44 protein-coding genes, 8 tRNA genes, 3 rRNA genes and 1 other annotated feature are annotated in these 57671 nt (G+C 29.7%); of the genes, 13 read left to right on the top strand and 42 right to left on the bottom strand.

Annotation, left to right across the window (positions count from 1 at the left end; all coding sequences use genetic code 11):
• Positions 1-1161: 1161 nt before the first annotated feature.
• Together dinD and ACQZHJ_RS00330 are read left to right on the top strand one after the other, a co-directional pair.
• A complete protein-coding gene (gene dinD, locus ACQZHJ_RS00335) occupies positions 1162-2001 on the top strand; it encodes a DNA damage-inducible protein D (protein WP_110035215.1) in 840 nt (279 codons plus the stop codon).
• A 100-nt stretch (positions 2002-2101) separates the two neighbouring features.
• A complete protein-coding gene (locus ACQZHJ_RS00330; RefSeq protein ID WP_430483586.1) occupies positions 2102-3208 on the top strand; it encodes a tyrosine-type recombinase/integrase in 1107 nt (368 codons plus the stop codon).
• A gap of 116 nt (positions 3209-3324) precedes the next feature.
• Here the strand turns inward: ACQZHJ_RS00330 and ACQZHJ_RS00325 are convergent.
• Together ACQZHJ_RS00325 and ACQZHJ_RS00320 are read right to left on the bottom strand one after the other, a co-directional pair.
• Positions 3325-3399 (bottom strand) — tRNA-Arg (locus ACQZHJ_RS00325).
• 55 nt (positions 3400-3454) lie between these two features.
• Positions 3455-4024: a TetR/AcrR family transcriptional regulator gene (locus tag ACQZHJ_RS00320; RefSeq protein ID WP_430483585.1), complete on the bottom strand. Its 570-nt coding sequence runs from the start codon at positions 4022-4024 to the stop codon at positions 3455-3457.
• Between the two features lie 167 nt (positions 4025-4191).
• Here ACQZHJ_RS00320 and ACQZHJ_RS00315 point away from each other — a divergent pair, with 167 nt between their 5' ends.
• Entirely contained in the window at positions 4192-5076 is an 885-nt protein-coding gene (locus ACQZHJ_RS00315; RefSeq protein WP_430483584.1) for a phosphatidylserine decarboxylase, read from the top strand.
• A gap of 96 nt (positions 5077-5172) precedes the next feature.
• Here ACQZHJ_RS00315 and ACQZHJ_RS00310 read toward each other — a convergent pair whose 3' ends face one another.
• The 3 genes from ACQZHJ_RS00310 to ACQZHJ_RS00300 form a co-directional block, all read right to left on the bottom strand.
• Positions 5173-6327, bottom strand: coding sequence for a Card1-like endonuclease domain-containing protein (locus tag ACQZHJ_RS00310; protein ID WP_430483583.1), 1155 nt, complete (start codon positions 6325-6327; stop codon positions 5173-5175).
• A gap of 821 nt (positions 6328-7148) precedes the next feature.
• Positions 7149-7574, bottom strand: coding sequence for a MarR family winged helix-turn-helix transcriptional regulator (locus tag ACQZHJ_RS00305; RefSeq protein ID WP_430483582.1), 426 nt, complete (start codon positions 7572-7574; stop codon positions 7149-7151).
• A 5-nt stretch (positions 7575-7579) separates the two neighbouring features.
• The gene (locus ACQZHJ_RS00300; protein WP_430483581.1) at positions 7580-8695 is read right to left on the bottom strand and encodes an NADH:flavin oxidoreductase; all 1116 of its coding nucleotides are present in this window, start codon (positions 8693-8695) and stop codon (positions 7580-7582) included.
• Between the two features lie 406 nt (positions 8696-9101).
• On the opposite strand from ACQZHJ_RS00300, the gene bilQ reads away from it, so the two are divergent.
• Together bilQ and ACQZHJ_RS00290 are read left to right on the top strand one after the other, a co-directional pair.
• Positions 9102-9524: a bilirubin utilization transcriptional regulator BilQ gene (bilQ, locus tag ACQZHJ_RS00295; RefSeq protein ID WP_430483580.1), complete on the top strand. Its 423-nt coding sequence runs from the start codon at positions 9102-9104 to the stop codon at positions 9522-9524.
• A gap of 37 nt (positions 9525-9561) precedes the next feature.
• The gene (locus ACQZHJ_RS00290) at positions 9562-10110 is read left to right on the top strand and encodes a hypothetical protein (RefSeq protein ID WP_430483579.1); all 549 of its coding nucleotides are present in this window, start codon (positions 9562-9564) and stop codon (positions 10108-10110) included.
• Positions 10111-10188: 78 nt separating this feature from the next.
• Here the strand turns inward: ACQZHJ_RS00290 and ACQZHJ_RS00285 are convergent, their stop codons facing one another.
• The 14 genes from ACQZHJ_RS00285 to ACQZHJ_RS00220 form a co-directional block, all read right to left on the bottom strand.
• Positions 10189-10725 (bottom strand): hypothetical protein, encoded by a 537-nt coding sequence (locus ACQZHJ_RS00285; protein ID WP_430483578.1) that lies wholly within the window; start codon positions 10723-10725, stop codon positions 10189-10191.
• A gap of 680 nt (positions 10726-11405) precedes the next feature.
• Complete coding sequence (locus ACQZHJ_RS00280) at positions 11406-11924, bottom strand: hypothetical protein (protein WP_430483577.1); 519 nt, start codon at positions 11922-11924, stop codon at positions 11406-11408.
• Positions 11925-12013: 89 nt separating this feature from the next.
• On the bottom strand, positions 12014-12154 hold the full coding sequence (locus ACQZHJ_RS00275; protein WP_164472974.1) for a hypothetical protein: 141 nt from the start codon (positions 12152-12154) through the stop codon (positions 12014-12016).
• A 188-nt stretch (positions 12155-12342) separates the two neighbouring features.
• On the bottom strand, positions 12343-13710 hold the full coding sequence (locus ACQZHJ_RS00270) for an ImmA/IrrE family metallo-endopeptidase (protein WP_430483576.1): 1368 nt from the start codon (positions 13708-13710) through the stop codon (positions 12343-12345).
• A 1-nt stretch (position 13711) separates the two neighbouring features.
• Positions 13712-14029, bottom strand: a complete 318-nt coding sequence (locus ACQZHJ_RS00265) for a helix-turn-helix domain-containing protein (protein ID WP_430483575.1) — start codon at positions 14027-14029, stop codon at positions 13712-13714.
• Positions 14030-14560: 531 nt separating this feature from the next.
• Complete coding sequence (locus tag ACQZHJ_RS00260; RefSeq protein WP_430483574.1) at positions 14561-15133, bottom strand: hypothetical protein; 573 nt, start codon at positions 15131-15133, stop codon at positions 14561-14563.
• Positions 15134-15401: 268 nt separating this feature from the next.
• Entirely contained in the window at positions 15402-16502 is a 1101-nt protein-coding gene (locus tag ACQZHJ_RS00255) for a hypothetical protein (RefSeq protein ID WP_430483573.1), read from the bottom strand.
• A 116-nt stretch (positions 16503-16618) separates the two neighbouring features.
• Complete coding sequence (locus tag ACQZHJ_RS00250) at positions 16619-16762, bottom strand: hypothetical protein (RefSeq protein WP_163236136.1); 144 nt, start codon at positions 16760-16762, stop codon at positions 16619-16621.
• Positions 16755-16955, bottom strand: coding sequence for a hypothetical protein (locus ACQZHJ_RS00245; RefSeq protein ID WP_430483572.1), 201 nt, complete (start codon positions 16953-16955; stop codon positions 16755-16757). The genes ACQZHJ_RS00250 and ACQZHJ_RS00245 overlap by 8 nt, the downstream gene beginning before the upstream one ends.
• Before the next feature lie 22 nt (positions 16956-16977).
• Positions 16978-17403, bottom strand: a complete 426-nt coding sequence (locus ACQZHJ_RS00240; protein ID WP_430483571.1) for a hypothetical protein — start codon at positions 17401-17403, stop codon at positions 16978-16980.
• 410 nt (positions 17404-17813) lie between these two features.
• Positions 17814-19118 (bottom strand): DnaB-like helicase C-terminal domain-containing protein, encoded by a 1305-nt coding sequence (locus tag ACQZHJ_RS00235; protein ID WP_430483570.1) that lies wholly within the window; start codon positions 19116-19118, stop codon positions 17814-17816.
• Positions 19119-19133: 15 nt separating this feature from the next.
• Positions 19134-20060, bottom strand: a complete 927-nt coding sequence (locus ACQZHJ_RS00230) for a helix-turn-helix domain-containing protein (RefSeq protein ID WP_430486840.1) — start codon at positions 20058-20060, stop codon at positions 19134-19136.
• A gap of 127 nt (positions 20061-20187) precedes the next feature.
• Positions 20188-20412 carry a DNA-binding protein gene (locus ACQZHJ_RS00225; protein ID WP_197925882.1) on the bottom strand — a complete coding sequence of 75 codons (225 nt, stop codon included), beginning with the start codon at positions 20410-20412 and terminating at the stop codon, positions 20188-20190.
• 208 nt (positions 20413-20620) lie between these two features.
• A complete protein-coding gene (locus tag ACQZHJ_RS00220) occupies positions 20621-20815 on the bottom strand; it encodes a helix-turn-helix transcriptional regulator (RefSeq protein WP_430483569.1) in 195 nt (64 codons plus the stop codon).
• A 147-nt stretch (positions 20816-20962) separates the two neighbouring features.
• On the opposite strand from ACQZHJ_RS00220, the gene ACQZHJ_RS00215 reads away from it, so the two are divergent.
• The 3 genes from ACQZHJ_RS00215 (at position 20963) to ACQZHJ_RS00205 (ending at position 25648) form a co-directional block, all read left to right on the top strand.
• On the top strand, positions 20963-21721 hold the full coding sequence (locus ACQZHJ_RS00215) for a helix-turn-helix domain-containing protein (protein ID WP_430483568.1): 759 nt from the start codon (positions 20963-20965) through the stop codon (positions 21719-21721).
• A gap of 13 nt (positions 21722-21734) precedes the next feature.
• A complete protein-coding gene (locus ACQZHJ_RS00210) occupies positions 21735-22190 on the top strand; it encodes an ImmA/IrrE family metallo-endopeptidase (RefSeq protein WP_430483567.1) in 456 nt (151 codons plus the stop codon).
• A gap of 2258 nt (positions 22191-24448) precedes the next feature.
• The gene (locus ACQZHJ_RS00205) at positions 24449-25648 is read left to right on the top strand and encodes a tyrosine-type recombinase/integrase (RefSeq protein ID WP_430483566.1); all 1200 of its coding nucleotides are present in this window, start codon (positions 24449-24451) and stop codon (positions 25646-25648) included.
• A gap of 89 nt (positions 25649-25737) precedes the next feature.
• On the opposite strand, the gene ACQZHJ_RS00200 is transcribed toward ACQZHJ_RS00205, so the two are convergent.
• A tRNA-Arg gene (locus ACQZHJ_RS00200) sits at positions 25738-25814 on the bottom strand.
• Between the two features lie 188 nt (positions 25815-26002).
• On the opposite strand from ACQZHJ_RS00200, the gene ACQZHJ_RS00195 reads away from it, so the two are divergent.
• Positions 26003-26878 carry a DegV family protein gene (locus ACQZHJ_RS00195; protein WP_430483565.1) on the top strand — a complete coding sequence of 292 codons (876 nt, stop codon included), beginning with the start codon at positions 26003-26005 and terminating at the stop codon, positions 26876-26878.
• Positions 26879-26959: 81 nt separating this feature from the next.
• Here the strand turns inward: ACQZHJ_RS00195 and pepT are convergent, their stop codons facing one another.
• Positions 26960-28180 (bottom strand): peptidase T, encoded by a 1221-nt coding sequence (pepT, locus tag ACQZHJ_RS00190; protein ID WP_430483563.1) that lies wholly within the window; start codon positions 28178-28180, stop codon positions 26960-26962.
• Positions 28181-28376: 196 nt separating this feature from the next.
• Between pepT and ACQZHJ_RS00185 the strand changes: the two genes are divergently transcribed.
• Positions 28377-29537, top strand: a complete 1161-nt coding sequence (locus ACQZHJ_RS00185) for a L,D-transpeptidase (RefSeq protein WP_430483562.1) — start codon at positions 28377-28379, stop codon at positions 29535-29537.
• A gap of 27 nt (positions 29538-29564) precedes the next feature.
• Here ACQZHJ_RS00185 and ACQZHJ_RS00180 read toward each other — a convergent pair whose 3' ends face one another.
• On the bottom strand, positions 29565-30557 hold the full coding sequence (locus ACQZHJ_RS00180) for a 3'-5' exoribonuclease YhaM family protein (protein ID WP_430486839.1): 993 nt from the start codon (positions 30555-30557) through the stop codon (positions 29565-29567).
• Between the two features lie 115 nt (positions 30558-30672).
• On the opposite strand from ACQZHJ_RS00180, the gene ACQZHJ_RS00175 reads away from it, so the two are divergent.
• Positions 30673-31941, top strand: coding sequence for a CCA tRNA nucleotidyltransferase (locus ACQZHJ_RS00175; RefSeq protein WP_430483561.1), 1269 nt, complete (start codon positions 30673-30675; stop codon positions 31939-31941).
• A 45-nt stretch (positions 31942-31986) separates the two neighbouring features.
• On the opposite strand, the gene ACQZHJ_RS00170 is transcribed toward ACQZHJ_RS00175, so the two are convergent.
• The 3 genes from ACQZHJ_RS00170 to addB all read right to left on the bottom strand — a co-directional run bounded on the left by ACQZHJ_RS00170 (position 31987) and on the right by addB (position 41088).
• A complete protein-coding gene (locus ACQZHJ_RS00170) occupies positions 31987-33645 on the bottom strand; it encodes a GGDEF domain-containing protein (RefSeq protein ID WP_430483560.1) in 1659 nt (552 codons plus the stop codon).
• 170 nt (positions 33646-33815) lie between these two features.
• Positions 33816-37622 (bottom strand): helicase-exonuclease AddAB subunit AddA, encoded by a 3807-nt coding sequence (gene addA, locus ACQZHJ_RS00165; protein ID WP_430483559.1) that lies wholly within the window; start codon positions 37620-37622, stop codon positions 33816-33818.
• Positions 37612-41088, bottom strand: a complete 3477-nt coding sequence (addB, locus tag ACQZHJ_RS00160; protein ID WP_430483558.1) for a helicase-exonuclease AddAB subunit AddB — start codon at positions 41086-41088, stop codon at positions 37612-37614. The genes addA and addB overlap by 11 nt, the downstream gene beginning before the upstream one ends.
• 224 nt (positions 41089-41312) lie before the next feature.
• Between addB and ACQZHJ_RS00155 the strand changes: the two genes are divergently transcribed.
• On the top strand, positions 41313-41474 hold the full coding sequence (locus tag ACQZHJ_RS00155; RefSeq protein WP_430483557.1) for a hypothetical protein: 162 nt from the start codon (positions 41313-41315) through the stop codon (positions 41472-41474).
• Between the two features lie 204 nt (positions 41475-41678).
• Here ACQZHJ_RS00155 and ACQZHJ_RS00150 read toward each other — a convergent pair whose 3' ends face one another.
• Positions 41679-42560, bottom strand: a complete 882-nt coding sequence (locus ACQZHJ_RS00150) for a metallophosphoesterase (RefSeq protein WP_430483556.1) — start codon at positions 42558-42560, stop codon at positions 41679-41681.
• A 149-nt stretch (positions 42561-42709) separates the two neighbouring features.
• Here ACQZHJ_RS00150 and ACQZHJ_RS00145 point away from each other — a divergent pair, with 149 nt between their 5' ends.
• Complete coding sequence (locus tag ACQZHJ_RS00145) at positions 42710-42910, top strand: hypothetical protein (protein WP_430483555.1); 201 nt, start codon at positions 42710-42712, stop codon at positions 42908-42910.
• Positions 42911-43021: 111 nt separating this feature from the next.
• Here the strand turns inward: ACQZHJ_RS00145 and ACQZHJ_RS00140 are convergent.
• The 16 genes from ACQZHJ_RS00140 to ACQZHJ_RS00065 form a co-directional block, all read right to left on the bottom strand.
• A tRNA-Ser gene (locus ACQZHJ_RS00140) sits at positions 43022-43112 on the bottom strand.
• A gap of 5 nt (positions 43113-43117) precedes the next feature.
• Positions 43118-43208 (bottom strand) — tRNA-Ser (locus ACQZHJ_RS00135).
• A 137-nt stretch (positions 43209-43345) separates the two neighbouring features.
• Positions 43346-43612, bottom strand: a complete 267-nt coding sequence (locus ACQZHJ_RS00130; RefSeq protein ID WP_430483554.1) for a hypothetical protein — start codon at positions 43610-43612, stop codon at positions 43346-43348.
• 215 nt (positions 43613-43827) lie between these two features.
• Positions 43828-43918, bottom strand: a tRNA-Ser gene (locus ACQZHJ_RS00125).
• Between the two features lie 33 nt (positions 43919-43951).
• A tRNA-Ser gene (locus tag ACQZHJ_RS00120) sits at positions 43952-44042 on the bottom strand.
• 182 nt (positions 44043-44224) lie between these two features.
• A complete protein-coding gene (locus ACQZHJ_RS00115) occupies positions 44225-45154 on the bottom strand; it encodes a hypothetical protein (RefSeq protein WP_430483553.1) in 930 nt (309 codons plus the stop codon).
• 179 nt (positions 45155-45333) lie between these two features.
• Entirely contained in the window at positions 45334-46611 is a 1278-nt protein-coding gene (gene serS, locus ACQZHJ_RS00110; protein ID WP_430483552.1) for a serine--tRNA ligase, read from the bottom strand.
• 184 nt (positions 46612-46795) lie between these two features.
• Positions 46796-47001: a binding site (T-box leader), on the bottom strand.
• Between the two features lie 57 nt (positions 47002-47058).
• The gene (locus tag ACQZHJ_RS00105) at positions 47059-47292 is read right to left on the bottom strand and encodes a DUF1667 domain-containing protein (RefSeq protein ID WP_430483551.1); all 234 of its coding nucleotides are present in this window, start codon (positions 47290-47292) and stop codon (positions 47059-47061) included.
• A gap of 14 nt (positions 47293-47306) precedes the next feature.
• Positions 47307-48701 carry an NAD(P)/FAD-dependent oxidoreductase gene (locus ACQZHJ_RS00100; protein ID WP_430483550.1) on the bottom strand — a complete coding sequence of 465 codons (1395 nt, stop codon included), beginning with the start codon at positions 48699-48701 and terminating at the stop codon, positions 47307-47309.
• Positions 48702-48926: 225 nt separating this feature from the next.
• Positions 48927-51683, bottom strand: a complete 2757-nt coding sequence (locus tag ACQZHJ_RS00095) for a UPF0182 family protein (protein ID WP_430483549.1) — start codon at positions 51681-51683, stop codon at positions 48927-48929.
• A gap of 117 nt (positions 51684-51800) precedes the next feature.
• Positions 51801-52304 (bottom strand): HDIG domain-containing metalloprotein, encoded by a 504-nt coding sequence (locus ACQZHJ_RS00090; RefSeq protein ID WP_430483548.1) that lies wholly within the window; start codon positions 52302-52304, stop codon positions 51801-51803.
• Positions 52305-52568: 264 nt separating this feature from the next.
• Positions 52569-52644 (bottom strand) — tRNA-Ala (locus ACQZHJ_RS00085).
• Between the two features lie 5 nt (positions 52645-52649).
• Positions 52650-52726 (bottom strand) — tRNA-Ile (locus ACQZHJ_RS00080).
• Positions 52727-52732: 6 nt separating this feature from the next.
• Positions 52733-52850: ribosomal RNA gene (gene rrf, locus ACQZHJ_RS00075) — 5S ribosomal RNA — on the bottom strand.
• A gap of 102 nt (positions 52851-52952) precedes the next feature.
• Positions 52953-55858 (bottom strand): 23S ribosomal RNA (locus ACQZHJ_RS00070).
• Between the two features lie 192 nt (positions 55859-56050).
• Positions 56051-57565: ribosomal RNA gene (locus tag ACQZHJ_RS00065) — 16S ribosomal RNA — on the bottom strand.
• The 16S, 23S and 5S rRNA genes sit together here with 2 tRNA genes alongside, the layout of an rRNA operon.
• Positions 57566-57671 lie beyond the last annotated feature (106 nt).

The following is a 57671-nucleotide window of genomic DNA, read 5'->3' as shown; positions in this document are numbered from 1 at the left end:
TCCTATCCATGGAGCATTAAGCACTTTATCATATAGGAACGCTGAACGCAATTTTGCGTTTAGTAAAACTTCCTCATAGCATTAAACACTTTATATTATAGAAATTATTAGAAGGCTTATGAGGTAAGCCGAAAACTCGGCTGACCTATTTATATAATAAGCTTAATAAAACCCCTCGTGTTTCACGACCCCTTACTTAGTAAGTAATAAAATTAATTTTCTATCCTCCATAAGTGAGGGAAAGGTTCCTATACCTTTAACTATAGGTCTGCATAATTCTATGCACCTTTATTTAAATTCTTAATGAAGAGGTCAATAATATTCCTGGGAGGAATATTTTATTATATTTAAATCTCTTTTTAGGGGTGCCGAAAGTGCCGAATACTTATACAAATATAAACAGCTTACCCACTGAAAGTAGAGAACCTATTGTCATTAATATTAACTTTTAAACGCCTTTTTAGGGAGTCAGAAAAGTCAGCTTACTAAATCTCGGTCAATTAAATCAACTGACTTTTTATAGCTGCCGCAAATAATAATTGCATTAGCTTACCCGATATTATCGGTGATCCTAAAGAAAGTAATTTTATCTCTCTTTTTAGGGACTGTAAAAACTCCGAATACTAAATGTTGGTCATTCAATGACTAACTCTTAATATTAATATATTGAACTTTTTGAACGCCTTAAAAAGACATAATAATTTATATACTTCAATACCAGTGTGCAAAATTACATTCTGTTATCCTTAGCAAGGATAACGAATCTTAACTTGATAGTTTATAGGGTCTATCCAAAAGTGGCGACACCCATTAGCTTGGCGTTGTATAGTAGCTAACCTTATATTATTTTAATGATTGCTATGGTTGCTAAGCATAGCGGATTATACACTTAAATATTAAAGGCTATGTACTAAATGACTATACCCTTTAATGTTTAAGTAAACTAACTCTAATATTAGTATTTCGGAAACTTAATTCCGAATTTTATAAATTCATATGAGCTATCTTTCGCAACAAGCGGCGAAAACATTATTTAGGTACCCACAAAACTTTGGAAGCCTGTTATTTAGCTAATTTTAACGAATGTATGTTCGTTTTTAGAATTACTTTTTGTCTAATTAATCATGTGTAAATACTTAAATTATAAGGAGGATTTATCTTATGAAAGAAATAACTAACTATAATACTTTAATCTTTGAAGATATAAAACATATAAATGAATATGGACAAGAATTTTGGTATGGAAGAGATTTATTAGAGGTTCTTCAATATTCTAAATGGGAAAATTTCAAGAAAGTAATAGAAAAAGCTAAAGAAGCATGCAACAATAGCGATTTCTTTATTTCTGACCATTTTGCCGACGTCAGGAAAATGGTCCTATTAGGATCTGGAGCAAAAAGAGAAATTGAAGATATAAAATTATCAAGATATGCTTGTTATCTTATAGTTCAAAATGCAGACGCTAGAAAAAAAGTAGTTGCTTTAGGACAAACCTATTTTGCAGTACAAACTAGAAAACAAGAAATAGAAGAAAACTTTGAAGATCTTTCAGAATGTAAGAAAAGACTAGCCATAAGAAATGAATTAAAAGAACATAATAAGAATTTAGTAGATACTGCTAGGATATCCGGTGTAGAAACTAACCTTGATTATGCTATATTTCAAAACAATGGATATATGGGCTTATATGGAGGGTTAAATGCTAGAGATATTCATACAAAAAAAGGATTAAAGAAAAGCCAAAAAATACTTGATCATATGGGAAGTACAGAACTTGCTGCGAACTTATTCCGTGCAACTCAAACTGAAGAGAAACTAAGAAGAGAAAAAATTAGAGGAAAAGAAAAAGCAAATCAAGCTCATTATGAAGTTGGTAAAAAGGTTAGACAAACAATAAGAGATTTAGGTGGTACTATGCCTGAAGACCTTCCAACACCTAAAAAGAGTATAAAACAACTAGAAAAAGAAGAGGCTAAAAAATTAAAAGCTAAAAATAAATAATATAAGTTTAGATAGCTGAATTAACTTTTACCATTATTCAGCTATCTATTCTGCCATAAGTGGTAGAAGATAAATTATTAATATCAAGGAGGGAAATATCATGGCAAGTTATAATCAAATATCAAAAGGTAATTGGCAAGTTGTTATTTCCTTAGGCAATGATCCAGTTACTAAAAAAAGAATAAGAATTAAAAAACAAGGTTTTAAAACTAAAAAAGAAGCTGAAAAGTTTGTTAATGAATATAGTTCCAAGGTTGATAATGGCTTTTTATTACCTAAGTCTAAAGATATATACCTTAAGGATTTTATCCTAGATTGGTTCTATAACCATAAAGTGTTATCAATAGGTATAAATACTAGGAATAATTATTTAAGCCGTATAGAAACGTATATAATCCCTCTTCTAGGTAACTATAAATTAACTGAATTAGACACGCTTACTATACAGAACTTTTATAATCATTTACTTACTAAAGATAATTCTCTAAAGCCTTCATCAGCTAAAAAAGTAATAGAGGCTCTTAGCAACTGTTTAAAGTATGCTAAAAAGCTTAAATTAATAACTTACTTACCTACAGATATAGAGAAAGTTAATATAGAAAAGCCTAAAATAGAATTTTGGAGTAAGCAGCAGCTTGATTTTTTCCTTAATGAAATCAAAGATACTTATTTATACTTTCCAGTTTTAATATGTGCTTTAACTGGTGTAAGAGTTGGAGAACTATGTGGTTTAAAATGGTGTGATGTTGATTTTAGAAGAGGTTATCTAAATATAACTAGACAAGTGATTGCTGATAAATCTACTAATACATTAGTGTGTACTGAAAATTTAAAGACTACTAAGAGTGATAGAACTATATCTATTCCAAAAGTATTATTAAAAGAATTTGAAAAGAATCTAAAGGATCCTAACGACTTTATAGTTTTAAGTAGAGAAAATGAAATGTGTAATCCTAGGAATATATCAATGGACTTTACTAAGAAGGTAAACAAGTATAAAGATATATTACCTCAAATATCAATACATGGCTTAAGACATACTCACGCTACTTTATTAATATTAAATGGTGAGAATATAAAAATAGTTTCTGATAGACTAGGTCACAATGATATTACTACTACTTTAAATACCTATACTCATGTTATGGAAGAAATGAAAGATAACACGGCTGAACTACTTGATAATTTATTCATAAACAATGCTTAAATATACATTTATTTTACTTAAAAATACCTCAAATAAACTTTTTGTCCCCTAATTGTCCCTTTTTAAGCATAAAAAAAGACTCAACCTAAGTGATTAAGCCATTTCCATTAAATAAGTGGTATCCCCAGTAGGAATCGAACCTACATTTATCCCTTAGGAGGGGATTGTTCTATCCATTGAACTATGGAGACTTATTGAAAAATTTATTATAATTTTAACTCTTTAACTAATATATGTCAATAAAGTTTACCTTATAACTATTCCGTTTAGAGTATTTTCTGTAAGTTCTTCTATTATCTTATTTGCATTTAATTCTTCATTTATGCTTAACTCATATAATGATGCTGATAAAAGACTCCCAAATAAACTATGTGCTAATAATGATGTATCACACTTCCTTATTTGATTTTTCTCCATAGCTTCATTTAATATTCTTTCTATTCCTTCAATATATTCTGTTATTTTATTTCTTAACTCATCCTGCCTTGTCTCTTTACCCCATAATTGACTCATTACAAGCTTAAAGAATGCCTTATTGTCATAAAGTAATTTAAATTGCATCCTACATACTTCTCTTATTTTTTCTATAGGCTCTTCTTTAGATTCCTCAATTTCATCTAACTTATCATTCCAAATTTCAACACCTTTTGAAACCACAAAATTAAAAATGTCTTCCTTACTTTTAAAATTGTAATATAGTGTTCCCTTAGCTACATTAGCTTTAGCCGCAATTTCATCAACTGTTGAACCATTATATCCTGATGTAGCAAAAACATGTATTGCTGCTTCAAATATAGCTTTTTTTGTTCTACTCATAATCACTCACTCCAACCTTTATTTATAAAAGCAATTTAATGATATACCACTTACTTTATTTAATCAATAATATATAATTTGTAATTTTTTTGTTTACAATGCAAAATTATATATATAATAATATAAGATATAGTATTTAACATAATTATTTAGGAGAGATACAAATTATGATAAAAGTGTACAATAGAAAAACTAAAACATATGACACTGAGCAAGTAGCTGGACTTAAATATATAAAATGGTCTTATGCATCTCCTATAGGAAAAGGCTTTACGGAATTATTTGTAAAGAAAAAAGTTTTTTCAAAACTATACGGAAATTATTGTGATTCTTCACGTAGTAAGAAAAAAATTCAACCTTTTGTAGATGAATTTAACATTGATATGTCTCTTTGTAGAAATGATATATCCGATTTTAATAACTTTAATGACTTTTTTGCAAGAACATTAACTGATGAAGCTAGACCTATTGATTACAGTAAGAATATCTTAATTTCACCTGGGGATGGTAGACTATCAGCTTTTGAAAATATAAATCTTAATAAACTTGTACAAGTAAAAGGATTTACCTATTCATTAAGAGAATTAATATATGATTCAAAAGTAGCTGATGAATTCCAAGGTGGCACTTGTCTTATTTTAAGACTATGCCCTACTGATTATCACAGATTCCATTTTGTTGATAATGGTGTTTGTGGTGAAACTAATAAAATTTCTGGTGCTTACTACTCAGTTAATCCAATAGCACTAAATAATATAAAAGAACTATTCTGCAAAAATAAAAGAGAATGGTCAATGTTTAAGTCAGAGAATTTTGGTGATATACTGCATGTAGAAGTCGGAGCAACTTGTGTTGGAACAATACTTCAAACTTATAAACCTGGTGAAAAAGTAACTAAAGGTCAGGAAAAAGGATACTTTAAGTTTGGTGGATCAACTACCATTCTCTTCTTCAAAAAAGGAGAAGTTAAAATTGATTCAGATATAGTTGAACAAACAAAATTAGGTTTTGAAACAAAAGTTAATATGGGTGAGACTATAGGGCATAAATAGTCAAAACAGGAGCTTAATTATGAAAATAATTAAGCTCCTGCTAATTTATAAAATAAGATTATAGGAGAATTTACTCTTATTTTTACCTATTTCAAATTATTTATCCTTGAAATTATTTATTATTTTTTCTAATTTATCTTTAAATTCTTTTCTATCTCCATTAAATATAACTATATTTATATCCATCTCTTTCGCTCTCTTCATAACTGAAGATTTTAAAGGTTCTTTCGTTGCAACTAAAATTTTAATAACATTTTCTCCTCCTAGTTGTTCTGAATAAACATTAAGCTCATTTAAGGCAACTTCATCATACTTTTTAGAATCCTTACAAGAAACACAAATAAGTACAGAATCTTTTATTGCAACAACATCGAGTTCATTTTTAACTCTAGATTCTTTATCATTCCATAAAAATAAAACTCCACTTTTTATGTCATCTACGCTTTGTATCTCTTCAATTACACTCTTTGTAAGTACCTCTAACCATGTTCCACATTTAAATATAAATCCTTTTATAAATTCATTTAAGAAAATTACCTTTAAGCATTCATCAGTAGCCTTTAATCTAACCTGATTATTATCCACTAAATATTTTAAAATATTATCTAAAAGATTTTTTTCTTCTTTAGTTAATAACTCTTTATCCACCTTTATACATTTAGGATTAGAGTCATCATGTATAAAGACACTGTTATCACTTAATCTTCCTCTATATTTATCCCAAAGATTTAAGTTTCTAGCTATATAATTTGTCATTTCCTCAATTATATTTATTTCAGAAACCTCAGTTGAATCTAAAATTATTGACGCTCCCATACTGTTTATTACATCTTCAACTTCCAAATCTACAAAATTACACCTTTTGCACTCAATTTCATCTAAGCTAAACTTTAAAAGTTCTTCCTTAGGAATATCTATAAAAAATCCGTCTATGTTATGTTTTATTGCCAAAGTGTACATAATTAAAATATCTTTTTTATTTCCTTGATTTAAGCAAACTGCAGCTTTTTTATTCTTAGATTTTTTTAATATAGTATCAAAAGAATAAACTATATCCTTTTCTAACTTTTCATCTTGAAAACTACAGTTAGGAAATTTATTTAAATAAAATTGTCTAAGTGGATTTAAAACTTTAAGTTCTTCATCTTTTTTATATAAATACAAAACTTCTTTAGGACTAAATTTTTCTGTCATTAGAATACTTGATTCATTATGTTCATCTAAAATTGTAATTATAAAATCATAATTCATAATATTTCACCCTTAGCATATTATTTTATTATTATTTTCGCCTAAGAAAGTTATTTTATTCTATTTATAATTTTTAAAGGTAATTTGGGATTAAATTAGAATATAAGATATATAAGTATTTCATTAGACACCATAGATATCTAATAAATTACATTAAGTTAGCTTTTTACTATTAGATATGATTTTATAAATAAAAAAGCTTGCAACATAAGTTACAAGCTTGTGGTGCGGCGGAGAGGATTCGAACCCCCGACCAATCGGTTCGATTAATATAAATTTAAATTAGTTTAATACAATCCTTATAAGTTAGTATTTAAGCCATTTATTAACCTTTAAGTTTATTTTAATTCTATACAATTTAATATAAAAGTTAAATCTATTGCACACTTATTGCACATCTTTATTGATATTATTATAAAGTTGGATTTAAGTTAATATCTTGGACACTAAAATTCAAACTTATTTAGACTGCATTAAAATCTTTAAATTCTATCTCATTGTGAGTATTATAATCAAGAGCTGAATGCAGTCTTTTGTTATTATAAAAACCTTATATATATTCATAAATTTTATAAATATTTCTATAAATTTCATCTTTCTTTAAAACAAAATTAAATGAATCTATACAAAAATTATCATAGGGAGAACCTTTTTTGACTAAAGGATTGTATTATATTAAATTAATTACATATATTTTTCATATTATTAACTGTATATTGTTAACTTAAAACAATATGAAATATTGTTTTATTTAGTTGAATAAAACATGTCCTTTTTTTAATAATACCAAGATCTACTTAACTAATATTCATATACAAAAGCTAAAAATTATTATTCATCTTTTTTAATAGTCTTAGAAATTCCTCTTTCTCATCTTCGCTAAAGTTTTTATACACAACTTTATTTAAATTATTGCTTATTTGCATATACTTATCTCTAATTTCATTTGCTTTTTCAGTAAGTTTTATATAAGTAATCCTTTTATCATTCTTACATTTAACTTTCTCTATATATTCAAGATTACAAAGCTTATTAACTAAAACAGTTATAGTTGATTTATCCTTACTTGTTTTTTTAGCTATTTCATTCATAGTGAGCATTGATTCACTTTCATATAAAACAGTTAAAATATTCCCATAGCTAGGCTCTATTTCTAACAACCCATTTTTCTTTAATTCATTTTGAATAAAATTAATCATTTTTTTCTTTGTAGTACTTAAAAAATAAACTATATACTTATCATTCATAATTTTTATCCTCTTTTAATTTTAGTATTAAAATCCTTATCAAATACTGTACAATAATTTCCTTCTTTTGTTCTACATTTTGAACATCTAACGCATCTTATTTTTCTTTGATTATTCTCTTTCCATTCTTTTATTAAAGTTGGTTCTGATAAAAGTGGTCTTGAAATACCAAAATAATCTATACCTGTTTCTTCACGTCTTTTTTCTATTCCACCTAAGGTTTCAAAGCCTCCAACTGTTATAATAGGAATATTAACTATCTTCTTTATTTCTTTAGCAAAGTTTATAAAGTACCCTTCTTTTTCTATAGTATAGCCATCAAACTCTTGACCTATCAAAGTTTTAGCCTTCCCATGAACATTTCCTGATATCTCTAAAGCATTAACACCTAATTTCTCTAACATTATACATATTTTTTTAGTATCTTCAAATGTCAAACCTTTATCAAAGAATTCTGTTGCAGTAAGTTTAATTATTATAGGGAAGTCATCTCCAACATTTTTTCTAACTTCTCTATAAATTTCTTTTAAAAATCTACATCTATTTTCAAACTTCCCACCGTATTCATCAATTCTTCGATTATAGTAAGGACTTAAAAACTGATTTATTAAGTATGTATGAGCACCATGTATTTCTACACCATCAAACCCACTTTCTTTAACTCTTCTTGCGGCATTTGCAAATGCCTTAACTACATAATCAATTTCATCTTTAGTCATTTCTTTTCCTATAGTTCCTGTACTTCTTTCAGCTACAGCACTTGGAGCATAAATAACTCTCTTTCCAACATTATATGTAGTCTTTGTCCCACCATAAGCAAGTTGCATAACTATTTTATTTCCATAACTATGACACATATCAGTTAATTTTCTATATTCTTCTATAAACTTATCATTATACATTCCCATCATTCCAGCATTAGGTTTTTCTTCTTCCAATATATTAGCATATCCTGTTATAGTGAGACCTACTTCATTTTGTGCAAGTTTTCTATATATATCATACAAAACATTAGTCATATGCCCTTTTTCATCAGCATAACATTCCCATGTAGCTGCTCTAACAAATCTGTTTTTAGTTTCAAATCCTATTGAATTTGTTTTTTCAAATAGTTCACTCATATTTTTAATCTCCTGTAAAATAGTTTTATATAAAACCATTTTACATCTAACTAGGTATTTATACAAATATAATAAAATTTTATTAATAATTTTAGTATTTATATAAAAATTTTTGTTTCAAAAATTCAAACTTACTTAAAATAAATTAAAAACTTTAATTTTTATCTATTTATAGAAATACTTCCTTTCTCTAACTAAATATTATGTTATCTAGTTCGATAAAAGGTGTATACTATTTTATACTAACACCAAGTTATATTTTATCTTTAATAATTGTTCCTATTTATATTCCTTTTTAAAAATAGAGTTAAATATTTATTTAAATATTCCAAATATATCAACATTTATTTGACAAAGTCAAGTAATAAGAGTATACTTCATTTTATCAAGTTAAGGAGGTATTTATTTGTTAATAGAGTCATTCGCATTCTATATATCAGTTCTTCGGAAACAATTTACTTCATATTGTTTTGAAAAACTTTCAAAAATGGATGTGACTTATGGACAACTACATATTATAATTTTTGTTGGGAAAAAGAAAAAATGTTCTCCTAAAGATATTTCAATCGCATTAAAATTAGATGCAGGACATCTTAACAGAACTCTTTCTAAATTAATAGAAAATGATTTAATTGTTAAACAGAAAAATACTAATGATAACAGATCTAATATCGTAAGTTTAACAACTAAAGGTAACCAAGTATTTGAATTAAGTCATAGCTTATTTCAAGAATGGGATAATAAAATATTATCTTCTCTTTCTGATAGTGATAAACAAAAATTAATGGAACTTATAAAGAAAATAACCATTTATCAAAATGAAAAATAACTAAGTAGACTTAAAAATAAAAATTGGAGGATATGACATGACAAAATTAAATGAATTTATGAATATTTTAACAGGAAGTTTCAATAATTCTGAACAGTATGAAACTATGAAAAAAAATAATAAAGATTTTCCTTATGCTGAACATGTAAATACTATTTGTAACGATAAAATAGTAAATCTACCATCTAATTTCAAAGGTATTTTTTTGCTTGAAGAAAGTTATTATACATCTAATGGAAATACACATGCAACACCACATTTATTTTTATTTACAGAAGAAGAAAATGGGATAAAATTAACTTCTTATGAAATCCCTACTGGATATGACAAAAATACTTTTACTTATAAAAACTTAAAAAATATTAATTTTAATGATTTAAAATTATCAGAAAAATTCACCCCAGCAATTTATGTTGAAAAAAATGGTTTATGGGAAGGTGGAAGCACAAGTATGTTTTCTCCCGTATTAAAATTCACATTATTTGAGAGATTTTCACAAGAATGTTTAGAAGTTAGTGAAATTATGGAAGTAAACGGAAAAAGAACATTTGGATATGATGATCCAATTATCTATAAGAGAATTTAATAGAAATATTTATTGATAAAAAATAAAGGATTAAGAAATAACTCTTAACCCTTTATTTTTTCATATTTATTAAACATTTTATATTTCTAAATTCATTAGCAGAGGTTCAAACGTTTTAAGTATTTTCTTCTTTTCCCTTGAAAGTGTCGCAGTACTAATATTTAAATTCATAGCAATATTAATATTACCAATTTTATCTCCATATCTATATTTTAAAAATTCCTTTTGATGTGGTTCTAACATATTAATATAAATTTCTATACCTATACTTTCCTCTTTTATTTTCTGTTTGGATAGCTCTAATCTTTCTATCCTAAATATTTTATTTAACTTTTCATATTCAAGATTATCTATAAGTCTTATCATTTCTCTTTCCATATGACTAGTTCCATCACTACTGGTTTGTACTTTTTCTCCCCAATTTTGAGTTAAATAACCTGTATTATTGGTTGCTCCTTCTGTAATGTTTATATCAATATTCTTAATTCTATTATCTATATTTTTTATATGCTCTTTTAATAAATGAATTTCTCTTTCTATTCCTTCAATCTTAATATCTTTTTGATAGTAGTCCCTTAATTTACATTCAAGCTTTTTAATTTCCTCTTTAGTCATTGCTATCACTCCCCTATATGAATCTTTTATAAAATTTATAATCTTATATATTATTTTAAAAAAAGTCAAAATTTTAGTGTGTATACATCTACTATTAGGCAATCTACTGTTAGTACCGCTATATTTTTTACAAACATGTGGGACTATATTTACTTTTCTATTTTGATTTTATCATTTAAATTTAAATTTCATTTTACAGATTTTTTGTGAAAAAAGGTAGCCTCGTCATGATAACCTAATACCTTTTATTTTTTAATGGTACCAGGGGTATTAGATCATTTTATGTCAACAAATGTCAACATTTTATCTATCATTTTCCATCATTTCATTGGAGCGTTTTTTATATTCGTTTGTTTTGTAAAAATAAATTTATCCTAGCATACTATGTAACTTTTAATGTTAGCATTTGTTAGCATTTTATCTTAGTATTTCTTAGGGTCTACGTTGCATTATAGCGTTGCAAAGAGTTGCCTTTATACAAGGTATTACAAGGCTCAACCATTCACTAAAACGTTCATTAAATGATCCTTTTCGTTACCATTGGAACGCTCCTTTTTACGGAACGTTTCCTTGGAGTACTCCGTTTATTTTCAATGTAGTACTCCATTAAAATTTATTGTTGTACTACATTCAAAGTGTGCATACTTTTTTTAAATTTGTGTGCATACCTTTTTCAAAAACTATTTTTTGATATATTTATAAGCTAACTTAAGCCATCTATTTTCTCTTTCATTCTGCCAGTATATAAGTGACCTAATTAATTTATTGTATGTAGTCCACCTCATGCCTTTAGGTTTTAAATCACTCTTTGGTAATTCTCCAGTATAGTATTTAATATCATGCTCTAGCTTTAACTTATCCAATATCTTATTTATCTTTAAATCACAATACTCCATACCGCTTCTATATGTATTAGTTATTCTGTATCTCAATGATCCACACTCTCTACATTTCCAATTACCTTTCACTAAGTAAATATGTTTTCTAAGACTTAAACAATATGGACATAGGAATAAATGTTTTTCTCCAAAGTTATTTTTATATCTCTCTATTCTTATAAAAGTATTATCAATACATATACCATTATCTTTTATGGTCAAAATACTCCCTTTTAAGACACTTGATTTAAACCTAAACCTATTACCCTTAAGACTTAAAATCTCGTCTACATCTAGCCTAAGGCACTCATCTACATACAAAACTTAACCACTCCTTATATATGTGAAAACTACTAAATAGTAAGGCTTTTTAAGTAACTTATAATAATCAAATCTATATTGAAGAGGTATTATATTGATTGTTCCTCTTCTCTCTTACTTTTACTTTTACGCTCCCAGTAACTAGAATTATATTCCCTTACTCTATCCCTATTCTTTTTACGCCATGCTCTCATATATGCATTTCTCTCTTCCCTTGCCTTATCATTCACTCTCAATGCTCCTTTCTATTTTTAAGCAACAAAAAAGCCACGAGAACAACACCAGTACTTATATACCGATTAATTGTTTCCCGTGGCTATATAACACGCCTTCCACCTTATAGGTAGGGTACTTGAAATATTCTTTTTCTTAATCTTATTATATCATTCTTATTTACTTAATAAAATTACATTTTATATTAAATAACTTTTCTATTTAGTTGAATCATTGAATAAATAACTTGCTTATAAAATATTACACTTAATTTATCATAATCTTTTTCAATATCAGCACTTTTTAATGCGTCATAATATTCAGCTTTCTTATCGTATTTTAAATATACAGGTGGAATATTTTTCAATCTAAATAACCAATTTAAAAAAGCTCTTGAAACTCTTCCATTTCCATCATTAAATGGATGTATAACTGTTATTTTATGATGAATTTCAACAACCTTATCTATATATTCAGAAATGCTTAAATTATCTTTTTCTTCTAATAATTTTTTCACCATTTCATCAAGTTCTAATATCAAACTCATTATTTCCTTATAATCTGCAGTTTCAAATTTAGATTGAGTAACATAATTATTACTATTTCTAAATTTTCCTCCTTCCTCTGGATAAGGAGCATACTGATATAACTTATTATGTAATGATAATATTCTAAAAGCAGTAATTTTACTATCAGTAGAAAGTATATAATCATATACTGATGAATGCCCTAGCACTTCTATTATATCTTTATATTTACTATTACAATATTTACTATTCTGTAATTTTACTCTTAAATCAGTTATTAACTCCGCTACATCTTCAGCTTCTATATTTACCCCTTCCATTTTATTTTCATTATATATAAAATCGTTTTTAAATTTATACCATATGAAATCACTTTGATTTTCAAAAAACAATTTATACGAATTAATTATATTAACTAATAATGATTTTTCAGAACTAACTATACCTAATTCACTTTTTCTATTATTAGGCTTATACTTACTGATTCTTCTTTTCAATGCTTTAGGATCTGTATCACCACTTATTTTTTTTAATTTATACGCAATATTAAATACACAAGATTCAAAACTCACTCCAAAATATTCTGAAACTAATAGTACATCATCAAAAGATATGAATCCATCAAATTCATATTTTTTAACTTCATTGTCTAAATATTTAGTAGGCATCAATAACGCACTTGCAAATTTATCTGCAAATTTTTCTATATGACTCTTCTTTCGTCCATCGATAGGACATATATTTGATTCCTTGCTATCTTTTAAATAATGACAAAGTTCATGTGCTGCCGTAAAACGTTGTCTTGTAATTGGTCTTTCATTATTTATACCTATAATATGAATATCATCCTCATCTTCTGGCACAATATAAATGCCTTCTAAATCCTTAAATCCTCTAAACTGATAAACTACATTAAGTTCATCTAATATTTTAAAAGGATCTATTGGAAATGAAGGCTCTTTATCTTTAAATATTCTTTTTAAAACTTCAGTCGCCAATTTTTCAGGCGATTCTATAAACTTACTTATCTCATCCTCCTGAAACATACTATACCTCGTAATTTCTTAGTTTCTTTTTAAAATCAATAAGATTCATTATCTCTTTTTTATCAATTTCTGAAAGTTCTGAAAAAGTTCTCGCGAACATTTTTGTATCAGTACCTAACTCTTTTTCATATAGCAATTCATCAGTTGATACTCCATATAACTCTGAAAATTTCTTTAATTCTTCAGCACTTACTTTTCTCGTTCCACTTTCTATCGCAGTTATACTAGTTCTATTAATCTCTAATAAATTTGCTACATATTCTTGCGATAACTTTAATTCTTTTCTTAAACTCTTTAATCTCTCATTTAATAAGCTCATAATCACAACCTCCTTATATACTAATAATATTCTTTATAGTTATTTTTCGCAACATTTTTTGTTGTATTTTCTAACATTTATTGTTGACAAAATAAAAAAAATTATTCATTCAATTACACTTTTATTTAATCTCCCAAAATTTTCAACATAGATAATGCTACCTTTTACTTATCACCAAAAACTTTTAAACAACCTATCATTAGACCTCTCCATAGCTTAATTTGATATTATTTTTAATTGTTCTATAGCACTAGTATTTTAGGTCTATTCTTTATTTTTTCTACTCTATTTACTCTATAAATAAACTAAATTTAAGCCCTATTTTTATATAGTTTATAAGCTTTTTATTAGCCTTTCTATTTCCCTTTATTATAAGCCCAATACTTAACATAATACACAAACTGTTAACTTTACAAAAACATATCAAACTATTGTATTAATGCTAAATTAAAGTATATTAAAAACTTAAACTTAACATTACCTCAATATGTTAAATTAATTACTAAATAAAAAAGAGTAAATACATATTCTTTAATCTTTAATTAAAAGTTTTCTACGCTCAAGCTCTTTATTTAAATAGTTTAAATACTCACTAAATGGTAAAAAATATTTAATTGATTCTCTTATTACTGAATTAGATATTTTTGAATCAAGATAAGAATTGTAATCTACATCATCAATTAATTTATTTATATAAAGCTTATTATTTATATCTTGAATTTCACAAATATAAAAATCTTTTGCCCATGATTTATTATCTAATCCTTTATAATTAAACTCTCTTTCCATATCAAATTTAATTATATAACTATTTAATTTTTTCCTTTTAATACTGTTGATATTTACAGTAAGCTCCTTATTTTCTTCTTTTTTATTAAACTCTAATAAACTATTAAACTTTAAATTATATAATTCAGCAAGTTTAGGATCATTAACTAAATTTGATACATCTACAGGAGTTTCACTTTCTCCCAACTCAAAAAAATCAGTTAATAAAGTTTTTGATTCCAAACTTAATTTAATAGGAATAACTTTTAAGTAAGCAGTTAAAAAAACTAAAAAAATAAGAACTATTAATAATATTATCTTAAATCTTTTTTTCATAAATATTGTTCCTCCTCTTAAATCAATAATTAATATTATATTAATCTATTAAAGAAACATTTTCCATAAACTTTATCAAATTTAAAGACCAAACAAAAAAAGAAGAGGATTAATATTTCTATAAACCCTCTTCTAAGATGTTTGACAATGTATATTCTAATGCAATTTAAATATAAAATAGCTGATACTAGAATACTTTCATTACCAACAAACAAAAATTACAGTACATAAATTTTAAACTAAAACTTATATATACTCAATACTTTATTTAAAATACATTTTTATATTTATATAGTTGCTCTTTATAATTAATTAAATCATCTATATAAACCTTGTAATCTCTTGTAGGTTTATTATTAATCCAATCAACTAAATGCTTTATACTTAGTGATATAGAGTTACCATTAAAATTAATATCTATAAAATCAGAACATGTATACTCTATAGTACAATTACCACTAAGCATTATTTTTATTAGTGATCCTGTTATATCTTTCTTATCTATTTGAATACTATTTATATCATATAAATTTAACTCTTCAAAACTATCATAATCATGTATATAGGCTTTGCTATCATCTAAATTATCATAAGCCTTTATATCTTCCCACTCGTCATATAAACTATATCCCATATGTGGTAAGATTAAATCACTAATTTCATATATCCTCGTTATATAACTTCCACCAATTACCCATATTTCACTACTTGGTACTTTATCATAACAAGAAATATATATATCATGAATAACTCTTATATTGCTATTTAGTTCTATTAATTTATTGTTTAACTCCTCTACTTTATAATGCTCTTCTAATATCTCCTCTATTTTTTTATTAATTATATCAGCTTTATCATGTATCTTTTTTAGCTCCTCTTCTTCTATCTCAAATATATCTTTTTTATTTCCTCCAAAAGCATTTATTAAAGAATTCATCTTTAAACTATCTTTAATATTTTTTGAATACTCTCTTTGCACATCAAACATTATTAAAGTTTTATAATCAATATCACATTCATCTATTATATCAGCTTGTACTATTTCAACCTCTTCATTTGTAGTGTTATTATTTTCTATCACTACATTCTTTTTAGTTGTAGTGTTCCTATCTTTTAACACTACACTTTTTAATACATTTATTTTATTTACTATTAGTTCTATATCGTTATTATTTAAATTTTTATTTATACAGTATTCTTTTATTTCAGCTATATTTATATCATTTAATATTTTATCTCTTTGTAGTGTCATTATATATTTATCACTACTCTTTACCTTACCAGTTTCTTTATCTCTATATCTCTCACATAAATAAAACTTATATGTTTCACCGTATTTGTCTTTCCCTTTCTTTACAGAACAAAACATATTATTCCTCCTTTTGTAGTGTCATTAAACCTTTAACACTACATTTTACTTAAATAATAAGGCTCGACTTAATGTCGAACCCCTTAATATTAGGTTACTCCTTTTTTGGTGGTAACCTATTCTATATCAATATATATTCTCTTATAAAGTCCTTTTCTATAAGGCTTACTAATCTTCTTTATCTTAACACCAGTTGATAAAGCTTTAATGATCTGCTCTCTTTCCTCAACTGTTTGGTAGCTTATAATTATCTTACTCATTTGACACCCTCTTCATCTTTAATGCTCTTATTTTAGCCTTAGCCTCTTCCTCTAGCTTTACAACTTCCATAACTCCACTAGCTTTCACAATTTGATTTTGAGTGTTTGGTAAAGCCATAACCACACAATCTAATGTATCTCTTAATTCAATATTGCTTAATCCTCTTGTAATATTATCTATTGCATTTCTCATATTATATTTACCTCTCAATTCCCTATGCTCTATATTTATTTTTTTCCATTAACTCCTCAAAAAGTTCTAATGCTCTAACTTGTCCAATAGCATTTAACTTTTTAAATCCCTCTAAAATCTTATCTTCTATATTACCTATTGATTCAATTATCTTCTTGCACTCATTCTCTAATGCTTTATATCTGTAATATTTAAGTTTCAAATCTATTCTCCATAAATCTCCTAATGTTTTCTTAGTTGCTTTTTTAGGATTATCCCAAAAATTACTTACATACTTCATAGCCTCTTCAAAGCCAACTTTATTTATCCATCTTCTGTTTATTACTATATCAAAACTTCTGAAAGAACTATCAGCATGAAGAGTAATATAAAACTTCTTATTATCTCCTTGAAAATCTAGTGTTTCAAAATAAAAATTAAATCCGTTTATTGTTCTAACTGTACTCACGTTTAAAAATTCCTCCAATATTTCTTATGTTTACCTCTTGATTTATTGGAGCTAACATGATACCTTGAATTTGCGAGATTCTAGGTTATCATGTTAACCCTTAGACTAATGTATGTATCTTTACATTAGTCTTTTTTTATACTTTATATTTCTTATAGTGTTTTTACCCACTTATTCGCCTCATAGAAGAGTCTTGTCTATTATTTAATGTGGACATAGGTTAAATTTTAATAAGTGCTTATACGAGCCACTATCCTCCTTGAAATATGTAAATTAAAATCTATTTATTATTACTTTTTCCAATCATTAAAACACCAACTAAGATTTTTGTTTTCTTGTCTGATTTTTTATAGAGTATAGCAATTAATTTAATTTTTTCTTTTAATTCCATATTGCACTCCTATATTAAATTATTTTCCAAACTTTTCAGTTAATTTTTGAGTTGGTAAGTTATAATCAAAATAGATAGCTCCAGTTCTTCCACTTCTATTTTTAGCAAAGTTAACTTCTAGCACATCATCTTTTATATTTGTTCCCTCTTCTCTAGCCTTGTAATAGCCCTCTCTATAAAGTAGACCAATAACATCAGCGTCCTGTTCAATGGAGCCTGTGTCTCTTAAATCGCTTAGAAGAGGTCTTTTATCTGACCTTTGCTCTGTTCCTCTTGATAATTGACATAAACCAACCATAGCAACATTTAAATCCTTTGCTATTGCTTTAAGCTCATTAGACACAATATTCATTTGTTCATATCTGCTCCCTTTAGTTGTTGGAGTTATCTTCCCTATATGATCTATTATGATTACATCTAATCCATGCTTTAATTGAACTTCTTTAGCAACTAATCTTATTTCACCTATTGTTATTGATGAAGGCTCATAGATAAAGATATTTTTCTTCTTAGCTGCAATATAATTAAATGTATCGGTTAGCTTATTCCATTCATTATCATTAAGTTTCCCTCTTGCTAGTATTGTATTTTCTATACCACTATTCATTGCTAATAATCTTTGTCCCATTCCCTCTGTACTCATATCTAATTGTATGTAAAGTACATTAGCTTTTATATTATTTAATATTGCAAGTGAAAAGGCTGTTTTCCCCATGCTTGGTCTAGCTCCAAAGACTATAAAATCTTTTTTATTAAGTCCATTTGTAATCTTATCTACACTTTGTATTCCAGTCTTAAAACCACGAATACCAGTTTTGCTATTATAAGCTGATTCTATCTCACTCAAAGTGTTATACATAACATCACCAATACCCATGACTTTATTTTTTCTGTTTACCTGGTTAACTTCTAAAAGTTTATTTTGTAAGAAGTCCACTTTACTATTAACATTCCCCTCGCTACTAATAACCCTTTGACAAGCCATTACAAGCTCTCTCTCACGACTTTTCTCTTTAACTATATTTACATGGCTTGATAGTGTTCCATAGTCAATACGACTTGTTTTCTCTGCTATATCTGTAAGTGTTATTGCTCCACTCTTAATCTCATTACTTAACTTCTCTGATAATACAACTACATCAAAAGATATATTCTTTCTATATAGCTCACTTATAGCTTTATAAATCATTTGATTCTTAGTGTTGTAAAAGTCATTTTCCTCTATTTCTCCAATAACTTTAAGCATATATTTGTTATTAGCTGTAACTGTTCCTAATATAGCCTCTTCTGATTCTAAAGAATATAATAATTGTTTATTCTCCATGTTTATTGCTCCTTTCTATAAATCATCTAAATTTGTTTGCCTTCTTTTGGGTTCTTCTTTTGGTTTATTAATAATATTATTTTTCTTACACCAAACATTAATAGCTCTATAATGGTCTTTATATTTATTACCTTTACCATTAACTATATAATTGTCTAAATCTAATATTTGCTTATTGACTAACTCTTTACCAAATTTATTTACTAAAGTATCATATTGTTCTTTAGTAATTTTCACTTTGTCTATAACATCATCTATAAAAGTTAAGTCCATATATATTTTTTCTTTATTAGATTTTTTATTATTCTTATCTAACCTTTTCTTAAGCTCTTTAAGTAAATCTAAAGTACATAAGTTTTTGTCTTTAAGTTTCTCTTTTTCTTTAATAACTAAATCTTTATCATATTTATTATTAATTTCATTTTCTAAGTCATCTATTTCTTTATTAATTCTTTCAAAATAAGATATATTATCTTCATCATTTGAACTATATATATTTAATTGTTCTTTCATTGTTCTTTCATTGTTAGTACCCTCATTTTGTGGGTAATCATTACCTACATTTTGTGGGATATTATCACCCTCATTTTGTAGGTTACCTACATTTTGTGGGTTACCTTCATTTTGTAGGTAATCTTTTAATATTAATGCTATGTTTAATTTATAATAATTTCTTCTTTTAATTGTCTGCTTAGAAATTATATTTTTTTCTCTTAAACTTTTTAATGATTTAATAACTTCTCTATCACTTTTATAAAACCATTCATCTTGTATAGTTTTAATTGACGGATTACATATTCCATTTTTCCAATTATTATGATTAACTAAAGATATTAAAACCATCTTTTCAACTCTGTCTAAATCTATTGAAATGTTATTAAAAACAATTCTATTACTCAACATCAAAGCATTAACATTACCATTTAACACCTCCTTATCCACCAATCTAAGCACCTCCTCTTCATCTTAAGCAAATATACCTCTAAATGTATTTAAGTCTTTCCAGTTAGGTTCTTTTCCTGTTTCTCTGCATAACTCTAAATACTTCTTAAATAATTTAAAGCTCATATTAAATCACCTCTGTTCCTATATGATCCTCAAACCACTTATCCAATCTTGATACTACAACTCTTCTTTCTCTTCCTAACTTGATTATTGGAAAGTCTTTAATATGAGTAAACTTTAAAGCTTGGTTGTATGAAATACCTTCTACCTCTGCCCACTCTTTAATTGATAAAGTCCTCTTCTTAACAAGTTCGTTATGCTCTTTCATCCTCTCTGAAATGTTAATCATTGTTTTTCTCTCCCTTCTATTCTTCAAGCTCTTTTAAAACTCGAATAAGTACTTCTAAATATTCCTCCATAGTTTCCTCCCTATGTAATACTTTTGATTTGTATGTGCAAAATAATAAGACTGAACATTAATGGAATTAACTTGTCCTATTTAATTGATTTGAATTTTAAGATATGTATTTTTAAAGTGACAATTAGTAACACCTTAATTATTCTTCATCTGAAAAGAATAGTTCTTGTACTGTTGTGTCTAGTGCTGCTGCTATCTTTAACATTAGACTTTTCTTTAAGTCTACATCTCCTTTTTCAATCCTATATAAATGCTGTTGTGTTATTCCTAAAGTTTTTGCTAATTGTTTTTGTTTTATATTTCTTTTAATTCTTTCAATCTTTAACTTATTCATATTCTCCCCTCCAAACTTTAAACGTTTATTGTTTACAAACTAATTTTAGCTTTTAAAAATTTAAATGTCAACATAAAAACTAAAATTTTAACGTTTAATGTTTAATTTTTTTCAAAAAGAATATATAATAATATTGAGGTGATTATAATGACATTAGGTGAAAAGATAAGAGAATTAAGGCTTTCAAAGAAAAATACCATAAAAGATTTAGCTAATTTTCTAGGAGTTACAGAGCAAGCAGTTTCTCAATATGAAAGAGATATTAGAATTCCTAATTACTCCACATTAAATTCAATAGCTAATTTTTTCGACATAGAAACTATAGATTTATTCCCTAAAGACTTAGTAAAAAATTCAATTCCTTGTTTAGTTCCATTACTTAATTTAATTGATATAAAAATATCTGATGATACTGATTTAAAATGGAATGATATAAAGGGATTAACATTAGAAGAAGTTACTGAATTAATTTTGTTTCTAGATTCATTAGCAAACAAGATAATAAATAAACGACTTTCAAAGAAAATGAACAATGAAGAAATTGTTGTAAAAAAATTAATTTTCCCAGAGACAAAAAAATCATTTACAAGAGTGATTATTGATAATGATTTAAACATAATAACAAATTATTTTGTAGGTCTTAATAATAATACTTTATTAAATAAAGTTAATGATATTTGGAATGATAAAGGATTAACTGGAGCATTAAATCTTACTATAGAGGATTTAAAAGAAGAAAAAGAAACTAATATTACTCCTCTTCCTAAAAAAGAAAAACAAATATGGGAAGAAGAAGGAAAAGAATATCTTATGCCTATAGCTTCACATGATAAAGACGGAAACTTTACAGAAGAGGAATATAAACATGACGATGACTTAATGAATGATGAGGATATATGGAAATAACAAAGGAGTAAATATGAGTTACGAAGAATTATTAAGAGAAGCTGATAAGCTCGGAATAATTGTTAAAGAACTTGATTTAAAAACTAGAAAAGGGCGTTGTTGTGGTAAGAGAATTGCAATAGATAAAAAACTATCCAGTAAAGAAAAAGCTTGTGTCTTAGCTGAGGAGCTAGGACACTTCCATAAAACTCTTGGAGATATAAGTAATCAAAAAGAGATAAATAACCGTAAACAAGAAATTATCGCAAGGCGTTGGGGATATGAAAAATCAGTTGGTATTATTGGTCTAATAAATGCCTTTAATAATAACTGTAAAAATGCTTATGAAGTTGCTGACTTCTTAGGAGTTACAAAAGAATATTTAGATGAATCTATAGAATATTTTAAATGCAAATATGGTGCTAGATATGAAATTGACGGATATATAGTTTATTTTCTGCCTAGATTTGGAGTATGTAGAATGTTCTAATTTTTAACCACATTAAAGAACATACATTCGTTACTTTAAGCGCCATATTTGGCGCTGCAATCAAATTATTAAACGAATCCACTTTTGGAATCGCTTCTCATAATATTAATTTTAAAATCGGTAATTCCGACTTTAGCTCAATCCACTTTTGGACTGGACTTCCCCAATAAGTTGGGGAAGCTTATAATATTAAACTAAGACTAAATTTCGACTTAGTGTTTTAAGGTGTCCTCAAATTTGAAGATACCTATTTTATACTTAAAGATAATAAGTGAATCGTTATTAACGATTGTTTTTTTGGATTTAAAAGTTCTTTACAAGAACCCTAATATATTTCTAAGTGTCCAGGAGTAACTTAGAATCTTAGGTCAGCCGAAAACTTGGCTCACCTCTTCCCACTTTCAATAGGAATGATATTTTAACTAAGCTCATTTTGTAGCCCAGTACCACAACATAATATTTTTTAGCCCAAGGGAAAATTCCCTTGGCTCATTAGCTCCATAAAGATTAACCAAGATAAAATTATCTTGGTTGATCTTCGCCAACTTGTTGGAGAAAGTTTTCACACACTTTTGTGAGAAAGCATTTTTGCGTTTTCTCAACTTGTTGCGAATTTAAATTTAAATTTCACCACTTATGGCGAATGTAATTTATTAGATAATAGCGATTTACGATTATCTAATTATTTATTTTGATAGTGCGAATTTTGCACTTTCCCCCTCTTGTGGAGGAAACCTACATTAATTTAAAGTGTCCTCAAATTTTAGGACGCCTATTTTAAACTTAAAAACTATATTTTAAGGGTTGCTGACAAGCTTAGTACGAAATCCGTACCGACCTCTGATTTATTAAAAGTTATATTTGAGGGTTGTGGACTTTTCCGCCACCTCTTCACCAGTAACTTTTAAATTAATAATGTTAAGAACATTAATCCTATCCATGGAGCATTAAGCACTTTATCATATAGGAACGCTGAACGCAATTTTGCGTTTAGTAAAACTTCCTCAAAGCATTAAACACTTTATATTATAAGAATTATTAGAAGGCTTATGAGGTAAGCGGAAAAATCCGCTGACCTATTTATATAGTGAGTTTAATAAAAGCCGTCGTGTTTCACGACCCCTTTATAGGGACTTCTATTTTGGAAGCTCCCTTTGCAATGTGTCTAATAATGATTACTAACCACTTAGCAAATATTAAGGTTAATTTTTTATTTATTGAAGGGTCGTTAATATTATTCACTACCCTTTAGAAGAGGGTAGGAACTTTTTCTTATTCTTTATATCCTTTTTAGGGGTGCCGAAAGTGCCGAATACTTATACAAATATAAGCTTACCCACTGAAAGTAGGGAACCTATTGTCATTAATATTAGCTTTAAAAGTCCTTTTTAAAGTTAAATTAATAATCTCGGTCAATTAACTTTACTGACTTTTATAGCTGCTGCAAAGAATAATTGCATTAGCTTACCCGATATTATCGGTGATCCTAAAGAAAGTAATTTTATCTCTCTTTTTTAGGACCTCGCAAAACTCGCAATACTCATTTTTAGGGACTGTAAAAACTGTAGATACTAAAACTCTATATATTGCTTAAATCCCTTTTTAAGGACTCCGAAAACTCCGAATACTAAATGTTGGTCATTCAATGACTAACTCTTAATATTAATATATTGAACTTTTTGAACACCTTAAAAAGACATAATAATTTATATACTTCAATACCAGTATGCAAAATTACATTCTGTTACCCTTAGAAAGTATATCAAATCTTCAACTTGATTATTTATAAGGTCTATCCTAAAATGGCGATACCCCTTAGCTTGGCGTTGTATAATAGCTAACCTTAATTATTAAGTGTTGCTATGTTTGCTAATCATAGTGGATTATATACTCTATTGTCGCACACTTATGTGCGAAAGATTATTTACTTAACATTAAAGGATATGTACTAAATGACTATACCCTTTAATATTTAAGTGAACAAACTCTAATCAGCGAAAACATTATTTAGGTACCCCAAAAACTGTGGAAGCCTGTTATTTAGCTAATTTAAACGAATGTATGTTCGTTCTTAGAATTGCTTTTAACCTCTTCTTTTAGTTGTTGCAAATAGTACAATAACTAAATTATACTTTTAAACAAATTAAATTTTGTCTAAATATCCGTATATCAATATTTAAATCATATTGCTAACATCAGCAAAATGTTAAACAATTAAATACTCTACCACAACTATTAATATCAAGGAGGTATATACAATGGAAACTACAAAGAAAGGAAAACCAAAAGCTAAAGGAAACGGTCAAGGTACCATATATAAAATGTCTAATGGTAAATTTAGAGGTCAGCTTACTATTGGATATAATGAAAATGGAACACCAAAGAGAAAATCATTTACTGGTAAAACTAAAAAAGAAGTATCAGACAAAATGAAAGCTTTCTATGTTGATAATAATAGAGGCTTATTACCTACAGATGATAAGATCACATTAAGTAAATGGTTTTATACTTGGTTATTTACTTATAGAATACATGACTTAAAACCTTCAAGTTTTGAAAGATATGAGGGACTTTATAGAAATTATATAGAATCCTCTTCAATAGGTAATATAAAGCTTACAGACTTAAGAACACATCATATTCAAGCTTATTATAATTCCTTAGTAGCAGAAGAGGGAAAAAGTCCATCAACTATAAAAACAATAAATAAATGTTTAAAATCTTGTCTTAATCAAGCATTAAAAGAAGGATATGTTGTTAAGAACTATTGTACTATTGTAACACTTCCTAAAGGGTCAGAAAGCTCAAAAGATAGTATTAATGTATTTACTTTAGATGAACAACAAATATTCATGAAAGAATGTATTAATAATAAAAATGGTATGCTTTATATATTAGCTTTGGGAACTGGTTTAAGACTTGGAGAAATACTGGCTCTTAGATGGACAGATATAAACCTAAAAGAGAACTATATAAATATTAATAAAGCTCTTAAGAGTACCTATATAATTGATAATAAAGGAAATAGAGAATTTACTGTTATAGAGCAGCCACCCAAAACTAAAAATTCAATTAGAACTGTTCCATTAAATAATAACTTAATAAATTTACTACTTGAACATAGAAAAAAACAAATGATTGAAAGAGATTCTAATATTGATATTTATTTTGATAATAATTTAGTATTCTCAACACCACAAGGAAACTATTTAAGTGAAAGTAATGTAAGAAAAAGTTTTAAAAGAGTATTGAAGAAATGTAACTTAAATGATTTTAGGTTCCATGACTTAAGACATACCTTTGCTACTAGATTATTTGAAAATGGAATACCACCTAAAACAGTTCAATCTCTTTTAGGTCATAGTAATATATCAACTACTCTAAATATATATACTCATGTCATGAAAGATACAAAAGATAAGGCTATTGATAAGCTTAATTTTTTATTTAATTTATAATGAAAATTATATTTTTAATTTCTATTGCACACCTATTGCACAATTTCTAAAAAAATAAGGGCTACAAAAAACCTTGTAACCCTTGAAATTGGTGCGGCGGAGAGGATTCGAACCCCCGACCAATCGGTTCGTAGCCGACTACTCTATCCAGCTGAGCTACCACCGCATATTAACAGATTAATAATATCATATATTAATCAACAAATCAAGGTATTACACATTATTACCATACCTAAGTCATTTTATTAATACATTTACCCTATTAATCATAATTATTTTAGTAACTAGCTATTTTTCACATTAAATATTATACTTAGTTAGTATAGAAATAAATAAGAAAAGGAGGAAAGTGATTTGAGCAAATTTGTTATATTTACAGATTCAGCAAGTGATTTATCAAAAGATATTATTGAAGATTTAGATATAAAACATATAGGACTTATTTGTAATATTAATAATAAAGAATACGTAGATAATTTTAGTAGAGAACTAACTCACAAAGATTTTTATAATAAATTAAGAGAAGGCGTAATGCCATCAACAAGCCAAATTAATGCATATAGATTTGTAGAAGCCTTCGAAAAGTATGTTAAAGAAGGTTATTCAATTTTATATCTTGCTTTTTCATCAGCTTTAAGTGGAACTTATAATAGTTCATTAATGGCTCGTGAAGAAATTTTAGAAAGATACCCTGAAGCTGATATTAGAATAATAGATACAAGAGCTGCTTGTTTAGGAGAAGGTGTTCTAGCTTATTATGCAGGTATAATGAAAAAAGAAGGTAAATCAATAGATGAAATATCTTCTTGGGTTGAAGAAAACAAAAATAAAGTTTGCCACTTTTTCACTGTAGATAATTTAGATCATTTGAAAAGAGGTGGAAGAATCTCACCTACAGCAGCTGCTTTAGGTAGTTTACTTAATATAAAGCCTATGCTTTATACAAATGATAAAGGAGAACTTCATAATTTTGCAAAGGCAAAAGGAAGAAAAAAATCAATAAAAAGTCTTTATCAACTTTTTGAAAAGCATGTTATTAACCCAGAGGAACAAACAATTTTTATAGCTCATAGTGATTGTATTGAAGATGCTGAAACATTAGCTTCAATGATTAAAGAAAATTATAATGTGAAAAACATCATCATAGATTATATAGGAATAGTTATAGGTGCTCATACTGGAATAGGTACATTAGCATTATTCTTTTTAGGTGATACTAAAGAACCTTAAAACACAAAAAGGTAAGGATATTTTTTGTTTATCCTTACCTTTTTATTTCTGGTTGCCGAAGGCAACCAGAATTTTTTAAAATTATTTTCCAGTGTATATTTTTATTATATTTAATATAACTTCAACTGCTTTTTCCATTGATTGAATTGAAACATATTCAAATCTTCCATGGAAATTCTCTCCACCTGTAAATATATTTGGTGTTGGTAATCCCATAAAGGATAATCTAGCACCATCAGTACCACCTCTTATAGGTTTCCTTATTGGCTCTACACCGCACTCTTTCATAGCTTTCTCAGCAGTTTCAACTATGTGCATCTGAGGCTCAACCATTTCTTTCATGTTCATGTATTGATCCTTTAATGTTAAAATTACAGTACCTTCACCATATTTTTTGTTTAACTCCTCAGCTATTTTAGTAAATCTAGCTTTTCTATTCTCAAAACCATCTTTATCAAAATCTCTTATTATGAAAGCTAAATCAGTTTTTTCAACGGTTCCTTTTATGTCCATTAAATGTGAGAATCCTTCATATCCTTCAGTTTTTTCTGGAACTTCATCTAAAGGTAACATTCCAACAAACTCATGGGCAACAAGGATTGAATTTATCATTTTTCCTTTTGCACTTCCTGGATGAACATTTTTACCTATAACTTCAACTTTAGCACCTGCTGCATTAAAGTTTTCATATTCTAATTCTCCTCTTCTTCCACCATCTAAAGTGTAAGCAAAGTCAGCACCAAATTCCTCAACATCAAAGTGATCTGCTCCTTCTCCAATTTCTTCATCAGGAGTAAATCCTATTTTAATTTCACCATGCTTTATTTCTGGATGATTTACTAAATATTCTACAGCAGTCATTATTTCAGCTATCCCAGCTTTATCATCAGCGCCTAAAAGAGTTGTACCATCTGTAGTTATTAATGTTTCTCCCTTATACATTGGAAGTTCTGGTGAAAATTCTGGTGATAAAACAAACCCATTTCCTAATTCGATTTCTTTTCCATCATAATTTTTAACTATTTTAGGATTAACATTTTTTCCACTCATATCTGGAGCTGTATCCATATGTGAAATAAATCCTATAGTAGGAATTTCCTTATCACAATTAGCTTTTAATGTTGCATAAACATATCCATATTCACTTATTTTAACTTCATCTACACCAATTGCTTTTAATTCTTCAGCAAGAATTTTTCCTAATTCTAATTGTCCCTTAGTACTAGGAGTAACTCTTGTTGTTTCATCTGATTTAGTATCTACTTTTACATATTCTAAAAATCTTTCATGAATTTTCTTCATGCTCAACACCACCTTATTATCTCTTTTAAAATGTTAATATTTTATTAATACGATTTCTTTTATATTAATATTATGACTGTTTGTTATAAAAAATACAATATACTATTTATATAAGAAAAGAAATCGAATATAATGTTTAATGTTGGTATTTTTGTCTAATATTAAAATATAAACTATTTTAAACTAGGAGAAGCAAATGAAAAACAAAAAAATTCTAATCCCAATCTTGTCAGCAGTGACAGCAGTAATAATAATTTTAATAGGGTATTTTAGTATTTCTTACAAAATCAATTTTGATAAATTTAATAAAGCATTAGAAAGCAGTGATTATACTTCAGCTCTAATATATTTTAAAAAAGGTTCTACTAATAATCCATTAAAAGACTCGTTTATAAATTCTTCAGAAAAATCAGTTTCAAATAAATTAAAATACATAGAAGATGCTTATTCTTCAGGAAAATTAAAAGAAGACGATGCAATAAATCAATTAAACAATTTACTTTCTTTAGATTTAGAAACTAATGAAATTGAAAATTTTAAAAATACACTTCCACTGATAAAAAGTTCAAAAGAATCTTATAATATTGGAGTTACTAAATTAAATGATGGTAATCCACTTGAAGCCTTAAATTATTTTAGAAGTGTTAGTGTTTTATCTAACTTAAAGAGTGATGCAGTAAAAAAAGAGGAAACTTGTTTATCAGAAATAAGAAAACCTATTTTAGAAACTATTGATGAGTATATTGCTAACGAAAAATACTCAAAAGGACTAGAATATTTAAATGAAGAAATGAAAACCCTACCTTCTGATTCAGTTTTAGAAGATAAAAAAGAAGAACTAGAAAAACTTAGAATAGTTCATTTGGAAAATTACAGTAAAGAAAAAATAGATATGGCTACATCTAGAACAGCACCAGTTTCAGCATACTACAATAAACTTACTCCTGATACAATCAATGAATTTGATATAAATAGTGGAAGTAATCATTTAGTCTTTGTTAGCATAGCAGAACAAAAAACCTACGTTTATGAAGGCTCCGAAAATAATTGGACTTTAGAAAAGACTTTTGACTGTTCAACAGGAATAGAAGGCAAAGAAACTCCAGTTGGTGTATTTTCTGTGCAAAATAGAGCACCATGGTTCTTCTCTCCTAAGTATGGTCAAGGTGGTAAATATTATGTTCAATTTATGGGGAACTACCTATTCCACTCAATACCATTTGAAGCAGATGCTGAGACAGTATCTGATCCAACTTTAGGAGAACCAGCTTCTCATGGTTGTATAAGACTTGCTGTCGAAGATTCTAAGTGGATGTATGATAATGTTCAAAATGGATCAAAAATAATTATATACTAAAAAGTCAGCTCGTAAGAGCTGACTTTTTTAATTATTCTTATCTATTATTCCATGATTATAAATTCTTCTGCTATCTAATGACCAAATTCTTTCTGAAAATTCATTTTCTTTGGTTTCATTCACAGCTTTTCTCATGTCATACATTCTAGCATCCATAACATCTAAATAATGAAGCATTTCAGCCTCTGGTATAAGTGGCTTTACAGGACTTCCATATTCAGGTTCATAATGGTGTGATAGAACCATATGTTGAAGTAACATTATAATTTTCTTATCTGCATTTACTTCTATACCTATAACCTCTATTTCTTTTATTCCCTGAGTAATATGTCCAAGTAATGTTCCCTCTAAAGTATATTCATCTACTATTCCAAGCTCATTAGATGACATTTCTTTTATTTTAGCTATATCGTGAAGTATAACTCCTGCATAAACTAAGTCTTTATTTAAGAAATCATATACTGAGCATATACTTTCTGCTAATTTAAGCATTGTTGTTATGTGATATAAAAGTCCACCTTTTATTGAATGATGATTTGACTTTGCTGCTGGATAATACTTAAGTTTATCATTGTTTGTTTCTAAAATACGATTAAGTATATTTTTTATATCCTGATTACTCATGTTATCAACAACATTTTTAATAACTTTTATCATTTCATCACCACTGTATGGTGCACTTTGAACATAATCATCTACATTTATTTCATCATCTTCCGTAGTCTCTCTGATTTGCTCAACTTTAAGTTGAAGTGTTCCTTGCCATGCATTGACTGTTCCAACAACCTTAAGTATAGTGTTAGCTTTTAGCTCCTCATGTTCAGATTTTATCTCCCATATCTTTCCTAAAATATCACCAGTTTTATCACTTAAAACTAAGTCTAAATACTTTTTACCATTTGAATTTGTAGTCTTTAAAGTAATTGATTTTAAAAGAAAAAAACCTTCGACTCTTTCTCCTTTAACGAATTCACCTATTTTTTTTACCGGTATTTCCATAAGTCTATCCTTTCTTTCTATCTATAATCTCTATTCTAATTATTACATAATATTATTTTTTGTAAACAAATAACCATTTAATTTATAGCTAAATTTTATATTAATTGATAAAATAACCTATAAGGAGGTGGGTTGTATGAATTTACCTAATAATGTTCAATATATCTTAGACAAATTTAACGAAAACGGCTTTGAAGCATTTATAGTTGGTGGTTGTGTAAGAGATTCTTTATTGAACAAACATCCACAAGATTATGATATTACAACAAATGCTTTACCTGAAAAAATTGAAGAACTTTTTGATAAAACAATTCCTACTGGTATAAAACATGGTACAGTAACTGTTTTGATAAATAAAACCCCTTATGAGGTTACTACATACAGAATTGATGGTGAATATATAGATAATAGAAAACCTAAAGATGTACAGTTTGTCTCTAATATCGAAGAGGATCTTTCTAGAAGGGATTTTACTATAAATGCTATGGCTTATAGTCCTTATATAGGTTTCAAAGATTTCTTTGACGGTAAAGGCGATATCAAAAGAAAACTTATTAAATGTGTTGGAGAACCTGATAAACGCTTTTCTGAAGATGCATTAAGAATGCTTAGAGCCATAAGATTTAGTTGTCAACTGAATTTTAAAATAGAAAAAGAGACTCTTGAATCAATAAAGAAAAACTTTAAGTTAATTAAAAATATAAGCATGGAGAGAATCCAAAATGAATTTTCCAAAATAATATTAAGCGATGATGCTGATAAAGGTCTTATGATTCTTAGAAGACTTGGCTTTTCTGATTTATTAATTCATGAATTCAATGAACTAAAAACCGTAAATTGTTATGATTCTTATGATGACGTTCATGACTCATATGGATTAATAAATAAATTGCCTATGAAACTCCATGTTAGATTAGCTGGTTTATTTCACAAGGTTTATAATTCACAAAATGCCTCAGAAAAAGGAAGAGTAATTCTAAAAAAAATTAAATATGATAATAATACAATAAATAATGCTTGTAATCTTATTGAGAATTTAAATAGAATTTCATCAACAATGACTAGAAAGAAACTTAAAGTACTTATAAATGAAGTTGGAAAAGAAAACATCTTTGATTTACTAGCTTTAGAAAAAGCTTATCTATCATATATGGATGAGTATGATACTGAGTATATTGATATTTTAGAAGATAGAGTTTCTGATATTCTTAGCTCTGGTGAACCTATATTTATAAAAGACCTAGCAATAACAGGCTCTGATCTTATAAACGAACTTAATCTAAAATCAGGTAAAGAAATTGGAATTATCCTAAACTTTTTACTTGAAAATGTACTTCAAACACCAGAATTAAATACTAAAGAAAATCTCATTAACCTTAGTAAACAATTCTCTTCATATAAATAAAACAAGGATATATCAAGATTTGCTTGATATATCCTTGTTTTTAGTTTAAATACAAACCATATTTTTTCCTCTATGCTTTGCTTCATATAAATTTTTATCAGCCTTTTTTATTGTTTGTAAGTAACTATTTTTTCTATTTATATTATTTTTTGCAACACCTATACTGATGGTTACTTTTGCTCCATTTTGCCATTTTAAATTTTCTATGTTATTTCTTATACGTTCTGCACTTCTTAGAACATAATCTAATCTTTTTTCTTTATAAACAATAATAAATTCTTCTCCTCCAAAACGACCTAAAAACTCTCCATCTCTAAGTTCATTTTGAATACTCCAAGCAACTTCCTTTAAAACTTTATCACCAAAAATATGCCCATATTTATCATTTATTCTCTTATAATTATCTAAATCTAACATTGCTATGAAAAACTCATTATTATTTTTATCTATTTCATTTATTTTTTTTAAAATATACTCTTTATTATAGATTCCTGTCATAGTATCTCTACTTAATCTTTCAGCTATTACCTTTATTGTTTTATTTTTTTCATTAACTTGATTTTGTACAACATTTAACTCATCAACTGTAGTTATAAGCTTATATGCTAAGTTCTCTATATCTTTACTATAAGCAAGCTGTTGTTCATTTATAATTCTTTCTTTTTCTAACAAAGCTCTTTCTGTATGAAATTTGCTTACACAATCTATCATCATATAATCTTCTTCTACAGTATTTAATTTTTCACTAAATTGCATAAATAATCTTCTGTATTCTAATTCATTATTTGTATCATTAATATCTTTGTAATAGCTTATTATCTTTTTTAATATGCTCAATACTTTTGAATATATCCCATCCTTTGCATATAATTTAAAAGCTTTAATATAATTCTCATTTGCTAGAGCTTTATTATCTAATTTTGAATATAAATCGCCATATAAGTAGTATATTTTCCCATTACTAACTTTAGATATGTCTTTAATATAATCTAAATTTTTAAATGCATCTTCTAAATTATTTAAAGCTATATCACATTTAATTATAGGACAAATACAATCTATCAAATGCTCATTCGGAATTGCGCCACGTACCTTTTTTGATAATTCAAAACATTTTTCCGCATAAATTTTAGCATCTTTAAATTCATTTTTTCTATACATATAATTATATAGATTTGAATACATATCACATCTTTCTATGTGACTATCACCCTTTAAAGCCATAGATTCATTAAAATAAAATTCACCAATATTATTCACGCCTAGCTTAAAGCATACTCCTGCCATGAAAATATTAATAACAACTAATTCATCTCTATATTTATCTAAATTTGTTTCATCATAAAGTTTCTGTGCTATTTTTAATGCCTTATATGCATATTGAAAGGTAAGCTTATAATATCCTTTTTTATTATTAAACGTAGCCATAATTCCATATACATCTATAAGTAATTCATCATAAAATAGTTTTGATAATAACTCCTCAGCCTCTTCAGCATATTTTTTAGTTTTTTCATAATCACACATATACCTATTTAAATAACATAAAGTAAAACAAATTATACCCCTAGATTCTAGATTGTCCACTTCTAAAACCTCAGATATTAAATATTCACAATAATCGGATGATTCTTTCCAATTATTATTAAATCGATTTAAAACATAAATCTTAAATTCCTCACATAATTTACTATATCCACTCATAAATCCACCTTTTCATACTAGATATAACCTTATTTTACAATAAATTCCCAATATTTTCTCTCTTTTCTAAAGTTTTTTAAACATTTTTAACAATTTGAATTTATTATATTATTATACAAAAAAAACAAGCAAAATTAGATTTATACTAATCTTGCTTGTTATATACATTTTTATTTTATTTTTAAATCTTTTTCTAAATAGAATGAGTATAGATATGCTTCTTTTATATCCTCGCCCAAAATTTTCTTTAATGTATCAGAATATAGCTCTATTTGAACTCTATATTTATCTAAAAATTCTTGCTCTTTTCCTTCTTCTACGTAATCAGTTTTATAATCTAAAAGTACGTATCCATCTTCCTCTTCAAAGAATGCATCTATTATACCTTGAAGTCTAAGTTTTTCATCCTTGTAAAGTTTTTTATCAAGTTCCTTATTTATTCTTGTGCTTGGAATCTCAGTTATGAATGGAAGTTCTCTGTAAACTTTTCTTCTAGATTTATGAGCATCTAACATTCTCTGTCCTAAATTACTTTTAAAGAATTTCTGTATTTTAAATACATTAACAACTTTACTTTCCTCTTCTGTTAAAAGCTCTTTCTGAACCATAAGTTCAAGCTCTTCTTTTATCTCATTTATATAAGTTACTTTATCTAAATTTATATGCTGCATAGCAAAGTGAGTTATAGTACCTTTTTTAGCAGCAGAGAATTCCTCTTCTTTTTCTTCCATAAATTTAGGTTTTCTCTTTATCCTTTCTTTTTCTTTCTTATCTTCTTCTATAAGGTTAAATTCCGCAGGTATTATTTCTTCTTGCTCTACTCTCTTTATCTCCGTTACAGAAATATTTGAAGGAATGTTACAAGATTCAATATACTTATATTTAAATCCAAGTCTATTTCTTATGTCTATGACATCCTTTATCTCCTTCTTAGAAGCTATCCACTCTTCACTATTAAATATATCTATATGTTCTTTTTCTATAGATACTTCTCCACTACTTATAAGTTCATTTCTTTCCCATGCCTTAAAGCTCCAGTTTGAAATATCCTCATCGTTTATTCTTATATCTCCACTTCCAATATGCCTTATAGCATCACCATCTTTATGCTTTGTAAGCGCCATTCCTATCCAATCTAAATAGCTCTTTCCCTTTAAAACATTACCTGGATTTATTCTTGAAGTTTCTGTAGCTGCTCCTGCCTTACACCAATTTTCACAAGACTTTTCTAGGTCCGAAACTGATCCTGTTATTATTAATTTTTCCTTGGCCCTAGTAAATGCAACATAAAGTATTCTCATTTCTTCTGATAAAACTTCTAACTCACACTTTTTCTTTATTGCATGCTTTTGAAGAGTATCATATTTTATTCTCTTTTTAACATCTATGCAATTTGTTCCTATCCCTAAAGTTTCATGAAGAAGAATATCCTCTCTTAAATCCATCTTGTTAAATTGCTTACCTGTTCCCCCTAAAATAACAACTGGGAACTCAAGCCCTTTACTCTTATGAATACTCATTATTCTTACAACATCTTCATTCTCTCCCAATATTTTTGCACTTCCCATATCACCTGAAGATTTTCTAAGCTTATTTATAAAGTTTATAAAGTTGAATAATCCTTTAAAGCTTGTTGATTCATACTGCTTTGCTCTTTGGAATAGTATTCTTAAGTTTGCTTGACGTTGCACCCCATTTGGCATTGTTCCAACATATCCATAGTATGAAGTATCAGAATATAAATACCATATGAATTCATCTATAGGAGTATATGCAGCCTTTTCTCTCCATCTCTTTAATGATTCTAAGAAATACTCACATTTATCTTTTAGCTCCTCTGATATAGCATCTTTATGCTCACCTGATGCAACTTCTTTTATTATTTCATAGAAATATTTATCCTTGCTTAAAAGTCTTAAATCAGCAAACTCTTCTGAAGAGAATGAGAATATAGGAGAACGTAAAGCTGATAATATATAAATATCCTGCATTGGGTTATCTATTATGTGAAGTAAGGCCATTATTGTTCTTATCTCAATAGTTTGGAAGTATCCTGTTCCTGTATCTGCATAAACTGGAATTCCCTCTGTACCAAGTTCATCAACAAATGTTTCAGCCCAGTTCTTAGTTGCCCTAAGTAAGATTACTATATCCTTAAACTTAATCTTTCTATACTTTCCTAAGTCCTTATCAAAAACCATGTAAGACGTTCCATCACTAGGATTCATAAGCTCTTTTATTCTTTTTCCTATTATTCTAGCCTCCAGTTGAATAGAGTCTAAATCTTCTTCCTCTTCTTGAGATTCATCATCTCCATCCTCAAATTCAAACTCTTTTGTCCCAGCCTTATTTAAAACATGTAATTCTATATCTCCAGAAGCCTTTAAATTTGATAACTCATCAACATACTCCTCTTCAACATTTTCTTCACTTAAAGGATTATATGAAGCTCCAAGGTTTAATGCTTCCTTTTCATCATACTCAAGTTCACCAACTGAAGTGCTCATAAGAGTTTGGAAGATGTAGTTTACTCCATCTATAACTTCTTTTCTACTTCTAAAATTCTTATACAGCATTATTTTTCTACTTAAAGACTCTTCCTCACTATAGTTATTATATTTATCTAAAAACAACTCTGGATTTGCCTGTCTAAATTTATATATACTTTGTTTAACATCTCCAACCATGAACACATTAGGCTTATCAACATCTCTTCTTGAAACCATTCCTACTATAGTTTCTTGAATTGTATTACTGTCTTGGTACTCATCAACAAGAACCTCTTCAAACTTATCTCTAAATTCTAGAGCTACCTGTGAAGGAGTAACATTTCCCTTTTCATCCTTATTTATTAAAATCTCTAAACATAAATGCTCAAGATCATTAAAATCTAATATGTCTTTTTCTCTTTTCTTATCTCTATATCTATTAGAAAATTCAATAACTATATCACTTAAACATTTCATTAAAGGATACATCTTTTGCATTCCTATTACTGCATCATCTAATGATGTTTGAAATACTTTATCTCTTATATTTTCAACAATCTTCTTACTGTCATTTCTAAGATTTTTTGTTTTTTCTAAAGCTTTTTCATCATCTACACTAGTTTTTCTAATAGATTTAAGTCTCCCAAAAGTAGCTCCCATAAGAGTATGGTAAAATTCAACTATGCTTTTATTTAAGTCACTTCTTAAAACCTCTAATTGTGATATTTCAGGCTCTATATTTACTAAGTAAGGTTCTAATCCTCCACCTAATTCAGCTATCTCCCTAGCCTGTGTAAGCATTGAATAAGCATTATCTAATTCTAAAGCTATACTTTCTTTTAAAATAGCTATCCATTTCTTATTTTCAAGTTCAGCTACTGAAGTAACATTAAACTCTTCAACCTTTTCTTTTAACCAGTTTTCTGGCCAAGGTCCACTCATTATAAAGTTATAAAATTTAAATATTATACTATTTAAATTATCATCACTTTTACTTCCACCATAAGCTTCTACAAGGTCTAAGAAGCATTCATCCTCTTTAGCATACATATCTTCAAAAAGGTCAGCTAATATATCTTGCTTTATAAGTTCACACTCTGTTTGATCTCCTATTCTAAAACCTGGATCTAGGTCTATAAGGTGAAAGTTATTCTTTATGACTTCTAAACAAAATGAATGCATAGTTGTTATACTAGCTCTATTTAAAAGTGCTAACTGTCTTTGAAGTATTTCAGAACTTGGATCTTTTTCTAAAGCCTTAGAAATCGCATCCCCAATTCTTTCTCTCATCTCTGAAGCTGCAGCATTAGTAAATGTAACAACTAATAGTTTATCTATATCAACAGGATTTTCACCATCTGTTATCATCTTTATTATTCTTTCAACTAATACAGCAGTCTTACCAGAGCCTGCTGCCGCTGCTACTAGAAGATTACACTTTCTAGTGTTTATAGCTAATTCTTGTTCTTTCGTCCACTTAGTTGCCATCTACTTCACCACCTACTTTGTCATATATACTTTTCCACAACTCCTCATCCTTTTTCTTAGCTATTACTTTATATTTATTGTCTTCTAAGCTTGAATCAAACTGACATATATGTGAGTAATTACAATATTCACAAACAATATTTTTATTTTCCTTACATGGTTCTATGTCTATCTTTCCATCTATCATGTCTTGGCATAAATCAACCATCTTTTCATTTACATACTTTCTTAAGAGTTCAAATTGTGCCATAGTTATTAATGCTTTACTCTTTCCTAAATCTCCTGCTTTCTTTATGTTTGCAGGTATTATTAAAGAGTGTGTTCCTGACTCTAGAGTATTATCCATTGCCTTAACTACCTTAACATCATCTAGTATTAATCCATCTAGCTTAAGCTCCTTTAAAATTTCTTCTTTTATTTCCTCTTCTGTTAAATCACCCTTTGATTTTAATATTGGGTCATCTATTCTGAAGTAAAGAATAGCTCCTGGCATAGCTTGCGTTTCAACTATACTTTCAGAGTTATTTATAAGAGCATCTAAATAAACTAATAACTGCATTTGTAAGCCATTATAAAACTTATTTAAATCAAACTTCTTAGATCCTGTTTTGTAGTCTATAATCCTTAAATATGTTTCACCCTCTAAATTTAGCTTATCTACTCTATCTACTCTTCCATTTAGATAAAAACTTTCTCCTGAAGGAAGGTCTAATTTTATTGAATTTACATCCTTACTAAATCCAAAGGCTAATTCATTTTTATAAACCTCAAAGTCACTTCTCTTCATTTGCTCACTTATGACCATAACTGACTTAGTAAGTATTCTCTTAAATCTATCTGTAAAATAAGAGTATCTCTTAGAACTATTTAAGATTGATGATTTATTATTCTTAACTTGATTATCAACTAATCCATTAATTATAGTTCTACACTTCTCATGACTTAAATCACTCCACTTTAACCCATCTTCCTTAACTTCATTAGTAAATTCATCTAGAATCTCATGCATAAAGCTTCCAAGGTCTGGCGCTGTGAATTCATATATCTTTCTATCCTTGGCTTTTAATCCATATTGAATGTAATAAGCAAATGGACACTGAGCATATCTTTCTAACCTTGAAACACTTAGTGATATATTTTGATTTTTATCCTCATAAAGCTTCTTAGCTTTATCTTTCGAAATACCTTTTGAAGCATTTGTATACTCAAGTCCTTTTTTAACATACTCAATCTTTTCTTTCCACTTTTCTTCATTTAAGAACCAATCATAAACATACTTCCAGTAATCTTCAATATCTAGATTTTCATAATTTCTTCTAATAGCAATCATAAGTTCATTTAAAGTTGGAATCTGAGCTGATACCTTCTCATACTTGTCATTTATAACCTTAAATCCTTCGCTCTCTTCCTTAACATTAGGAAGTATCTTTTTAAGCCTATGAATTATTATAGAAGGTCTTTGTGATTTCCCTTCAAAGTCTGCTAAAGGATATGTTACAACTAAGTAATCTTCAGCTATTGTGAAGGCTGTATAAACTAAGAACTGCTCCTCAAACATCTTTGTTCTTGTATCTGAAGCTAATGATATCCCTTTTTCAAATAAAATTTCTCTATCATTATCAGAAAGAATTCCCTCTTCACTATTTGCTGAAGGGAGTACCCCATCATTAACTCCAATTATATAAAGAGCCTTAGCTCCTCTACTTTTTATTCTTGTTATATCACCTATATTTACTTGATCTAAAGCAACAGGAATTAATCCCATTTCATACTGAGATAATCCAATGTTTAAAACTTTCATAAAATCATTTAAATCCATTTTTTCATGACCTAAAACATCCACTGCTTGCTCTAAAACATCAATAAATATATCTCTAACTTCTGAATATTCTTTGGCCTTTACAGCCATTTCCTTCTCTTTAAAATAATCTACATAATCATCTATAGTATCCATTATGTTTAATTTCTCATCTAAGAACTCATATAAATTTATAGCAAACTCTCTTAAAGTTTTTTCCCCTTTACACTCTTCATAAAACTCTTCTAATGGTTCTACTATATTTTCTCTTATATCATTTAATCTAGCTAAGGCCATTTTTTGTTCTTCGCTAATTTCTTCTTCCTTTAATATACTTGAACTATAATTCGTCCATTCTTCCATCCACTTCTTCCCCTTTATTCCGTAAGCAAGGACATAATTTTCAAGCTCATCTATAAGTTCAACACCATTTAATCCACTAAACTCTTTTATTAAACCTGTTTTAAGATATTTAAATACATTTTCATAGGTCCAATTCTTAGTTACTATATCTACTGCTGAATTCATAAAAACTATTAAGGGATTACTTGCTATATCAATCTTTTTGTCTATATAATAAGGAATTTCATACTCCTCAAATATTGCTGAAATAACTTTCTCATATCCATCTACATTCCTACATATGATTGAAATATCCTTAAATCTATAATCCTTATCTCTAACTAGTCTAAGAATATCCTTCGCCACAAATTCAATCTCATCATAGTTATTGTTAGCTCTATAAAGTCTTAGACTTTCATTCTTTCCTCTGTACTGTTTAAATGGATAAGCATAAAGCTGTTTCTCTATATGTTGAAACTCTTTGTTTTCTTTGAATCTATAAGGAATATCTTCATTTAAATCTATATATCCCTTAAAGGCTATACCTTCTTCTTCTATTAATTTCATAAGTCTCTTTTCAGTATTTTTAGTTACTGCAAAAAGATCACTTTCTCCTTTTAAAGATGTAGTATCATCCATTGATAGAGTTATATTAACTGTCTTAGCCTTTTTAAGAAGTTTTCCTATTATGCTTAACTGACTTGGAGTAAATGTAGTAAACTCATCTATCCAAATTTCTGCTCCATCTAAAAGTGAACAACCATCAAGCTTTTCATTTAAAAGCATTAATTGATCTTCCCCATCAATATGTCCTTCATGAAGCTTTGAGTTAAATTCATTAAATATATCCTTAAGTTCTTCCATCTTCATCTTTAAGTTAGGATCTTCTATTTGCTCTAAGGTTAAATCTAAAACCTCATTATTAACGTTATATTTCTTAAACTCAGTTATTGTTTTTGATGCTATATCTATAAATCCTTTTTGTTTAGATGCATTCTTAAAGACAGTCATATCATCTGATAAATCCTCAAGAACCTTAAAAACAAGCATACTCTTCCCAGCATCACTCATTAAACTTTGAGTTATTCCTCCACACTCATTAAAAACTTTGTAAGCTAGCCTTTTAAAACTAAGTACCTCAGCATTTAATACATATTTTTCTCCAATTGCTTCAAGCATTCTATTTTCAGTTTGAAAAGTAAATTGCTCTGGAACAATTAATATTAATTTATTATCTGGTGAATTATTTATTTTTTTCTTTATTTGATTTATACAAAAGGTACTTTTTCCAGTACCTGCTCTTCCATAAATGATTCTTAATCCCATGGCTTCAACTCCTTGAAATTTTTATTTATATATTTCCAAATTATTACCTCTTATAATAACATTTTATACTTATTTATACCTTTTAAATAGCAATATGGCAAAAAAATTATAAAGTGTATTTTATTATAGAAATAGATTACAATACATTATATAATAATGGTGAAATCTATAAATTTTATAAGATAAACTAATATTTTATTATTGGTTTAAGAGGGGTGTTTTAAATGAACATAGGCGATACATTCAAAAAAATAATGGACTCAACATCTGAGATAGAAACTAACCTTGGTAATCCAATGGCATGCTTCCTTGAAAGACAAGAAAGAGAAGAAAAAGAGAAAAAAGCTCATTCTAATGAGATGAAAGCTAAGGGGAAAAATAAGTAGAATCTTTTAAGTAAAACTTATTCACATAAAAACTTAAATTATCAACAGATATTAAGAAAACTCTAATGTTTCTGTGTATAACATTAGAGTTCTTTCTTTATTCAAATGAGTACTAATTTCTATCTATATATCCATCTCTAATTTAATTTTTCAAAAGGTTTATGTTACCCTATATAGAAATATCTCTACTCTTATTTAAAAGTATTAATAGTTTTTTATATCTACAGGTTCACCTATTATCTCTCTTCCAATAAAAAGTGAACCTTTATCATCAGCTTTAATTATCCACTTAACCAAAGCTATTTTTCCATTTTCAATTTCAAGTGCTGTAACAGTTCTAGGCAAAACACAACATCCTATATTAAAATAAGTTGATTCATTTTTATCTTTAGGAAATAAAGTTTTATGAGTATGTCCTAAAATAACTCTAGTATTATTTTCTTCTGCCCAACTACTTATTTTCTCATCAAATTTATCCTGTTTATTATTACTTTTAGCAGGACTTATTGGATCTTTAAATCCCATAAAAGCTTCTAATATTGCCCAAACATATCTAACTAAGAACTTAGCCAAACCATCCAACTCATTATTTAGGAAATCTATTTGATGTCCATGTAAGGTGAAGAAATCTCTTCCACTTTCTTCATGAACAAAAACTAAGGATTCATATACCTCCAAAGTGCTATAAAAATCAGCTGCAGTATGGTTTAGTCTATTTCTTTTTTTATTTCTTCTTAAAAATCTTAATTTACTTTTATCTTTATCATGATTCCCATAAAGCATATATAATCTTTTTTTATTTTTAAATTCTTCTAAGACTTCATAAATATCATGATTCATATTATATATTTCTTGAATATCATTAAACTTCCATAATTCATCTCCATCACCTACTTCTACGTAAGTGAACTTATTCTTATAATAATATCTTAAAGCAGTAAGATAAATATTTATATTTGGAGCTAAACTATCTTTATAGGTTCCATCCCCTCTATGACAATCACTAAAAAATACAAGCTTAGAATCATTATTAAAAAGTATTCTCTTAGAACTATTCTTTAATTCATTTAATTTCTCAATCCTCATAATAACTCCATACAAAATTATTTATTATCATACTATGAGTCTATTATTACTATAGCTACATTCATAACCTATATATAAATTCAATCTTCTTTAAATTTATTACTATTAATACAAATAATGGTATAATATCGTATATAAGGAGGTGTCCAATGTATTCATTTATATATGTAATATTTATCATATGTGTGCTTTATATTTTATTAAAACTATTCTTAAAGAAAATATTAAAGGAAATTATATTTGAAATTATTGATGAAGATAATGAAAATTTAAAACTATTAATTAAGGAATGTCTTAGAGAACATGATTTTTCAAAAAGAAATAGTTTAAATAAGAATTTAACGGAATAATATTGTATCAATAAATTAAGATGTGAAATGCTTTTTTATTTTTCTACCTACTTAGTAGGTAGTTATTTTTCATTAAAAAATAAAAAAGCATCTAGTAAAACTAGATGCTTTTGGCGGAGAATCCGGGATTTGAACCCGGGCGCCGGTTGCCCGACCTACTCCCTTAGCAGGGGAGCCTCTTCAGCCACTTGAGTAATTCTCCACTTGTGGCGGAGAGAATGGGATTCGAACCCATGGTACGCTCACACGCACGCCGGTTTTCAAGACCGGTGCCTTAAACCAACTCGACCATCTCTCCATGTATCACACAAATATTATTATATCAGTTTTTTTTTATATGTCAACTACTTTTTTATAAAAAAAGATACTAAAATAATAAAAAATAGTATCTTTTTTTATTATGTAATCAAATTACTATAAATAGCCTTGAATCTCTTATTGTAAAGGTACCTTCATAAATAGTATCCAAGTGATTACCGTTAATACAAACCCTATTATATTTAATATTAATGGAAACTTTCCCTCATTATGTTTCTTAACTGCTATATACCCTGCTATCAACCCTGGAATTGCAAAAGGTAATCCTATTAAAAAGAAATATAAAGCTGCAAAAATACTACTCCACCCCATATATAAAGATAGTGTATATGCCATAGATTTCTTTTTCTTTTTTGCTTTAACTGGTCCTGATGATCCTTTCAAACTATCCCCTCCCAATAAAAATCATATATCTAAATTATACAATTTAATTTAAAAATAAACTTATATTATGTATAAACTTTATATTAACAAAATAACTCTAATATTTTATTTACCATAAAGAAGTGTAACTAAAATTCTCAATAAAGTAAATCAAAAGTTTTAATTTATATATTTTTTTATAAAAATAAAAGCATCTAGTTTTTACTAGATGCTTTTGGCGGAGAATCCGGGATTTGAACCCGGGCGCCGGTTGCCCGACCTACTCCCTTAGCAGGGGAGCCTCTTCAGCCACTTGAGTAATTCTCCATAATATCCCATTTTAAATTTGCGTAAAAAAAATGGCGGAGAGAATGGGATTCGAACCCATGGTACGCTCACACGCACGCCGGTTTTCAAGACCGGTGCCTTAAACCAACTCGACCATCTCTCCGCGGTACGTAAATTATTATATCAACGCTATTATTATATGTCAACACTTTTTTATAAAAAAATAAAAAAGCCCTACATAAAAATTTGTAAGCCTCTCTATATATAAATTATAAGATATTACCAACTATACACATTGTTTATAATCAATAATATCTTATAATGTCTAACTAAAATTTATCAGTATTAGAAGTCATCAAAATCATAGAATTCTTGATTTAGTTTATCAAACATTTCTTCATCTAACTCTTCTAACTCATTATTTAATTCTTTATCTAAATTTAAAATGATATCTTTCTCTTCTCTTAACATTGCAATTATTTTCTCTAATTCTTCTATTTCAAGCTCAATTTCGCTTGCTCCAACCATTCTATCATCTATATCTTTATTAAATTCTTCTGTCATATAATCTGGTCGTCTATATTCATAAGGTTCTAACTCATGATCTGGCCTCCATGGTTTACAAGATGGTTTGCAATCACATGGTGGCTTACAACATGGCTTACAATGTGGTTTACAATCACATTGTGGCTTGCAACAACACTTACAAGGCGGTTTGCAATCACATGGTGGCTTGCAACAACACTTACAAGGTGGTTTGCAATCACATGGTGGCTTGCAACATGGCTTACAAGGTGGTTTACAGTCACATGGTGGCTTACAACAACACTTACAAGGTGGTTTGCAATCACATGGTGGCTTGCAACATGGCTTACAAGGTGGTTTACAGTCACATGGTGGCTTACAACAACACTTACAAGGTGGTTTGCAATCACACGGTGGCTTACAACAACACTTACAAGGCGGTTTGCAATCACACGGTGGCTTACAACAACACTTACAAGGTGGTTTGCAATCACATGGTGGCTTGCAACATGGCTTACAAGGTGGTTTACAGTCACATTGTGGCTTGCAACATGGCTTACAAGGTGGTTTGCAATCACATGGTGGCTTGCAACATGGCTTACAAGGTGGTTTGCAATCACATTGTGGCTTACAACATGGCTTACAAGGTGGTTCGTAATCACATGGTGGCTTGCAACATGGCTTACAGCACTTACATTTTGAATCACACTCACAATTATCCCAATCATATCTATGTCTATATTTATCCAATTTAATACACCTCACTCAAATTTAAACCTAATTTATAATATGTTAAGCAATCATTTTGTGACACAATAAAATACATTTTTACATAATTTTATAAAAAAATAAATCCAAGAAAATTTTAATAAAACTTTCTTGGATTCATAAAACCAATTACCCTAAAATAAATTATTTATTTTTAGATATTATTTTAAAACATCACATCTCATATATGGTTTTAATTCTTCTGGTATAACTACTGAACCATCTTCTTGTTGATAGTTTTCTAAGATAGCAGCTACAGTTCTTCCAATAGCAACCCCTGATCCGTTTAATGTATGAACGAATTGAGGTTTTTCTTTTGGTGAATTTTTGAACTTGATGTTAGCTCTTCTAGCTTGGAAATCTTCAAAGTTTGAACAACTTGAAATCTCAACATATCTATTGTAGCTTGGCATCCAAACCTCTATATCATATTTTAATGCAGCTGTGAATCCTAAATCACCTTTGCATATTCTAACTATTCTATATGGTAATCCTAAGCCTTGTAATACTGACTCAGCATCTTGAACTAATTTATCTAATTCTTCATAACTATCTTCTGGTTTACAGAACTTAACTAACTCAACTTTGTTGAATTGATGTTGTCTTATAAGACCTCTTGTATCTCTACCAGCTGAACCTGCTTCTGCTCTGAAACAAGCACTATATGCAGCATGCTTTATAGGAAGTTTATCTCCATCTAAAGTCTCATTCTTATACATGTTAGTTACAGGAACCTCAGCTGTTGGTATTAAGAAGTATCCATTGTTTTCTACTTTGAAAGCATCCTCTTCAAACTTTGGAAGCTGACCAGTACCAGTCATACTATCTCTATTTGCCATGTATGGTGGTAAAACTTCGCTATATCCATTTTCAAATGTGTGCTTATCTAAGAAGTAGTTTATTATTGATCTCTCTAATCTAGCACCATTTCCTTTGTAAACAGTGAATCTTGAACCAGCTATTTTTCCACCTCTTTCGAAGTCTAAAATATCTAAATCAGTTCCTAAATCCCAGTGTGCTTTTGGCTCAAAGTTAAACTTAGTAGGCTCTCCCCATCTTTTTATTTCAACGTTATCCTCATCAGTTTCACCCTCTGGAACTGCTGGATTTGGTATATTAGGAATTCTTAGCATGATGTAGTTTATTTTATCATTTAATTCTGCTACTCTAGCGTCATCAGCTTTGATTTTATCTCCTATTTCTCTCATCTCAGCCATTACTTCTGTAACGTCTTCTCCAGCTTTTTTTCTCTTTGGAATTTCAGCTGAAACTTCATTTCTTTTCTTTTTTAAAGCCTCAACATCAACTAATATTTTTCTTCTTTCTTCGTCTAAAGCTATAACTTCATCTATAACTGTTACATCGAAATCTTCTCCTCTGTTAGTTAGGGCTTTTTTCACTTCTTCAGTGTTACTTCTTAATTTTTTTAAATCTAACATTTTCTATTCTCCTTTCAAAACTCAAACTTTATATTAATCATAATTTTAAGTAATTACTGTTTTAACTTAAACATTTTTATTTACTTAAATTGATATTTTAACACTACATATTTTTTAATATTAGTATGGAATCTATATACTTTTTCTAAAAAAGTATATAAAAAAGGAGCCTCTAATCCCTATAAAAAGGGACGAAAAGACTCCGCGTTGCCACCCTAATTGATAAAACCTAAAATAGATTTTATCCTCTTAAAAACTTTAACGGTTAATTCCGTACTGCTCATCACAGTCCCTCACAGGTGGATTCATGAAAACACTGTGTTAGTTCACACCAACCACTAACTCTCTGAAATCAATATATCTCATTACTAGCCTGCTCACAGGTTTAATATTAAATTAAACATATTATATAAAAAATATACTGTAATATATACTTTTTGTCAATTCTTAACTATCTTTTGGTAGATTTTTTGTGCAAACAATATCTACACCTGTATTCATTATATTCTTGCAGACTATATTTCCACTCTCCGTAGGGACCCCAACATATAATCTACTTAATACATTCGAAAATTCAATCCACTTAGAAATTTCAACTGGTTTGCTACTTTTTACAGGTACTACATTATACTTTTTAGAACCTCTAACTCTTACAACACTAGTGAATATATCCTTATGCATTAAAATCACCCCTTTTAAACACTATCAAATTCTTTAATTCTAGATGCTAAAACCTTAGAATTTTTTGAATCCTCAACAATCTCAGTTGGCTTTTTGTCTAGCTCTCTAGCTAATATATTTATAATTTTACTTATACAATAAGCTCCATGACAAGTTCCAAAAGTAGCTCCTGTTCTTCTCTTAACCCCCTCAACAGTTCTTGCACCTAGAGGACGTCTAATACAGTCTACAATCTCACCTTCACTTATATCATTGCATACACAAACCATTTTTCCGTATCTTTTATCTAAAGAAATAAGTTCATTTCTTTCATCATCTGAAAGCTCTCTAAATCTATAAAACTCTCTTCTTTTATCTATAAAGTTCTTATTTGAACTACAGTTTAATTTTTCTATTATCTCATCACATATTATTTTAGACACAGCAGGTGCTATAGTAACCTCACCATAGTGTTTTCCCATAACTTTTATATATCCTTTATTCTTTCTACTGTCATCTATAATCATTCTGTCTCTGCTATGATTATCATAGAAAATATCCTTAACATGCTTTCTACTTATACTATTTATCATTTCCTTAGCAAGCTTTAAAGATTTCATAAATCCTAAAGAATGATTTGCATTTATGCCTATTAATGTATCTCCATTAACAGTATTCTTTTGAATAATAAATTCCTCTTCATTCTTAAGCTTAACAACTATATTTGAAGTTTTCTCTTTTATTTCATCATTTAATAATAAATAATATGTCTTTAAAGCATTCTCTTGTTCATAGTCTTTATCTTGATCTATAGTATAATGTTCACCTGGAGTTGTATTTATAACAAATCTACAAGTAAATTTATTTTTATTCGTAGTTACTCTAAAGCCTTTTGCTATACCTTGAATATCTAAAACTATTTCCTCAAGTCTAAAGCTTACTCCATTATCATAAGCTATTTCAGCAAATCCAATAGCTAAATCATACGGGCTTGTAACAGCTATATTTTCTGAGTACATAGCTTTCTTTATTTCACCTTTATAATTAGGCTCTATTTCTCTTGCTCTCTCTTCATCAACTAGATAAATATTTTCTATTCCTCTAGATTTAGCTCTTTTATAATTCTCCTCAATAATTCTAACTGTCTCTTCATTATCAGCTATGGTTAAATGTCCTACCCTTTTAAATGGAACATTCAGCTTCTTAGTTATTTCAGGCAACATCATATTTCCCATGTTTTCTAAATAACTCATTAAATTATCCTTACATTCAGAACCATCATATATAATTGCTGTATTAACAAAGGAAACGTCATCTGCTATATCAAAATCTTTCTCTATAAGAGCTATATTTAAATTATATTTTGACAACTCATATGCAACAGAGCATCCTATGATTCCTCCACCTAATATCAACACATCATAATCCATATGTTTCACCCCTAGCTCTTAGATATATTCCACTAAAAATTATAACATAAATACCTATAACTAATGTAAATATAAAAAAATTTATAATTAAAGCAATAAAAAATAAGAGTAATTAAAATAATCATTAATTAGAAATTTTTATTTCTAAAACAAATATTTAAAAATTACTCTTAATTTAATATAAATTAAAAATTTATTTTGTTTCTATAATTATTAAAACAAATATTATTCTGTCTCTTTAGATAAATTATTTAAAATGTCTCCTAGCTTATTTATATATTCACCATAAGCTGCCCAGTCTCCATTTTTCTGAGCTTCCGTAGCTTTATTAAATAAGTCAGCAGCCTCCTTAACTCCGCCTGAAGGTATAATATCTGTCCCTTCATTTGTACTACCCTCTGAATCGGTTCCATCACCTTCTGAACTTGTATAATTAAATAACTTTTCTAATGCTTTCTCAACATTTTCTTCTATAACTATTTTATCTCCATTAGAAAGTATAACCCTCTTCATCTCTGGCATACTATTTTCTGAAGAAGCTTTTAAATAAATTGTATTTAAATATAATAGTGAGTCTTCTATTGGAACTATAATAATATCCCCATATATAACCTCAGAACCTTTACCAGCCCAAAGACTTATCTCCTTAGATATATTAGGATCCTGTTGTATTCTATTTTTAAATAGAATTGGACTGTATATCGTCCTTTGTGGAGGGAACTTGTACATAACTAAATCTCCATAGTTATCTCCATCCATTCTTGCTCCAAGAAGAGCTACCATACTTTGCTTACCTTTCATATTGAAGTAATCTAAAAGCATCATTTCAATATTTTCTTCACCTGGTAATTTAGTCATTAAGTATAATCCTTCATTAGAATTTTCATCAATAGACCCCTCTGTAGTATTAGTGAAAATGGAATCTCCATTTTTAACTTCCTCACTTGAAGCTTCTCCTCCATTTTTAACTATTTCTAAAGATCTATCCCATAAATCTTCTTCTGTAAATAATTTAATAGGATCATCTACATGATACTTAGTTAAAACCTTACTTTGTAGTTCAAATAAGTTTTGAGGATATCTAAAGTGTTCTTTTAACTCCTCTGGCATTTCACTTACAGACTTAAATAAACCTTTGTATATCTTTGAGTAACTCTGTATTATTGGGTCACTTTCATCAGCCACATAGAAATCTACATTTCCATTAAAAGCATCTACAACAACCTTAACAGAATTTCTTATATAGTTAATTCCATCATAAGGCTCTGAGAATGGATATTTATCAGAAGTTGTATAAGCATCTATCATCCAAACTAATCTTCCATCATGTATAACAACGTATGGATCATTATCATAAGTTAAGAAAGGTGCTATCTTCTGAACTCTCTCAGAAATGTTTCTATTTAAAATAATTCTACTTTCTGATGTTATTGAACTAGACATAAGAATTTTAGGACTCTTTTCATAAATACTAAATAAAACTCTGTTCAAAGGAGTCATTTTCATTCCACCAGTACCATTATAATTAAATGTATTTTCAGTATCACCCGTTGGATAATCAAATTCTCCATCTGTAGTATTTACAATAACATAGTCATTATCACCTTCACCAAAATAGATTCTAGGATTTTCTAAGCCTATATCGGTATTATTAACAGTTGGTATATCCTTCATAACAAAATCTGGTTGTCCAGCTTCTGTAACTGTATTAACTCTACTCATAGCCACTCCATATCCATGAGTATATCTAAGGTGCTTATTTTGCCATGTAGTCATAGCATCTCTATTTATCTCTCTTGGAGATATAAATATTTGAGTGTATTCACCATTTATATTATATCTATCAGTATCAGCATCATTAAACTCATAGTAATTCTTTATAAGCTGAACTTGCTGATAAAAACTTAATAATGGTTCAGTTGAATTAACCTTTAAATTTTCTATGATATCTTTATTCTTTTCTAAAGTATCAGCAGTTAAATCTTCATTTGGTTCCATTTCTTTAACTTCAATATTATCTACTCCAAATGCTTTCTTAGTAGCATCAATATTATAAGCTATATATGGCTTTTCTAGTTCCATTTCATTAGGTTTAACAACTACCTGTTGAGTAACAACTGCTATGATAGGCTCTAAAACTATTAAAACAGCTATAGCCGCTATAGAAATAATAATAGGTCTAAACTTAGATTTCAATATTGATACAAAAACTACTATAGAAGCTATTACGCAAGCCACAGCTATAACCTTATAAAATAAAAGTGTTATATTAACGTCTGTATAGCTAGCCCCATAAGCAACTCCTCTTGTACTATAAACAAGATTATAAGACTTTAATAAATAACCTATACCTATAAGTAATGATAAAATAGATGCTAAAACAGCCAACTGTTTACCAGCAAATTTCTTAATTCCATCCGTCTTACTATTAATACTTATAACATTATCACTTCTATGGAAACTATCTTTAAAACCAAGGGCTAAAAATATAAGTACTGTTATAATAGCTAAAATAACTATTAAAGAAATAGCAGCACTAAAAATAGATTGAATCAATGGAAGTTTAAAAACATAGAAAGATATGTCTTTATTAAATATAGGATCTACCTCTCCAAATGGTACTGAATTAGTAAATTGAAGAATCTTATACCATTGAGTAGCTGCTGTAGCTCCAGCACCTAAAATAGATACCCCTAAATTTAAAAGTATAAAATATTTTCTTAGAGATTTAAATTTAAATTCTCCAACTAAATTCTTAATACTATTTTTTAAAGTAAATAAATATATAGCTATAACAGAAAAATATACTATAAAAATAGGTATAAATAACTTACATACAGCTACTAACTTAGTGAAAAATACTTCTACATATCCTACTTCTTTAAACCATTGGATATCAATTATAAAATTAGTTGAAACAAATAAAATTACAACTAGAAGCAAGATACTTATAAGAACTATATTTAGTATCTTTTTTTTCAAAATTTCCCCTCCTTAAATTTTAAGTTTTATTTTTAAATTTTCTATATTAAAATAAAACTTATTTTAATATTTCATATATTAAATAAAAAAATATAACTAATTAGTTAAAAGTTTGATTTAATTCATATCATCAGCTTGCTTTAAAACTTCTAATAACATGTTTTTTTTAGTAACTGTGTAATGGTGATTTTCTATAGCTTCAATAAACTTTTCATTATATTCTTTTTCCCTTAAATACTTAAATGCTCTATTACCATGATTATAGTAAATATCAACCGCTTTTATATTTTGAAATTTACTTAATTTATTTTTTGATAACTTTTTTCCTAAAACTAAAAAAGATTTTGTTACTACATTTAAAGGATAGTCTAACTTACCTATATCATGTAATAAGCCAACTCTAGCAAATGAGTTTAATTCTTTATTTGACTCTATGCCTTTATCCTTTGCTAATTTAATACAATCCTTAGAAACCTTTATACAATGACTCTGTTCACTCTTTTTCAACCTTTTAAATAAATTAATTTCATAAGTATTTAAATATTTTTCTACATACTTATAATCCAAATCTTTAAAACTAGCCGAAATAGCCCATAAGAATTGCTTTATTCGATAAGTCATATGAGGATTTCACCTTCTATTCTTAAATTAAAGATATTAATATTGTAAATTATAACATATAAAGATAATATTTATATATTATCTTTCCGTAAATATATTTATCCACTACTTTTAGTTAATATGTAGATAATTTAATCAATTTCTGTGGATAAATTGTTTGTTTTTTTATTTTTATGTGGAAAACTTTTAGAATTATTATGATTATATAGAAATGTTACTTAATTTTAAGAAATAAAAAAACTCTAAACAAAAGTTTAGAGTTTATGGTGGAGATAAAGAGATTCGAACTCTTGACCCCCTGCGTGCAAGGCAGGTGCTCTCCCAACTGAGCTATACCCCCAAAAATGGTGGACCTTCAGGGACTCGAACCCCGGACCTACCGGTTATGAGCCGGTTGCTCTAACCAACTGAGCTAAAGATCCATGCTAACCTGGCGACCACCTACTCTCCCACACAGTCTCCCGTGCAGTACCATCGGCTTCTAAAGGCTTAACCGTCGTGTTCGGAATGGGAACGGGTGTTACCCTAGAGAACATCATCACCAGATGACATGATTATGTTATCAAATTTCTAAGAATTTGTCAACATATTTTTTGAAAGATTTTGTTCTTTCAAAATTGCACATAATCAAATTTAATTTACTATAATTTGGTCAAGCCCTCGATCTATTAGTATCGGTCAGCTGAACATGTTACCATGCTTACACCCCCGACCTATCAACCTTGTGTTCTTCAAGGGATCTTACTAGCTTACGCTATGGGAAATCTCATCTTGAGGTTGGCTTCACGCTTAGATGCTTTCAGCGTTTATCCATTCCCGACTTAGCTACCCAGCTGTGCTCCTGGCGGAACAACTGGTACACCAGAGGTCAGTCCATCCCGGTCCTCTCGTACTAAGGACAGCTCCTCTCAAATTTCCTACGCCCGCGACGGATAGGGACCGAACTGTCTCACGACGTTCTGAACCCAGCTCGCGTGCCGCTTTAATGGGCGAACAGCCCAACCCTTGGGACCTACTTCAGCCCCAGGATGCGACGAGCCGACATCGAGGTGCCAAACCTCCCCGTCGATGTGGACTCTTGGGGGAGATCAGCCTGTTATCCCCGAGGTAGCTTTTATCCGTTGAGCGATGGCCCTCCCACGAGGTACCACCGGATCACTAAGCCCGACTTTCGTCCCTGCTCCACTTGTGGGTGTCGCAGTCAGGCTCCCTTCTGCCTTTGCACTCTTCGAACGATTTCCGACCGTTCTGAGGGAACCTTTGGGCGCCTCCGTTACTTTTTAGGAGGCGACCGCCCCAGTCAAACTGCCCACCTAACAATGTCCTGTGACCAGATTCATGGCCGCCAGTTAGAATTTCAGTACTGTCAGGGTGGTATCCCAAGGATGACTCCACTAAGGCTGACGCCCTAGTTTCCTAGTCTCCCACCTATCCTGTACAGACAATACCAAAACTCAATGCTAAGCTACAGTAAAGCTCTACGGGGTCTTTCCGTCCAATCGCGGGTAGCGAGCATCTTCACTCGCACTACAACTTCGCCGGATTTACAGTTGAGACAGTGCCCAAGTCATTACGCCATTCGTGCGGGTCAGAACTTACCTGACAAGGAATTTCGCTACCTTAGGACCGTTATAGTTACGGCCGCCGTTTACTGGGGCTTAAGTTCATACCTTCGCTTGCGCTAAGTATTCCCCTTAACCTTCCAGCACCGGGCAGGCGTCAGCCCCTATACATCAGCTTACGCTTTAGCAGAGACCTGTGTTTTTGCTAAACAGTTGCTTGGGCCTATTCTCTGCGGCCTACTCTCGTAGGCACCCCTTCTCGCGAACTTACGGGGTCAATTTGCCGAGTTCCTTAACTGTAATTCTTCCGCCGGCCTTAGGATTCTCTCCTCACCTACCTGTGTCGGTTTGCGGTACGGGCACTACTTCTCTCTCTAGACGCTTTTCTTGGCAGTGTGGAATCATGTACTTCGGTTCCGTGGAACCTTCCCCATCACACCTCAGCATTATGAAAGCGGATTTGCCTACTTTCACTGCCTAAGTGCTTAGACTAGCATCCAATAGCTAGCACACACTATCCTCCTGCGTCACGCCATCGATAATAACGATGGTAGTGGTACTGGAATATCAACCAGTTGTCCATCACCTACGCCTTTCGGCCTCGGCTTAGGTCCCGACTAACCCTCAGCGGACGAACCTTCCTGAGGAAACCTTAGGTTTTCGGCCTGTGGGATTCTCACCCACATCTCGCTACTGATGCCAACATTCTCACTCGTAATCAGTCCACCGCTCCTTACGGTACGACTTCAGCCCGATTACGACGCTCTCCTACCGCTTGAATTAAATTCAAGCCCGTAGCTTCGGTGGTAAGTTTAGCCCCGTTACATTTTCGGCGCAAGATCTCTCGACTAGTGAGCTATTACGCACTCTTTTAATGAGTGGCTGCTTCTAAGCCAACATCCTAGTTGTCTTAGAAATCTCACATCCTTTCCCACTTAACTTACACTTTGGGACCTTAGCTGACGATCTGGGCTGTTTCCCTTTTGACTACGGATCTTATCATTCGCAGTCTGACTGCCGAGCTCATAGTATGTGGCATTCGGAGTTTGATAAGGTTCGGTAAGCGCTATGCCCCCTAGCCCATTCAGTGCTCTACCTCCACTACTCATACTCGACGCTAGCCCTAAAGCTATTTCGGAGAGAACCAGCTATCTCCGGGTTCGATTGGAATTTCTCCGCTATCCACAGCTCATCCCATGCTTTTTCAACAGCAACGTGGTTCGGTCCCTCCACGAGGTTTTACCCTCGCTTCAACCTGGCCATGGATAGGTCACCCGGTTTCGGGTCTACGGCATGCAACTAGTCGCCCTATTCAGACTCGGTTTCCCTTCGGCTCCGTACCTTAAGTACTTAACCTTGCTACATACCGTAACTCGTTGGCTCGTTCTACAAAAAGCACTTCATCACCCTCATAAGGGGCTTTGAACGGTTGTAGGCACACGGTTTCAGGTTCTATTTCACTCCCCTCCCGGGGTTCTTTTCACCTTTCCCTCACGGTACTGCTTCACTATCGGTCATCAGGTAGTATTTAGCCTTGGGAGGTGGTCCTCCCTGCTTCCCACAAGGTTTCACGTGTCTCGTGGTACTCTGGATCATAACTCGTGGTCTTCTCGTTTCACTTACAGGACTATTACCTTCTACGGTGGAGCTTTCCAGCTCTCTTCAGTTACAATAGCCTCCACTTTGATGCTATGTCCGCAACCCCGGAAACAAGTTTCCGGTTTGGGCTCTTTCCCTTTCGCTCGCCGCTACTAAGAAAATCGATTTTTCTTTCTCTTCCTCTAGGTACTTAGATGTTTCAGTTCCCTAGGTTACCCTCCATAAGCTATGTATTCACTTATGGATACATGGGGTTTCCCATGTGAGTTTCCTCATTCGGAAATCTTCGGATCTCAGACTATGTGCGTCTACCCGAAGCTTATCGCAGCTTATCACGTCCTTCATCGGCTCCTGATGCCAAGGCATTCACCATGCGCCCTTTGTAGCTTGACCTATATTAGTTATAGTTCTCATTTTACAAAGAATAGAAATTGGTTTGCCAATTTGGCTTTGTTGTTTTCTATAAATTAAATTATTATGTGCAATTTTCAAAGAACAATTTTGAGAGATAGTCTCTCAAAATTAAACAGAGATATTATCCAGATTCTTTTTATCATCTTAGTTATCCTAAGATGTATTCCTTAGAAAGGAGGTGATCCAGCCGCAGGTTCTCCTACGGCTACCTTGTTACGACTTCACCCCAATCGCTGACCCTACCTTCGGCCGCTGCCTCGCTTACGCGTTAGCTCACGGACTTCGGGTATTGCCAACTCTCATGGTGTGACGGGCGGTGTGTACAAGACCCGGGAACGTATTCACCGCGACATTCTGATTCGCGATTACTAGTAACTCCAGCTTCATGTAGGCGAGTTTCAGCCTACAATCCGAACTGAGACTGGTTTTAAAGTTTGGCTCCACCTCGCGGTATTGCATCTCTCTGTACCAGCCATTGTAGCACGTGTGTAGCCCTACACATAAGGGGCATGATGATTTGACGTCATCCCCACCTTCCTCCTGGTTAACCCAGGCAGTCTCGCTAGAGTCCTCAACTTAATGGTAGTAACTAACGACAAGGGTTGCGCTCGTTGCGGGACTTAACCCAACATCTCACGACACGAGCTGACGACAACCATGCACCACCTGTCACCTTGTCCCCGAAGGGATTTCCTCGATTAAGAGTAATGCAAGGGATGTCAAGTGTAGGTAAGGTTCTTCGCGTTGCTTCGAATTAAACCACATGCTCCGCTACTTGTGCGGGGCCCCGTCAATTCCTTTGAGTTTTAATCTTGCGACCGTACTCCCCAGGCGGAATACTTAATGCGTTAGCGGCGGCACGGAGGTGTTGAAACCCCCACACCTAGTATTCATCGTTTACGGCGTGGACTACCAGGGTATCTAATCCTGTTTGCTCCCCACGCTTTCGAGCCTCAGCGTCAGTTACAGTCCAGAGAGTCGCCTTCGCCACTGGTGTTCTTCCTAATCTCTACGCATTTCACCGCTACACTAGGAATTCCACTCTCCTCTCCTGCACTCTAGACAACCAGTTTGGAATGCAGCACCCAGGTTGAGCCCGGGTATTTCACATCCCACTTAATTGTCCGCCTACGCTCCCTTTACGCCCAGTAAATCCGGATAACGCTTGCCACCTACGTATTACCGCGGCTGCTGGCACGTAGTTAGCCGTGGCTTCCTCCTTGGGTACCGTCATTATCTTCCCCAAAGACAGAGCTTTACGATCCGAAAACCTTCATCACTCACGCGGCGTTGCTGCATCAGGGTTTCCCCCATTGTGCAATATTCCCCACTGCTGCCTCCCGTAGGAGTCTGGGCCGTGTCTCAGTCCCAATGTGGCCGATCACCCTCTCAGGTCGGCTACGCATCGTCGCCTTGGTAGGCCGTTACCCCACCAACTAGCTAATGCGCCGCGGGTCCATCTCATAGCGGATTGCTCCTTTGATTGAGTGATGATGCCATCTCTCAATGTTATGCGGTATTAATCTTCCTTTCGAAAGGCTATTCCACTCTATGAGGCAGGTTACCCACGTGTTACTCACCCGTCCGCCGCTAATCCGTTTCCCGAAGGAAACTTCATCGCTCGACTTGCATGTGTTAAGCACGCCGCCAGCGTTCATCCTGAGCCAGGATCAAACTCTCAATTTAAAAGTTTAATCTATACTCATATTACTTGTTAAAAGAATTGCTGGTTTATGTTAATATCTTCTGTTTAATTTTCAAAGACCATTTCTTCGTCGCCCTCAAGCGACTT

Source organism: Clostridium sp. B9 (genome assembly GCF_050509515.1).
Lineage (GTDB): Bacteria > Bacillota > Clostridia > Clostridiales > Clostridiaceae > Sarcina.
The sequence above is the reverse complement of the archived record's forward strand: the minus strand, read 5'-3'. Positions and strand labels throughout refer to the sequence as shown.

What these genes read in the sequence shown, in the direction of transcription:
- ACQZHJ_RS00235 (WP_430483570.1), bottom strand. Translation starts at nt 19,118, where the DNA reads ATGGAGAATAAACAATTATTATATTCTTTAGAATCAGAAGAGGCTATA.
- ACQZHJ_RS00100 (WP_430483550.1), bottom strand. Translation starts at nt 48,701, where the DNA reads ATGGATTATGATGTGTTGATATTAGGTGGAGGAATCATAGGATGCTCT.
- ACQZHJ_RS00315 (WP_430483584.1), top strand. Translation starts at nt 4,192, where the DNA reads ATGATAAAAGTGTACAATAGAAAAACTAAAACATATGACACTGAGCAA.
- ACQZHJ_RS00245 (WP_430483572.1), bottom strand. Translation starts at nt 16,955, where the DNA reads ATGAGAAATGCAATAGATAATATTACAAGAGGATTAAGCAATATTGAA.
- ACQZHJ_RS00210 (WP_430483567.1), top strand. Translation starts at nt 21,735, where the DNA reads ATGAGTTACGAAGAATTATTAAGAGAAGCTGATAAGCTCGGAATAATT.
- ACQZHJ_RS00285 (WP_430483578.1), bottom strand. Translation starts at nt 10,725, where the DNA reads ATGACTAAAGAGGAAATTAAAAAGCTTGAATGTAAATTAAGGGACTAC.
- ACQZHJ_RS00225 (WP_197925882.1), bottom strand. Translation starts at nt 20,412, where the DNA reads ATGATTAACATTTCAGAGAGGATGAAAGAGCATAACGAACTTGTTAAG.
- ACQZHJ_RS00255 (WP_430483573.1), bottom strand. Translation starts at nt 16,502, where the DNA reads ATGTTTTGTTCTGTAAAGAAAGGGAAAGACAAATACGGTGAAACATAT.
- ACQZHJ_RS00310 (WP_430483583.1), bottom strand. Translation starts at nt 6,327, where the DNA reads ATGAATTATGATTTTATAATTACAATTTTAGATGAACATAATGAATCA.
- ACQZHJ_RS00290 (WP_430483579.1), top strand. Translation starts at nt 9,562, where the DNA reads ATGACAAAATTAAATGAATTTATGAATATTTTAACAGGAAGTTTCAAT.
- pepT (WP_430483563.1), bottom strand. Translation starts at nt 28,180, where the DNA reads ATGAAGAAAATTCATGAAAGATTTTTAGAATATGTAAAAGTAGATACT.
- addB (WP_430483558.1), bottom strand. Translation starts at nt 41,088, where the DNA reads ATGGGATTAAGAATCATTTATGGAAGAGCAGGTACTGGAAAAAGTACC.
- ACQZHJ_RS00270 (WP_430483576.1), bottom strand. Translation starts at nt 13,710, where the DNA reads ATGTTTCAGGAGGATGAGATAAGTAAGTTTATAGAATCGCCTGAAAAA.
- ACQZHJ_RS00150 (WP_430483556.1), bottom strand. Translation starts at nt 42,560, where the DNA reads ATGAGGATTGAGAAATTAAATGAATTAAAGAATAGTTCTAAGAGAATA.
- ACQZHJ_RS00205 (WP_430483566.1), top strand. Translation starts at nt 24,449, where the DNA reads ATGGAAACTACAAAGAAAGGAAAACCAAAAGCTAAAGGAAACGGTCAA.
- ACQZHJ_RS00330 (WP_430483586.1), top strand. Translation starts at nt 2,102, where the DNA reads ATGGCAAGTTATAATCAAATATCAAAAGGTAATTGGCAAGTTGTTATT.
- ACQZHJ_RS00185 (WP_430483562.1), top strand. Translation starts at nt 28,377, where the DNA reads ATGAAAAACAAAAAAATTCTAATCCCAATCTTGTCAGCAGTGACAGCA.
- ACQZHJ_RS00305 (WP_430483582.1), bottom strand. Translation starts at nt 7,574, where the DNA reads ATGAATGATAAGTATATAGTTTATTTTTTAAGTACTACAAAGAAAAAA.
- ACQZHJ_RS00105 (WP_430483551.1), bottom strand. Translation starts at nt 47,292, where the DNA reads ATGCATAAGGATATATTCACTAGTGTTGTAAGAGTTAGAGGTTCTAAA.
- ACQZHJ_RS00250 (WP_163236136.1), bottom strand. Translation starts at nt 16,762, where the DNA reads ATGAGTAAGATAATTATAAGCTACCAAACAGTTGAGGAAAGAGAGCAG.
- ACQZHJ_RS00090 (WP_430483548.1), bottom strand. Translation starts at nt 52,304, where the DNA reads ATGACTTATCGAATAAAGCAATTCTTATGGGCTATTTCGGCTAGTTTT.
- ACQZHJ_RS00175 (WP_430483561.1), top strand. Translation starts at nt 30,673, where the DNA reads ATGAATTTACCTAATAATGTTCAATATATCTTAGACAAATTTAACGAA.
- ACQZHJ_RS00215 (WP_430483568.1), top strand. Translation starts at nt 20,963, where the DNA reads ATGACATTAGGTGAAAAGATAAGAGAATTAAGGCTTTCAAAGAAAAAT.
- serS (WP_430483552.1), bottom strand. Translation starts at nt 46,611, where the DNA reads ATGTTAGATTTAAAAAAATTAAGAAGTAACACTGAAGAAGTGAAAAAA.
- ACQZHJ_RS00300 (WP_430483581.1), bottom strand. Translation starts at nt 8,695, where the DNA reads ATGAGTGAACTATTTGAAAAAACAAATTCAATAGGATTTGAAACTAAA.
- ACQZHJ_RS00320 (WP_430483585.1), bottom strand. Translation starts at nt 4,024, where the DNA reads ATGAGTAGAACAAAAAAAGCTATATTTGAAGCAGCAATACATGTTTTT.
- ACQZHJ_RS00155 (WP_430483557.1), top strand. Translation starts at nt 41,313, where the DNA reads ATGAACATAGGCGATACATTCAAAAAAATAATGGACTCAACATCTGAG.
- ACQZHJ_RS00220 (WP_430483569.1), bottom strand. Translation starts at nt 20,815, where the DNA reads ATGAATAAGTTAAAGATTGAAAGAATTAAAAGAAATATAAAACAAAAA.
- addA (WP_430483559.1), bottom strand. Translation starts at nt 37,622, where the DNA reads ATGGCAACTAAGTGGACGAAAGAACAAGAATTAGCTATAAACACTAGA.
- ACQZHJ_RS00170 (WP_430483560.1), bottom strand. Translation starts at nt 33,645, where the DNA reads ATGAGTGGATATAGTAAATTATGTGAGGAATTTAAGATTTATGTTTTA.
- ACQZHJ_RS00265 (WP_430483575.1), bottom strand. Translation starts at nt 14,029, where the DNA reads ATGAGCTTATTAAATGAGAGATTAAAGAGTTTAAGAAAAGAATTAAAG.
- dinD (WP_110035215.1), top strand. Translation starts at nt 1,162, where the DNA reads ATGAAAGAAATAACTAACTATAATACTTTAATCTTTGAAGATATAAAA.
- ACQZHJ_RS00260 (WP_430483574.1), bottom strand. Translation starts at nt 15,133, where the DNA reads ATGAAAAAAAGATTTAAGATAATATTATTAATAGTTCTTATTTTTTTA.
- ACQZHJ_RS00145 (WP_430483555.1), top strand. Translation starts at nt 42,710, where the DNA reads ATGTATTCATTTATATATGTAATATTTATCATATGTGTGCTTTATATT.